Source organism: Bacillus sp. DB-2 (assembly GCF_003315125.1).
Taxonomy (GTDB): domain Bacteria; phylum Bacillota; class Bacilli; order Bacillales; family Bacillaceae_G; genus Bacillus_A; species Bacillus_A mycoides.
Map to the genome: position 1 here is coordinate 1 of NZ_QNRN01000020.1, position 57,240 is coordinate 57,240.

At 36.7% G+C, this 57,240-nt stretch carries 67 protein-coding genes and 1 pseudogene (1 of these 68 only partly in view); 26 read left to right on the plus strand and 42 right to left on the minus strand.

The features are described 5' to 3' along the window. Positions 1-570 precede the first annotated feature (570 nt). Positions 571-1,038 carry a hypothetical protein gene (locus tag DET63_RS26680; protein ID WP_113938356.1) on the minus strand — a complete coding sequence of 156 codons (468 nt, stop codon included), beginning with the start codon at positions 1,036-1,038 and terminating at the stop codon, positions 571-573. Positions 1,039-1,156: 118 nt separating this feature from the next. Between DET63_RS26680 and DET63_RS26685 the strand changes: the two genes are divergently transcribed. Further along, positions 1,157-1,870 carry a DNA alkylation repair protein gene (locus DET63_RS26685; protein ID WP_113938357.1) on the plus strand — a complete coding sequence of 238 codons (714 nt, stop codon included), beginning with the start codon at positions 1,157-1,159 and terminating at the stop codon, positions 1,868-1,870. Positions 1,871-2,215: 345 nt separating this feature from the next. Continuing rightward, the gene (locus tag DET63_RS26690) at positions 2,216-3,592 is read left to right on the plus strand and encodes a glycine--tRNA ligase (RefSeq protein ID WP_113938358.1); all 1,377 of its coding nucleotides are present in this window, start codon (positions 2,216-2,218) and stop codon (positions 3,590-3,592) included. Positions 3,593-3,630: 38 nt separating this feature from the next. On the opposite strand, the gene DET63_RS26695 is transcribed toward DET63_RS26690, so the two are convergent. Then, a complete protein-coding gene (locus DET63_RS26695; protein WP_113938359.1) occupies positions 3,631-4,014 on the minus strand; it encodes a hotdog fold thioesterase in 384 nt (127 codons plus the stop codon). A gap of 96 nt (positions 4,015-4,110) precedes the next feature. On the opposite strand from DET63_RS26695, the gene DET63_RS26700 reads away from it, so the two are divergent. Both DET63_RS26700 and DET63_RS26705 read left to right on the plus strand, forming a co-directional pair. Further along, positions 4,111-4,854 (plus strand): DUF3298 and DUF4163 domain-containing protein, encoded by a 744-nt coding sequence (locus DET63_RS26700; RefSeq protein WP_002089296.1) that lies wholly within the window; start codon positions 4,111-4,113, stop codon positions 4,852-4,854. 50 nt (positions 4,855-4,904) lie between these two features. Further along, entirely contained in the window at positions 4,905-5,498 is a 594-nt protein-coding gene (locus DET63_RS26705) for a biotin transporter BioY (protein WP_002015867.1), read from the plus strand. A gap of 45 nt (positions 5,499-5,543) precedes the next feature. Here the strand turns inward: DET63_RS26705 and galU are convergent, their stop codons facing one another. Together galU and DET63_RS26715 are read right to left on the minus strand one after the other, a co-directional pair. Continuing rightward, complete coding sequence (gene galU / locus DET63_RS26710; RefSeq protein WP_002015869.1) at positions 5,544-6,431, minus strand: UTP--glucose-1-phosphate uridylyltransferase GalU; 888 nt, start codon at positions 6,429-6,431, stop codon at positions 5,544-5,546. A 152-nt stretch (positions 6,432-6,583) separates the two neighbouring features. Next, entirely contained in the window at positions 6,584-8,308 is a 1,725-nt protein-coding gene (locus DET63_RS26715; protein WP_113938360.1) for a phospho-sugar mutase, read from the minus strand. Between the two features lie 143 nt (positions 8,309-8,451). Here DET63_RS26715 and cdaS point away from each other — a divergent pair, with 143 nt between their 5' ends. Beyond that, positions 8,452-9,057: a sporulation-specific diadenylate cyclase CdaS gene (cdaS, locus tag DET63_RS26720; protein WP_002067925.1), complete on the plus strand. Its 606-nt coding sequence runs from the start codon at positions 8,452-8,454 to the stop codon at positions 9,055-9,057. Positions 9,058-9,246: 189 nt separating this feature from the next. Here the strand turns inward: cdaS and pepA are convergent, their stop codons facing one another. The 5 genes from pepA to DET63_RS26745 all read right to left on the minus strand — a co-directional run bounded on the left by pepA (position 9,247) and on the right by DET63_RS26745 (position 13,869). Continuing rightward, the gene (pepA, locus tag DET63_RS26725) at positions 9,247-10,731 is read right to left on the minus strand and encodes a cytosol aminopeptidase (protein WP_113938361.1); all 1,485 of its coding nucleotides are present in this window, start codon (positions 10,729-10,731) and stop codon (positions 9,247-9,249) included. Between the two features lie 276 nt (positions 10,732-11,007). After that, positions 11,008-11,634 (minus strand): 3D domain-containing protein, encoded by a 627-nt coding sequence (locus tag DET63_RS26730; protein ID WP_002143595.1) that lies wholly within the window; start codon positions 11,632-11,634, stop codon positions 11,008-11,010. Positions 11,635-11,720: 86 nt separating this feature from the next. After that, positions 11,721-12,038, minus strand: coding sequence for a YuiB family protein (locus DET63_RS26735; RefSeq protein WP_002089308.1), 318 nt, complete (start codon positions 12,036-12,038; stop codon positions 11,721-11,723). Continuing rightward, positions 12,035-12,541: an NUDIX hydrolase gene (locus DET63_RS26740; RefSeq protein WP_002015875.1), complete on the minus strand. Its 507-nt coding sequence runs from the start codon at positions 12,539-12,541 to the stop codon at positions 12,035-12,037. Before DET63_RS26740 ends, DET63_RS26735 begins: the two co-directional genes overlap by 4 nt. 119 nt (positions 12,542-12,660) lie before the next feature. Beyond that, the gene (locus DET63_RS26745) at positions 12,661-13,869 is read right to left on the minus strand and encodes an NAD(P)/FAD-dependent oxidoreductase (RefSeq protein ID WP_002067919.1); all 1,209 of its coding nucleotides are present in this window, start codon (positions 13,867-13,869) and stop codon (positions 12,661-12,663) included. A gap of 464 nt (positions 13,870-14,333) precedes the next feature. Here DET63_RS26745 and DET63_RS26750 point away from each other — a divergent pair, with 464 nt between their 5' ends. From DET63_RS26750 to DET63_RS26760, 3 genes are all read left to right on the plus strand, one after another. After that, a complete protein-coding gene (locus DET63_RS26750; RefSeq protein ID WP_061690105.1) occupies positions 14,334-15,323 on the plus strand; it encodes an NAD(P)/FAD-dependent oxidoreductase in 990 nt (329 codons plus the stop codon). Between the two features lie 165 nt (positions 15,324-15,488). Next, a complete protein-coding gene (locus DET63_RS26755) occupies positions 15,489-15,965 on the plus strand; it encodes a GyrI-like domain-containing protein (RefSeq protein WP_113938362.1) in 477 nt (158 codons plus the stop codon). A 175-nt stretch (positions 15,966-16,140) separates the two neighbouring features. Beyond that, entirely contained in the window at positions 16,141-17,388 is a 1,248-nt protein-coding gene (locus DET63_RS26760; protein WP_098168722.1) for an MFS transporter, read from the plus strand. Between the two features lie 17 nt (positions 17,389-17,405). Here DET63_RS26760 and DET63_RS26765 read toward each other — a convergent pair whose 3' ends face one another. Further along, entirely contained in the window at positions 17,406-18,287 is an 882-nt protein-coding gene (locus DET63_RS26765) for a helix-turn-helix domain-containing protein (RefSeq protein ID WP_113938363.1), read from the minus strand. A gap of 80 nt (positions 18,288-18,367) precedes the next feature. On the opposite strand from DET63_RS26765, the gene DET63_RS26770 reads away from it, so the two are divergent. After that, complete coding sequence (locus tag DET63_RS26770) at positions 18,368-18,829, plus strand: 2-thiouracil desulfurase family protein (protein ID WP_002139334.1); 462 nt, start codon at positions 18,368-18,370, stop codon at positions 18,827-18,829. A gap of 30 nt (positions 18,830-18,859) precedes the next feature. Here DET63_RS26770 and DET63_RS26775 read toward each other — a convergent pair whose 3' ends face one another. From DET63_RS26775 to DET63_RS26805, 7 genes are all read right to left on the minus strand, one after another. Beyond that, on the minus strand, positions 18,860-19,213 hold the full coding sequence (locus DET63_RS26775; RefSeq protein WP_113938364.1) for a YxeA family protein: 354 nt from the start codon (positions 19,211-19,213) through the stop codon (positions 18,860-18,862). Positions 19,214-19,383: 170 nt separating this feature from the next. Beyond that, positions 19,384-19,563, minus strand: a complete 180-nt coding sequence (locus DET63_RS30860; protein ID WP_113938365.1) for a hypothetical protein — start codon at positions 19,561-19,563, stop codon at positions 19,384-19,386. A 32-nt stretch (positions 19,564-19,595) separates the two neighbouring features. Then, positions 19,596-19,787, minus strand: coding sequence for a hypothetical protein (locus DET63_RS26785; protein WP_016093487.1), 192 nt, complete (start codon positions 19,785-19,787; stop codon positions 19,596-19,598). A gap of 87 nt (positions 19,788-19,874) precedes the next feature. Next, complete coding sequence (locus DET63_RS26790; RefSeq protein ID WP_113938366.1) at positions 19,875-20,633, minus strand: hypothetical protein; 759 nt, start codon at positions 20,631-20,633, stop codon at positions 19,875-19,877. Between the two features lie 268 nt (positions 20,634-20,901). Next, a complete protein-coding gene (locus DET63_RS26795; protein WP_002034566.1) occupies positions 20,902-21,255 on the minus strand; it encodes a HesB/IscA family protein in 354 nt (117 codons plus the stop codon). A 41-nt stretch (positions 21,256-21,296) separates the two neighbouring features. Next, entirely contained in the window at positions 21,297-22,163 is an 867-nt protein-coding gene (gene dapF, locus DET63_RS26800) for a diaminopimelate epimerase (protein ID WP_002015893.1), read from the minus strand. A 328-nt stretch (positions 22,164-22,491) separates the two neighbouring features. Beyond that, the gene (locus DET63_RS26805) at positions 22,492-22,731 is read right to left on the minus strand and encodes a YuzB family protein (RefSeq protein WP_002015892.1); all 240 of its coding nucleotides are present in this window, start codon (positions 22,729-22,731) and stop codon (positions 22,492-22,494) included. A 428-nt stretch (positions 22,732-23,159) separates the two neighbouring features. Between DET63_RS26805 and DET63_RS26810 the strand changes: the two genes are divergently transcribed. The 3 genes from DET63_RS26810 to DET63_RS26820 all read left to right on the plus strand — a co-directional run bounded on the left by DET63_RS26810 (position 23,160) and on the right by DET63_RS26820 (position 25,931). After that, positions 23,160-24,230, plus strand: coding sequence for an NAD(P)/FAD-dependent oxidoreductase (locus DET63_RS26810; protein ID WP_113938367.1), 1,071 nt, complete (start codon positions 23,160-23,162; stop codon positions 24,228-24,230). Between the two features lie 263 nt (positions 24,231-24,493). Further along, complete coding sequence (locus DET63_RS26815; RefSeq protein WP_002034567.1) at positions 24,494-25,153, plus strand: ABC transporter ATP-binding protein; 660 nt, start codon at positions 24,494-24,496, stop codon at positions 25,151-25,153. Further along, entirely contained in the window at positions 25,137-25,931 is a 795-nt protein-coding gene (locus DET63_RS26820; RefSeq protein ID WP_002191065.1) for an ABC transporter permease, read from the plus strand. The genes DET63_RS26815 and DET63_RS26820 overlap by 17 nt, the downstream gene beginning before the upstream one ends. Positions 25,932-25,981: 50 nt before the next feature. Here DET63_RS26820 and phnA read toward each other — a convergent pair whose 3' ends face one another. Together phnA and DET63_RS26830 are read right to left on the minus strand one after the other, a co-directional pair. Then, positions 25,982-26,323, minus strand: coding sequence for an alkylphosphonate utilization operon protein PhnA (gene phnA / locus DET63_RS26825; protein WP_002089332.1), 342 nt, complete (start codon positions 26,321-26,323; stop codon positions 25,982-25,984). 281 nt (positions 26,324-26,604) lie between these two features. Continuing rightward, complete coding sequence (locus DET63_RS26830; RefSeq protein WP_113938399.1) at positions 26,605-27,375, minus strand: DUF2628 domain-containing protein; 771 nt, start codon at positions 27,373-27,375, stop codon at positions 26,605-26,607. 487 nt (positions 27,376-27,862) lie between these two features. Here DET63_RS26830 and DET63_RS26835 point away from each other — a divergent pair. Then, positions 27,863-28,138, plus strand: a pseudogene (locus DET63_RS26835) (DUF4304 domain-containing protein); the annotation flags it as partial. A gap of 2 nt (positions 28,139-28,140) precedes the next feature. Here DET63_RS26835 and DET63_RS26840 read toward each other — a convergent pair. From DET63_RS26840 to DET63_RS26860, 5 genes are all read right to left on the minus strand, one after another. Continuing rightward, positions 28,141-28,944, minus strand: a complete 804-nt coding sequence (locus DET63_RS26840) for a leucine-rich repeat domain-containing protein (protein WP_113938369.1) — start codon at positions 28,942-28,944, stop codon at positions 28,141-28,143. A gap of 11 nt (positions 28,945-28,955) precedes the next feature. Continuing rightward, positions 28,956-29,624, minus strand: a complete 669-nt coding sequence (locus tag DET63_RS26845) for a hypothetical protein (RefSeq protein WP_113938370.1) — start codon at positions 29,622-29,624, stop codon at positions 28,956-28,958. A gap of 113 nt (positions 29,625-29,737) precedes the next feature. Then, positions 29,738-30,415, minus strand: a complete 678-nt coding sequence (locus DET63_RS26850; protein WP_002139312.1) for a CPBP family intramembrane glutamic endopeptidase — start codon at positions 30,413-30,415, stop codon at positions 29,738-29,740. A gap of 96 nt (positions 30,416-30,511) precedes the next feature. After that, entirely contained in the window at positions 30,512-31,306 is a 795-nt protein-coding gene (locus tag DET63_RS26855; RefSeq protein ID WP_113938371.1) for a nucleotidyltransferase domain-containing protein, read from the minus strand. A 52-nt stretch (positions 31,307-31,358) separates the two neighbouring features. Further along, complete coding sequence (locus DET63_RS26860) at positions 31,359-31,667, minus strand: YuzD family protein (protein WP_113938372.1); 309 nt, start codon at positions 31,665-31,667, stop codon at positions 31,359-31,361. A 206-nt stretch (positions 31,668-31,873) separates the two neighbouring features. Here DET63_RS26860 and DET63_RS26865 point away from each other — a divergent pair, with 206 nt between their 5' ends. Together DET63_RS26865 and DET63_RS26870 are read left to right on the plus strand one after the other, a co-directional pair. Further along, positions 31,874-32,110, plus strand: a complete 237-nt coding sequence (locus tag DET63_RS26865) for a NifU family protein (RefSeq protein ID WP_000431159.1) — start codon at positions 31,874-31,876, stop codon at positions 32,108-32,110. Between the two features lie 313 nt (positions 32,111-32,423). Beyond that, a complete protein-coding gene (locus DET63_RS26870) occupies positions 32,424-32,639 on the plus strand; it encodes a hypothetical protein (protein WP_001137788.1) in 216 nt (71 codons plus the stop codon). Positions 32,640-32,698: 59 nt separating this feature from the next. On the opposite strand, the gene yutH is transcribed toward DET63_RS26870, so the two are convergent. After that, positions 32,699-33,700 carry a spore coat putative kinase YutH gene (gene yutH / locus DET63_RS26875; protein WP_113938373.1) on the minus strand — a complete coding sequence of 334 codons (1,002 nt, stop codon included), beginning with the start codon at positions 33,698-33,700 and terminating at the stop codon, positions 32,699-32,701. 120 nt (positions 33,701-33,820) lie between these two features. Between yutH and DET63_RS26880 the strand changes: the two genes are divergently transcribed. Next, a complete protein-coding gene (locus DET63_RS26880; RefSeq protein ID WP_078179370.1) occupies positions 33,821-34,312 on the plus strand; it encodes a phosphatidylglycerophosphatase A family protein in 492 nt (163 codons plus the stop codon). Positions 34,313-34,331: 19 nt separating this feature from the next. Here the strand turns inward: DET63_RS26880 and DET63_RS26885 are convergent, their stop codons facing one another. The 3 genes from DET63_RS26885 to DET63_RS26900 all read right to left on the minus strand — a co-directional run bounded on the left by DET63_RS26885 (position 34,332) and on the right by DET63_RS26900 (position 38,679). Continuing rightward, complete coding sequence (locus DET63_RS26885) at positions 34,332-34,811, minus strand: GNAT family N-acetyltransferase (RefSeq protein ID WP_002139308.1); 480 nt, start codon at positions 34,809-34,811, stop codon at positions 34,332-34,334. Positions 34,812-35,333: 522 nt separating this feature from the next. Then, a complete protein-coding gene (locus tag DET63_RS26895; RefSeq protein ID WP_113938374.1) occupies positions 35,334-37,907 on the minus strand; it encodes an FtsX-like permease family protein in 2,574 nt (857 codons plus the stop codon). Beyond that, positions 37,891-38,679, minus strand: a complete 789-nt coding sequence (locus DET63_RS26900; protein ID WP_002139300.1) for an ABC transporter ATP-binding protein — start codon at positions 38,677-38,679, stop codon at positions 37,891-37,893. Before DET63_RS26900 ends, DET63_RS26895 begins: the two co-directional genes overlap by 17 nt. 284 nt (positions 38,680-38,963) lie before the next feature. Between DET63_RS26900 and DET63_RS26905 the strand changes: the two genes are divergently transcribed. Next, the gene (locus tag DET63_RS26905) at positions 38,964-39,545 is read left to right on the plus strand and encodes an NAD(P)H-dependent oxidoreductase (RefSeq protein WP_061673660.1); all 582 of its coding nucleotides are present in this window, start codon (positions 38,964-38,966) and stop codon (positions 39,543-39,545) included. Between the two features lie 32 nt (positions 39,546-39,577). Here DET63_RS26905 and DET63_RS26910 read toward each other — a convergent pair whose 3' ends face one another. The 4 genes from DET63_RS26910 to DET63_RS26925 form a co-directional block, all read right to left on the minus strand. Then, positions 39,578-40,108, minus strand: a complete 531-nt coding sequence (locus DET63_RS26910; protein WP_002184742.1) for a hypothetical protein — start codon at positions 40,106-40,108, stop codon at positions 39,578-39,580. A 114-nt stretch (positions 40,109-40,222) separates the two neighbouring features. After that, positions 40,223-40,987: a TIGR01457 family HAD-type hydrolase gene (locus DET63_RS26915; protein ID WP_002089349.1), complete on the minus strand. Its 765-nt coding sequence runs from the start codon at positions 40,985-40,987 to the stop codon at positions 40,223-40,225. A 107-nt stretch (positions 40,988-41,094) separates the two neighbouring features. Next, the gene (locus DET63_RS26920; protein ID WP_113938375.1) at positions 41,095-41,727 is read right to left on the minus strand and encodes a helix-turn-helix transcriptional regulator; all 633 of its coding nucleotides are present in this window, start codon (positions 41,725-41,727) and stop codon (positions 41,095-41,097) included. Positions 41,728-41,805: 78 nt separating this feature from the next. Further along, positions 41,806-42,246 (minus strand): DUF86 domain-containing protein, encoded by a 441-nt coding sequence (locus DET63_RS26925; protein WP_113938376.1) that lies wholly within the window; start codon positions 42,244-42,246, stop codon positions 41,806-41,808. A gap of 147 nt (positions 42,247-42,393) precedes the next feature. Between DET63_RS26925 and glpX the strand changes: the two genes are divergently transcribed. From glpX to DET63_RS26945, 4 genes are all read left to right on the plus strand, one after another. Further along, positions 42,394-43,365, plus strand: a complete 972-nt coding sequence (glpX, locus tag DET63_RS26930; RefSeq protein WP_002068074.1) for a class II fructose-bisphosphatase — start codon at positions 42,394-42,396, stop codon at positions 43,363-43,365. Between the two features lie 16 nt (positions 43,366-43,381). Further along, positions 43,382-43,648: a DUF3055 domain-containing protein gene (locus DET63_RS26935; RefSeq protein ID WP_002034592.1), complete on the plus strand. Its 267-nt coding sequence runs from the start codon at positions 43,382-43,384 to the stop codon at positions 43,646-43,648. A 372-nt stretch (positions 43,649-44,020) separates the two neighbouring features. Then, positions 44,021-44,518, plus strand: coding sequence for a hypothetical protein (locus DET63_RS26940; protein ID WP_061690082.1), 498 nt, complete (start codon positions 44,021-44,023; stop codon positions 44,516-44,518). 11 nt (positions 44,519-44,529) lie between these two features. Then, positions 44,530-45,051, plus strand: a complete 522-nt coding sequence (locus tag DET63_RS26945; RefSeq protein WP_113938377.1) for a GNAT family N-acetyltransferase — start codon at positions 44,530-44,532, stop codon at positions 45,049-45,051. Positions 45,052-45,061: 10 nt separating this feature from the next. On the opposite strand, the gene DET63_RS26950 is transcribed toward DET63_RS26945, so the two are convergent. Further along, positions 45,062-45,364 carry a YutD family protein gene (locus DET63_RS26950; protein WP_002015914.1) on the minus strand — a complete coding sequence of 101 codons (303 nt, stop codon included), beginning with the start codon at positions 45,362-45,364 and terminating at the stop codon, positions 45,062-45,064. A 118-nt stretch (positions 45,365-45,482) separates the two neighbouring features. Between DET63_RS26950 and DET63_RS26955 the strand changes: the two genes are divergently transcribed. Beyond that, entirely contained in the window at positions 45,483-46,061 is a 579-nt protein-coding gene (locus tag DET63_RS26955; protein WP_002015915.1) for a YhcN/YlaJ family sporulation lipoprotein, read from the plus strand. A gap of 28 nt (positions 46,062-46,089) precedes the next feature. Here DET63_RS26955 and DET63_RS26960 read toward each other — a convergent pair whose 3' ends face one another. Next, on the minus strand, positions 46,090-46,821 hold the full coding sequence (locus DET63_RS26960) for a MerR family transcriptional regulator (RefSeq protein WP_113938378.1): 732 nt from the start codon (positions 46,819-46,821) through the stop codon (positions 46,090-46,092). Positions 46,822-46,929: 108 nt separating this feature from the next. On the opposite strand from DET63_RS26960, the gene DET63_RS26965 reads away from it, so the two are divergent. After that, complete coding sequence (locus tag DET63_RS26965) at positions 46,930-47,745, plus strand: YhfC family intramembrane metalloprotease (RefSeq protein ID WP_113938379.1); 816 nt, start codon at positions 46,930-46,932, stop codon at positions 47,743-47,745. 23 nt (positions 47,746-47,768) lie between these two features. Here DET63_RS26965 and DET63_RS26970 read toward each other — a convergent pair whose 3' ends face one another. After that, positions 47,769-48,212 carry a hypothetical protein gene (locus DET63_RS26970; RefSeq protein WP_113938380.1) on the minus strand — a complete coding sequence of 148 codons (444 nt, stop codon included), beginning with the start codon at positions 48,210-48,212 and terminating at the stop codon, positions 47,769-47,771. A gap of 133 nt (positions 48,213-48,345) precedes the next feature. On the opposite strand from DET63_RS26970, the gene DET63_RS26975 reads away from it, so the two are divergent. Together DET63_RS26975 and DET63_RS26980 are read left to right on the plus strand one after the other, a co-directional pair. Then, on the plus strand, positions 48,346-48,900 hold the full coding sequence (locus DET63_RS26975) for a histidine phosphatase family protein (protein WP_113938381.1): 555 nt from the start codon (positions 48,346-48,348) through the stop codon (positions 48,898-48,900). Positions 48,901-48,974: 74 nt separating this feature from the next. Further along, positions 48,975-49,454, plus strand: coding sequence for a YbaK/EbsC family protein (locus DET63_RS26980; protein WP_002089362.1), 480 nt, complete (start codon positions 48,975-48,977; stop codon positions 49,452-49,454). A 20-nt stretch (positions 49,455-49,474) separates the two neighbouring features. Here DET63_RS26980 and lipA read toward each other — a convergent pair whose 3' ends face one another. Beyond that, a complete protein-coding gene (gene lipA, locus DET63_RS26985) occupies positions 49,475-50,371 on the minus strand; it encodes a lipoyl synthase (RefSeq protein WP_002015922.1) in 897 nt (298 codons plus the stop codon). A 189-nt stretch (positions 50,372-50,560) separates the two neighbouring features. Here lipA and DET63_RS26990 point away from each other — a divergent pair, with 189 nt between their 5' ends. Then, positions 50,561-51,544, plus strand: coding sequence for a M23 family metallopeptidase (locus tag DET63_RS26990; RefSeq protein ID WP_113938382.1), 984 nt, complete (start codon positions 50,561-50,563; stop codon positions 51,542-51,544). Positions 51,545-51,580: 36 nt separating this feature from the next. Here the strand turns inward: DET63_RS26990 and yunB are convergent, their stop codons facing one another. The 6 genes from yunB to sufS all read right to left on the minus strand — a co-directional run. Continuing rightward, on the minus strand, positions 51,581-52,312 hold the full coding sequence (gene yunB, locus DET63_RS26995; protein ID WP_113938383.1) for a sporulation protein YunB: 732 nt from the start codon (positions 52,310-52,312) through the stop codon (positions 51,581-51,583). A gap of 55 nt (positions 52,313-52,367) precedes the next feature. Then, a complete protein-coding gene (locus tag DET63_RS27000; RefSeq protein WP_002015926.1) occupies positions 52,368-52,670 on the minus strand; it encodes a YunC family protein in 303 nt (100 codons plus the stop codon). A 65-nt stretch (positions 52,671-52,735) separates the two neighbouring features. Further along, positions 52,736-54,151, minus strand: a complete 1,416-nt coding sequence (locus DET63_RS27005) for a bifunctional metallophosphatase/5'-nucleotidase (RefSeq protein WP_309473026.1) — start codon at positions 54,149-54,151, stop codon at positions 52,736-52,738. A gap of 658 nt (positions 54,152-54,809) precedes the next feature. After that, complete coding sequence (gene sufB, locus DET63_RS27010) at positions 54,810-56,207, minus strand: Fe-S cluster assembly protein SufB (protein WP_002015928.1); 1,398 nt, start codon at positions 56,205-56,207, stop codon at positions 54,810-54,812. 48 nt (positions 56,208-56,255) lie between these two features. Next, positions 56,256-56,687 (minus strand): Fe-S cluster assembly sulfur transfer protein SufU, encoded by a 432-nt coding sequence (sufU, locus tag DET63_RS27015; protein WP_002089369.1) that lies wholly within the window; start codon positions 56,685-56,687, stop codon positions 56,256-56,258. Further along, positions 56,677-57,240 carry the 3' end of a cysteine desulfurase SufS gene (gene sufS / locus DET63_RS27020; protein ID WP_002015930.1) on the minus strand. It continues 657 nt past the right edge of the window, so 564 of the gene's 1,221 nt are visible here — the last part of the coding sequence; its start codon lies off the right edge, out of view — the gene reads right to left on this strand; the stop codon is at positions 56,677-56,679. Before sufS ends, sufU begins: the two co-directional genes overlap by 11 nt.

Genomic DNA, 57,240 nt, shown 5'->3' on the forward strand with positions numbered 1-57,240 from the left:
TTTCTTAGTCATGAAAAATCCCCTCCAAGTAATAGTGTAACATCCATGTATGTACATGGTCTTTTTACACTGTCTACCTAAAGGGGATAATATCACAATTGGACTCTTTTAGAGTTTAGAACAGTTCTTTATTTCTTTAAAAATCGAATCAAACTTCTAATGGCAAAAAATAACGCTATAACCAGAACTATAGAACCAACAACCCATATAGGATTAATGACTGTAGGATTAACTTGTCCATAAATCACTTTCATCACTCCTAGTTCATTTAAGGATTAATAGTGAAAGAACCACCACTGTAATAAATTGTACCCCTTGGGTAAGTATTAGAATACGCAACAGCTGCACTATATCTTTCAGATTCATTGAATTTGCATGATTTTACTTTATCACAAGAAAATATTATAAATATATTTTAATATATTTAATTTGGTAAAATGAAGATTAAAATGTTACTTTTTCTTATTTTTTATATTTTTAACAAAAACCCTTTTTTGTTGGCCAACGAAATATCGATTACCCAACAAAGAACCGTTCCAAAACATCTTTGGAACAGCTCCCCGCATATATCTACTCGTTATACCTCACCGGCTCATTCCGAATAATGAACAAATGAATCGGCAAGAAAACCGAAAACGTGATTGTATGAATGATCGTAAATAGTATGGAATTCGTTCCGTATCTATCCAAAATAGCATAGATAAGATAAATAGACAGTACAAGTGATACAGCTGTTGCTAATATATATAGAATTGGTACGAAATTAAAGATGAAGCATCCAACATATATGCCAAATACTTTCCACCCTGCTTCTTCTTTCAAGAAATCTGGTAATTTATCTTTCGCTAAATCACCCCATATCTTACTATTTATAAACGGAATAAAAGCAAGAACACCATCAGTTGCACCATCATTTTTCGCCATCGTATAAAGTGCAACAGCCGTTAACAAATACGAAATAATTGCCCAAATTATTATAACAAGAATAAACGCAAAACTAAGAGCAAAGAAACCTGCTAGTACGCCTTGATCTTCCATCTTATCCTCTCCTCTCTCTTCTCAACATATTTCATTACAGTGCAAGTTATGTTTTAAAATTTAACCAAACTCTTTGTATAATAAGAAGAGAAAGATAATGAGAGAGGAGCACATACCTATGCATCCATTTGTAAAGGCATTACAAGAGCATTTTACAGCTCATCAAAATCCCGAAAAAGCAGAACCGATGGCACGTTATATGAAAAATCACTTCCCGTTTCTCGGTATTCAAACTCCTGAGAGAAGACAGTTATTGAAAGACATCATTCAAATACATACTCTCCCAGATAAAAAGGACTTCCAAATTATCGTGCGTGAACTTTGGGACCTACCAGAACGTGAATTTCAAGCTGCCGCACTCGATATTATGCAAAAATATAAAAAACACATAAATGAAACTCACATCCCATTTTTAGAAGAACTTATTGTCACAAAATCTTGGTGGGATTCTGTTGATAGCATCGTCCCTACATTTTTAGGTGCTATCTTTTTAAAACATCCAGAATTAATTTCCGCATATATTCCAAAGTGGATTGCATCAGAAAACATATGGTTACAACGTGCCGCTATTTTATTCCAGCTAAAATATAAACAAAAAATGGATGAAGAACTCCTTTTCTGGATTATCGGTCAACTACATTCCTCAAAAGAATTTTTCATTCAAAAAGCAATTGGCTGGGTCCTTCGCGAATATGCAAAAACGAAACCAGATGTAGTATGGGAATACGTTCAAAACAACGAACTCGCTCCATTAAGTAAACGCGAAGCAATTAAGCACATTAAGCAAAATTACGGAATAAATAACGAAAAAATAGGCGAGACTCTATCCTAGATGGGCACGTTCCTCTATTGAGATTTAAAAAAGAACGTGTTAAAATATGTTCATTATTATTAATATAAGTAGCGATGACGGACTTATAAGTACTTGCATAAAAAGCGATTCAGGGATAGTGAAAGCCTGAAGCTGCGAGGAAACGGCAGTCTCGAGCAATACGTGATAAAGTGGATGCACATTTTGTGTATCAACTAGGGTGGAACCGCGGGCAAACGCTCGTCCCTAGGCGATTAAGCCTTGGGATGAGCGTTTTTTTATGTTTTTTAAAGCATATATTGCTCGTTTCCAAAGTACCCATCACGTCATCGCAAATACGTTAACTTTCAAAAGGAGGATTTTATTATGTATTCAATGGAACAAGTTGTAAACTTAGCGAAACATCGCGGTTTCGTTTTCCCTGGTTCTGAAATTTACGGTGGTCTTGCAAACACATGGGATTACGGTCCACTTGGAATCGAATTAAAAAATAACGTCAAAAAAGCTTGGTGGAAAAAATTCATTCAAGAATCTCCACACAACGTTGGTTTAGATGCTGCTATTTTAATGAACCCAAAAACTTGGATCGCTTCTGGTCACGTTGGTAACTTTAATGATCCAATGATCGACTGTAAAAAATGTAAAGCTCGTCACCGTGCTGACAAATTAATTGAAGATGCATTAGACGCAAAAGGTATCGAAATGGTCGTTGACGGTCTTACTTTCGACCAAATGGCTGACTTAATGAAAGAACATGAAGTAAAATGCCCAGATTGCGGTAGCCAAGAATTCACGGAAATCCGTCAGTTCAACTTAATGTTCAAAACATTCCAAGGTGTTACAGAGTCTAGCACAAACGAAATCTTCCTTCGTCCTGAAACAGCACAAGGTATTTTCGTAAACTTTAAAAACGTACAACGCTCTATGCGTAAGAAACTTCCATTTGGTATCGGCCAAATCGGTAAAAGTTTCCGTAACGAAATCACACCTGGTAACTTCACATTCCGTACACGTGAATTCGAACAAATGGAACTTGAATTCTTCTGTAAGCCTGGTGAAGATTTAGAGTGGTTCGCATTCTGGCGTGAAACTTGTAAAAACTGGCTACTTTCACTTGGTATGACTGAAGAAAGCATGCGTCTTCGTGACCACGGTGAAGACGAATTATCTCACTATAGTAACGCGACAACTGATATTGAATTCAGATTCCCATTCGGTTGGGGCGAACTATGGGGCGTTGCATCTCGTACAGATTTCGATTTAAAACGTCATATGGAACACTCTAACGAAGACTTTAACTATATCGATCCACAAACGAATGAGCGTTACGTACCTTACTGCATCGAGCCATCTCTAGGTGCAGACCGTGTAACATTAGCATTCTTATGTGATGCATATGAAGAAGAGCAATTAGAAAACGATTCTCGTACAGTTCTTCGTTTCCACCCTGCTTTAGCACCATATAAAGCAGCTATCTTACCATTATCTAAAAAGCTATCTGAAGGTGCTACTGAAGTATTCGCAGAACTAGCTCAAGACTTCATGGTAGACTTTGATGAAACTGGTTCTATCGGTAAACGTTACCGTCGTCAAGACGAAATCGGTACTCCATTCTGTATCACATACGACTTCGACTCTGTTGAAGACAAAGCTGTTACAGTACGTGACCGTGACACAATGGAACAAGTTCGTATGCCAATTAGCGAACTAAAAGGTTTCTTAGAGAAGAAAATCCAGTTCTAATTATAAAAAAGAGGCAGCTCATCAGAGCTGCCTCTTTTCTATTTTTCACGTTTTTCTTTAATTGCTACTGTACATCTTGATATGCATAGTAAATCATCATTTTCATCAATGATGCGAATATCCCAAACCATTGTCGATTGTCCTCTATGTATCGGTGTTCCAATTGCTGTTACAATTCCATCTTTCTTTGAGCGAATATGATTTGCATTAATTTCTAATCCGAAACAAATACATTTTTCTTGATCAATTAAATTGTATGAACCAACACTTGCCACAGTTTCTGCTAATGCAAGGGATGCACCGCCATGTAAAAATCCAAACGGCTGATGCGTGCGTTCATCAACAGGCATTGTAGCAACTACTTTATCCTCTGTCATTTCTAACAACTCAATTCCAAGCGAATCCATTAAAGTTTTTGACATATTGTTTTCAACCTCTCTCCCTTTAGATCAAATGTATAATTTTACCTGTTTAATTTCAAACTACCTATAACACTTATATAAGGAGGTTTCACCTAAATGAAACAGAAATTTTGTATACTATTGCTTATGTTCTCCTTGCTGACTATTGTACCAAATTGTGCAATAGCAGCCAAAGCATCCAACCTGACAATCAATGTTAAGACTGTAACGCAAAAAGGTAAGAAACCTTATATAGAATATCAAATTAATAGGCCTTCCTTTCACAACTTTTCTGATTCGAAATTTCAAAATAAGCTGAATTCCTATTACAAAAACTCTACTACTAAATTTAAAAGTAAATTAGAAAAAGAAGCGAAGAAATATTATGAAGAAACAGAAGGATCTAGCACACCTTTTCATCCATACGTTGCAAATGTTGACTATAAAGTAGCTTTAAACAAACCACCTTTCCTAAGTCTATATGTGAATTACTATCAATATACAGGCGGAGCGCACGGACTGTATACGTGGAAGGCAAATACATTTGATTTAAACGAAAAAAAATTATTACACTTAGACGATTTATTTCAACAAGAGGATAAATATAAAGAAATAATTCGCACAGAGATTGTAAGACAAATTAAACAAAATGAAAGCATTTATTTTCCTGATGCAGTCGAAAAAGTAACGAGCACTAAAAAGTTTCACTACTTTTTAGAACCGGATAATCTTGTGATTTATTTCCCTTTATATGAAATTGCTCCTTATTCAAGCGGAATTCCGCAGTTTCGTATTCCATACACATTGCTTAGAGACTATTTAAAGCCTTCTTATCAAAATATTTTGATTGACAACAAGTAAATATTTTCGCTACGATAATGTTAACCTAATCACAACTGGAGGTTAACATTATGAAGAAGCTTCATGTTTTAGATTTAGCATTAGCTGCCATGTTCGTCGCTCTTATGGCTATTGGTGCAAATATTGTATCGTGGGCACCATTCTTACAAATAGCGGGCATTCCATTATCTATGCAACCATTTTTCGCAATTTTAGCAGGTCTTCTTCTTGGGAGTAGACTTGGGGCATTATCAATGACTGTTTACATGCTTGTTGGAGTAGCAGGTGCGCCAATCTTCGCTAACTTCAAAGCTGGATTTGGAGCACTTTTAGATCCTACTGGTGGTTTTATTATCGCATTTATTATCGTTGCTTACGTATCAGGAAAACTAGTAGAACAAAAAGAACGACCAACATTCAGCACCTTTGCAATTTCTTCTTTCGTCGGAATCATTTTAACGTATATTATCGGTACTACTTATATGTACGGGGCAGTCAATATTTTCATGGGTGGTAATATGAGTTATAAAGCTGCCTGGATGATTATGATGTGGTTCGCAGTAAAGGATATTGCGTTTACAATTATCGGCGCTATTATCGCACCTCGCATATACTATGCTGTACGTCGTTCCGCTTATCAGCATTCTCATTCGACGATTTCATAATAAACAAGGAGCTGTTCCTATAGGAACAGCTCCTTGTTTATTATATTAAGACTCTTGCTTCATTTGCTCGTCTAAAACTTTCTTCATCATTACTAGCATATCATCACGTAATTCTGGGTGCTGCAATGCCATTTCAATTGTCGTTTGAACGAATCCTAATTTTTCACCAACGTCATAACGCTTTCCTTCAAAATCATATGCAAATACACGTTGAATTTCATTTAAGCTTTGAATAGCATCCGTTAACTGAATTTCGCCACCCGCTCCAACTTGTTGCTGTTCCAAGAACATAAAGATTTCAGGAGTTAAAATGTAACGTCCCATAATCGCTAAGTTTGAAGGCGCAGTACCTTGCGCTGGTTTTTCAACGAATTTACGAACTTGATAACGACGTCCCTCTTGCTCTAACGGATCAATAATTCCGTAGCGATGTGTTTCTGCTTCAGGAACAGTTTGTACACCAATAACAGAAGAAAGTGTTTTGTCATACTCGTCCATTAATTGACGTAAACATGGTTTTTCAGCTTGAACGATATCATCGCCTAATAATACTGCAAACGGCTCATCACCAATGAATTTACGTGCGCACCAAACAGCATGTCCTAATCCTTTTGGTTCTTTTTGTCGAATGTAATGGATATCTACCATTTTAGAAGAAGCTTGTACTTTTTCAAGTAACTCATACTTTTTCTTCTCTAATAAGTTTTGCTCTAATTCAAATGCGTTATCAAAATGATCTTCGATAGAGCGCTTTCCTTTACCAGTAACGATAATAATATCTTCGATGCCTGATTTTACTGCTTCTTCTACGATGTATTGAATTGTTGGTTTATCTACAATTGGAAGCATTTCTTTTGGCATTGCTTTCGTTGCTGGTAAAAAGCGTGTTCCTAATCCCGCTGCCGGGATAATTGCTTTTCTCACTTTTTTCATGACAAATACCCTCGCTTTTCATTCTAATTCTCTTAGTAAAGTGCAAATTTATAACACTCGCTCGTAATAATCCTCTACATCAAACAAAACTACAAGAAAAGAGGAGGCCGTTCTCCGTTCTCCTCTTTTCCTATCAGTAGCATTCTATTCTATTATAAACGATTCATAATATCTTCTTTAATAGTAAGTAACTTTTGTTCACTATTTTGTAAAGAATCATCTTGTACACCAAAGTAGAATTTAATTTTCGGCTCTGTTCCAGATGGACGTAAGCAGAACCAAGAACCATCTTCTAATTGATATTTTAACACATTTGATTTCGGTAAGTGAATCTCTTCCTTATTTCCATCTTGTAACGTTGTAATGATGCTTTCTTTATAATCCTCAACTGCAACGACTGTTAAACCCGCTACTTCTTTCGGAGGATTCTCACGGAATGTTGCCATCATCTTTTGAATCTGTTCGGCACCATCTTTTCCTTTTAACGTTAACGATACAAGGTCCTCACGGAAGAACCCATACTTCTTAAATACTTCTAGCAGACCATCGTATAACGTTTTACCTTGTGATTTGTAGTATGCAGCTACTTCACATGCAAATAGGACGGATTGCACCGCATCTTTATCACGGCAGAATGAACGGATTAAATAACCGTAGCTTTCCTCATAACCGAATTGGAATTCATATTGTCCGCTTTCTTCATACTGTTTAATTTTTTCGCCGATAAATTTAAATCCAGTTAACGTATCAACTGTATCTAAACCGTATGCTTTTGCGATTGTACGGCCAATTTCAGACGTTACGATTGTTTTTAAAACAACACCGTTTTCTGGAAGCGTTCCGTTTTCCTTCTTTTGTGATAATAAGTAATCAAGCATTAACGCACCTGTTTGGTTACCAGTTAATACTTGGAACTCACCATCGTGATTGCGAACTGCTACACCTAGACGGTCTGCATCAGGATCTGTTGCGATTAACACGTCTGCGCCTACTTTTTCACCGTCGCGAATTGCATACTCAAACGCTGCATGCTCTTCTGGGTTTGGTGATTTTACTGTAGAGAAGTTTGGATCTGGTAACTCTTGCTCTTTTACAACTGTTACATCTGTAAATCCAACTTCTTCTAAACCACGGCGTACCGAAATATTTGATGTTCCATGCAATGGTGTAAAGACGATTTTTAAATCTTTTCCTACTTCTTTCACCATCTCTTTATTAATAATGACATTGTTCAATTCTGCTGCATAAGCATCATCTACTTCTTGTCCAATTATATGTAATAAACCGTCAGCTTTTAATTGCTCAACATCAGCAACTTCAACTGTTAATTCATTCTCTACTGCATTTACGTAGCTAATTAACTCATCAGCTTCTTTTGGAGGCAATTGTCCACCATCGTCACCATATACTTTATAACCATTATATTCAGGCGGATTATGGCTTGCCGTAAGAACGATTCCACTTGCTGTATGTAAATGACGAACTGCGAAAGAAAGCACTGGTGTTGGACGTAAGCTTTCAAATACATATGTTGTAATACCGTGTGCACCAAGAGTAGCAGCTACTTCCATTGCGAATTCAGGTGATTTATGACGAGAATCATACGCGACAACAACACCGCGTTTTTTCGCTTCTTCACCTAAGTTTTCAATAAACATAGCCAATCCTTTTGTTGCTTTACGAACTGTATATACATTTAAACGGTTCGTACCAGCACCAAGTTCACCACGCATACCACCTGTGCCGAACTCTAGATTTTTATAAAAGCTATCCTCGATTTTCTTCTCATCTTGCTTCATGTTTTCTAGCTGTTCTTTTAATTCTGCGTCTAATTCTGCATATGAAAGCCAGCGACTAAATTCTTGTTTCCAATTCATACTTCCATCTCCTCTCGCCTGTCGTACCTTCATTATATGAAAAAAACAACCTGAATCTCAATATTTTTTAAAATCTAGCAGGATTTTACTATAAATATTTGTATACACTATGGTTAAATACTCCACCAAAGGGAATGAGGATTATGCAAGAATGGGGCTTGTCAGAAGAGCTCAAAATAAAAACAAAGCAGATGATTGAAATTGCTGAAAAAGAATTATCAAACATGAAGCATGCAATCGATAAAGAAGATGAATGTATTTTATGTAAAATGGAAGATATTCATCATATGTTAACAAATGTACAGACGTTAGCAGCTACATATTATATTCAAGCATATTTATCACCTTATACGGAAAGCTCACATTTCATCACTACAGCTGTCCAACATTTAAGCGCTCGAAAACACGGTGCTCTTATTATTGTGGAACGAAGTGACGCTCTTGATTCTTTCATTCAAACTGGAACGACATTAAACGCACACTTAACCGCGCCACTACTTGAATCGATTTTTTATCCAGGGAACCCTCTTCATGACGGAGCCGTTCTCATTAAAAATAATCATATTGTCTCAGCAGCTAATATTCTCCCATTAACAAAAAGCATGGAAATCAATCCTGAGCTAGGAACACGTCATAGGGCTGCAATTGGCTTATCCGAGAAAATTGATGCACTTATATTAGTTGTCTCTGAGGAAACAGGGCGTACTTCATTCGCTTTAGGCGGGACGTTATATACGATTTCTTTATAGGACGAATCTTTCACTATGTAGCACTTTTTGAAACGGTAAAATAGTAAATGAAATTATATGAACCGTAACTCCAAATATATCGACGTTTCGACAAGGAGTATCGACTTACCGACAAAAACTTACAATAGTCATACCATATCAATAAGAAAAGGCTATCCCAAAAATTTGAGACAGCCTTTTCTTCAAAAATTATTCTTCTCCGAAACGCTCAACAAGTGTTGCAAGTGTACGCACCATTGCACCTGTTGCTCCAGATGGTCCTAAATCATGTGCTCCTGATGTTTCAGATGTTCCAGCGATGTCCAAGTGTACCCATGGTGTTTCTTCTGCAAATTCACCAATGAATGTCCCAGCCATAACCGCATGTCCTTCACGGCCTGGTGAGTTATTTAAATCAGCAAATTTACTGTTTTTGACACGTTCTTTATCACGTTCAAAAATCGGCAATTGCCAAATTGGCTCATCCGTTTCCATAGAAGCCTCTAACACTTGTTCAAACAATTCTTCATTATTTGTCATCGCGCCTGTTGTATGATTTCCAAGTGCAACAATTACACCGCCTGTTAATGTTGCAACATCAACTAAGTAATTTGCGCCAAGTTTCTTCGCATACGTAATACCGTCAGCTAACGCTAGGCGACCTTCTGCATCTGTATTTAATACTTCAATTGTTTTTCCGCTCATAGATGTAATAACATCATCTGGCTTAAATGCTGTACCACTTACAACGTTGTCAGTTGATGGAATAACAGCAATTACATTTTGCTCGGGGCGAAGTTCACCGATGATCTCCATCGCGCCAAGAACAGCTGCAGCGCCGCCCATATCACCTTTCATACCAACCATGCCTTCACGTGGTTTTAAAGAATAACCGCCTGTATCATATGTAATCCCTTTTCCAACAAATCCAATTACATCTTTCCACTCTTCTTTTCCTTTATAAATAAGAGCGATCATTTTTGGCGGTTCAGTAGATCCTTGGTTTACTGCAAGTAATGCACCCATACCAAGCTCTTCCATCTCTTCTTTCTCAAGAACCTTATAATCCATATCGTATTTTTCTGCTAATTCAACTGCATACTCAGCAAGCTTTGTCGCTGTTAATACGTTTGGCGGCATATTTACAAGTGTACGAGCTGAATTTGTTGCACGTCCATGTACGTAGCCAACTGTTAATGCAGCTTCAATTTCTTGTGCATCTTCCGCTGTAATAGCCGTGAACTTCTCTAGTTCCACACGATCCTTTTTATCTGATTTATACGTTTGTAACTCATATGTACCAAGACCTTGTACTTCTGCTGCAATATGAGCTACATCAATCGCATCTAATTTCTCTGTTACGAAAGAATCAAGCAAGATTGCTGCATCTTGTACTTTTGCTGCTTGTAACGCTTTAAACGCCTTACCAAGAGCAGCACGTAACGTTTCCGTTGTATATGACTCTTTCTTACCTAAACCAACAAAATAATAACGTTTAACATTTGTTTTTCCTAAGCTGTGTACTTTTGAAATGGCTTTCTTCTTAGTTGAAAGTTCTTTTTCTTCTAATAAAACTTGTAATTGTCCTTCAAACGCTTTATCCAGTTCTTGTACAAAGCTACTCGTTTTATCTTCTTCAAATAAGGCAACAATTACCACTTCATGACTTACTAATTCTTTTTGTACTCGAAACATGTTCAGACCCCCTAAATTTCTCTACGTCCATTATAACTTTATTTTCGATAAAATGCGACAATTCTAAATTCTGTTATTTCATATAAAGTGAAACTTTAATCAGCCCGCACCAATCGGGCGTTTATGGGCAGCAGGGCTCCCCCCTAACTTCTTTGCCCCAGCTGAATTTTGAGATGGGAGTTTTACCGGCCGCAAATAGCAGGATAAAGATGCTATCTCCAATATCTTCTATGGTGAAATAAGACAAGAAAAAAGTCTAGCGTTATTGCCACTAGACTATCTTTGTTTTAAATATTGTCCACGAAACACTTGCATCGTTTCGTCTTGATTTAACATCGTTAACTCTTCTTCCGAGAACTTGCCATTTCCTATTTTCACTATATACACATTTACTTTTTTCTTACCCCATTGGCTATAAACATCTTTCACCGTATCATAATATAAATCGAGACGATTTCCTTTTATAGCACCGCCCTTATCAGCTACAACACCATATCCGTAACCTGGCACGAATAGAATTGTCCCAAGCGGGAATACGCGTAAATCGGCAGCGATTGTGGAATATAAATCCCTTTTTGCTTTAACACCTGAATATGTAATGCCATACTCTGGATGCCCCGGCCTCTTTCCAGTTGACTCTATACCTGATGTATAACCAGTTGCAGTCATTTCTATAACACGATATTTAGACCAGTCATTTGCCTGTTCTAAAGCATTTATCACTTCTTTACTCGGAGCAACTTTTTTCTCAATTTCTGCTGCATGTACTTCTTTTACACTTGTTCCTTCATATGATCTTATAATCTCTAATAAAGAAACTCCTGTGAAAGCCTGCCATGTTACGCATAATGCGAATGCAAGTAAACAAGTCATCATAATGCGAATACAATATCGTTTTAACATTTTTATATTCCACACTCCTTCATCGTTAATCATTCCCTATACGATGAAGGAATATGCAAAAAAATAATCTCCAAATTGATTGGAGATTAAAACATTTGATATCCACTTTTTCGAAGTTTTTTAATTATGATTCCTGCTAAAGCAGCACCTACTAATCCAGTAGATAGAATAAACACATCTGCGTGTCCTAAATGCGATACACTTGTCCCAAATGAAGAAAATGTTTCTTTTGGCTTTGAAAAATAGTCCCATACACTCGCTTTATTAATAATAAGCATACAAATAATTGGATATACAATAACCATTACCCACGTAGCTCGCAAAATCATGTTGAGTAAAAATCCAATTCCAAAAAATAAAATAAAGAACAACATCATTGAAATAAGTAGTACCGGTATACTCACTTCTTCTCCCTCTCCTTCGCATACGCCGTAAACACATGATAAGCCGTATAACCAAATTGCTCTCCTGGATTTAATGTTTTGTCCATTTCAAAATGCGACTCTGCTCTTCCTTCTAATAAATATTTGATGAGTACAGAAGTATTTTGATCATCTGCAATATTTTCCGGATGTAAAAAAGCTACTTCCGACAATTCTTTCTCCTGTACGATAACGTCTTCTCCCTCTGGCTCTAGAAGAAAAATAATCATATTATCACTAATTTCATTATGAATAACACCTGAGCGAATACCAATGATCCCCTTTACATGAGCAACAATGCCTGTCTCTTCCAATATTTCACGTTTCACAGCTTCATCAACAGTCTCGCCTTCATTAACAAAACCAGCAGGTAAAGACCATTGCCCTTTCAATCCACCGTATTTTTTCTTAACGAATAGCCATCTCCCATCTTCTGTAGCTACTAAGCCACTGACAGCTAACCACACTTTCCCTCGCTTCCCCATGATGTAACCTCCTCCATCAAAACGAACAGAATATTCTTTCTTTTTGTTTATTATACTATATTTTCAATACGAAAAAAGCAGAAACAGCTCATAGCCGTTTCTGCTTTTTCTACTATATATTAAAAGAACTTCAATTTACCTTTTTTAAGAACTAATAAAGGTCCGCCTAGTAAGAATAAGTAACGGTTGTCAATTACTTTCTTCATGAATGAAGCTTTCCAACCTGTTAACTTTTTGCCCATAACAACGCCCATTGCATCGTCATGACCTAATGAACATACAGATCCTTTATTATCAAATGCGAACTTTTTCATTTCACCTTTGCCGCGAACTAACACAGTTAAATTGTGTGCAATATTATAACCTTCTTGAATTGCAATCTGTGCTGTTGGTGGGTATGGACGGTTAATTTCTTCGTTGATGATTAACGCTGCATCACCAACCATGAATACATCTTCATGACCTGGAGCGTGCATGTACTCATCCACTTTAATACGTCCGCGCATTGCTTCAAATCCAGACTCTTCCACAATACCATTACCACGAACACCTGCAGCCCAAACTACAGTTTCAGATTTAAGAAGTTCAGCATCATCACCGTTGGCAACGATAATACCTTCTTCAGTTGCTTCCTTAATTGCTGTACCGATGCGGAATTCTACACCTTTTTTCTCGAGTTGTTTTACAGCGTACTCTACTAATGCTGGATCGAAACCAGGAAGTGCTGTTGGAGCAGCTTCTACACAGATGATACGTGCTTTTTCACGTGGAACATCATACTCTTTGCAAAGTTCAGGAATACGGTTTGCAAGCTCACCTACGTACTCGATACCAGTAAATCCAGCGCCACCAACAACGATTGTTACTAACTCATCACGTTTTTCAGTCGCATATTGAGCGAATTTTTCTTCCATATGCTCACGAATTTGACGAGTTGCATTAATGTTAGTGATTGAGAATGCATGCTCTTTTAATCCTTTAATTCCGAACGTTTCTGATTCGAAACCAAGACCGATTACTAAGTAATCATACTCTAATTCACCATCTTTTAAGATAATACGTTTTTCAGCAGCTTTAATCTCTACTACTGTATCTTGTACAAAGTTCACTTTATTTGTATCGATAACGTCTTGAATATCTAGACAGATTTTATCATCTTGTAATGTACCAGCTGCACTCTCATGTAACCAAGTTGCTTGGTAGTGATAGCTGTTGTTGTTTACTAACGTAATTTCAGCTTCACTTACAGATAATGTTTTTTGCAGACGAACAGTCGTAATCATCCCGCCATAACCTGCACCTAAAACTACGATTTTTGGAGTCTTCACTAAATCACAACCCTTTTCTTTATATAATAGTAATAAAAAATAATACCAAGTACTAAAAAATCTATTTGTCAAGAATGTGGAATTTATCACATTCTATATCATAACAAAACGCAGTCAAAAAATCGTACGAAATTTGTCATAGAAATTTAACATAATACTTCCCTATATTAGTCGGTTTCATTCCATAATTCAAGCACCTAGAGAATTATCAATATTTTAAAATAACATAGCGTTTTCAAGGGTTTTTCAGCCTTTTTTTCATGTATTTTCCTTTCGCTATATTTTATACAATTCTAAAACATCTATGCGAAAACTTACTTATTATTCAGTCGTTTCCAGAAGTATTATTAACTGAAATATGCTATCATTTATTTGAAAGTGTCATCATTTGCAGGATTTTCATGTACATATGAACAATATATGAAATCAATATTAAAATTCCATCATCTATAGGGGGAATGAAAATGACAGAAAATCAAAAAGTTTACGACATAACGATTATTGGTGGTGGCCCAACAGGACTATTCACCGCATTTTATGGCGGAATGAGACAAGCAAGTGTAAAAATTATTGAAAGCTTACCTCAACTTGGAGGGCAATTATCCGCACTATATCCCGAAAAATATATTTATGATGTAGCTGGATTCCCAAAAGTGCGCGCACAAGAGTTAGTTGATAACTTAAAAGAACAAATGAAAAAGTTCGATCCAACCGTTTGCTTAGAAGAAGCTGTTGATACTCTTGAAAAACAAGCTGACGGTATATTTAAGCTTGTTACAAATAAACAAACTCACTACTCTAAATCTGTCATTATTACTGCTGGTAATGGTGCTTTCCAACCACGCCGCTTAGAATTAGAAGGCACAGCAAAATACGAAAAGAAAAACTTACATTATTTCGTTGATGATATGAATAAATTTGCTGGAAAACGCGTCGTTGTATTCGGCGGTGGTGACTCAGCAGTAGATTGGACAATGATGTTAGAACCGATTGCGGACAAAGTTACAATTGCTCATCGCCGCGATAAATTCCGTGCACATGAACATAGCGTAGAAAGCTTAATGAATTCCCGTGCAGAAGTAAGCACACCTTACGTTCCAGTTGAACTTATCGGTGATGATACTATTGAACAAGTTGTTCTTCAGCACGTAAAAACAGAAGAAAAAATTATCATCGATGTTGATGACGTAATCGTAAACTACGGCTTCGTTTCTTCACTTGGTCCAATTAAAAATTGGGGCTTAGATATTCAAAAGAACAGCATCCTCGTGAACTCAAAAATGGAAACAAATATTCCTGGCATTTACGCTGCTGGTGACATTTGTACATATGAAGGAAAAGTAAAACTCATTGCTTGCGGCTTTGGTGAAGCACCGACAGCAGTAAACAATGCAAAAGCTTACTTCGATCCAAACGCAAAACTTCAACCAATGCATAGCTCAAGTATGTTTTAATATAGAAATGAAAAGAGCTCCTTTTACATGAAAGGAGTTCTTTTCATACTCTCTCTTTTCCCTAACTAAAATACATCGCAATTTGATAAAAAACACTATTCCCTTCCAAAATATGTTACAATAAAACAGAACGTACGTTTCATTTAATAAAGGGAGGTTTTATTAATGAAAGAACCTATTATCGTAAAAAAAGAAGCTTTCCAAGCAATCGGTGTTTCTATTACAACTACAAACGAAAAAGAAGCATCAACTGAAGGAAAGATTCCGATGCTTTGGAATCGCTACTTCCAAGAACAAATCATGCATCAAATTCCAAATCAACAAACAAAAGAAACATTCGCTTTCTACTCAAACTACGAATCAGATGAAACTGGTACATATCAATTTACTATTGGCATGCCTGTTTCTTCATTAGAAGACGTTCCTGAAAATATGATAACTTTAACAATACCTACTGCTACGTATGCGGTATTTACAACGAGAAAAGGTCCTGTGTCTGAAGTCGTTTGTGAAGCTTGGGAATATATTTGGCAATGGTCGAAAGAAAACAAGCGTGCTTTTACAACAGACTTTGAGCTTTATGACGAAAATGCAGTAGATCCAAATAACGTACAAGTGGATATTTATATTGCTTTAGCGTGAATGACAAAAAAGAAGATACCCTTTGGTATCTTCTTTTTTGTCGTTAAATAGCCACTGTGCAAATTCATTATTATTGTCTACAATGAGAAAGTGCAGTATAGAAATATTAGAAACTGTATAGAACAATTGTTAATAGGTTTTTCAGTCTAAAATCGGTACATAGAAAGGAAGCACTATGGAGGAACTACAACAAAATAAATCTGCTTTAGAAGGAAGCGGAAAACCGTTATTAAAAAATACGAACTTCCTTTTTCTTTGGGCAGCTACTCTCTTTTCAAGTTTTGCTTTAGCCTTTTTTACTTTTTCACAAACATGGTACATAGCAAAAACATTAAACCTTGAGGCTTCACTCGGTATTGTTTTCGTGGCTCTTAGTGTTCCAAGGCTAATCTTTATGATTATCGGCGGAGCATTAGCTGATAAATTCCCGAAAAAAAATATTATGTTTTACTCTAATATTATTCGCGCTATTCTTGTCGCAACCATTCTCACCTGGTTCATCGTCGGTGATGTAACACTATATACATTTGCTTTGTTCGCTTTGTTCTTCGGGCTTGCTGACGCTTTCTTCTGGTCAGCAGATGGATCTATTCTGCCTGAACTTGTAGAAAAAAGCCGTTTAACACAAGCAAATTCACTTACTCAAATGACAAACCAAGGATCGGTCATCTTGGGCCCTGTACTTGGCGGTATTCTCATTAAATTTACGAACTATGAAACAATCTTTTCAATTACAATCCTGCTACTCATTATCGCTGCAATACTCGTTCAAAAAATACAATTTACAGTACCCGAAAAAAATGAAACAGATAAAGGCATGTTTACTTCTATTAAAGAGGGAATTTTATATGTAAAAGAATCACCATTTCTTTCAACTTTCCTCATATGTAGCGCCTTTTTAAATTTATTTTTAATCGGCCCAATGCAAGTAGGATTTCCGCTCTTCGTCAAAAACGTTCTGCACGGTGATTCACTTCAGTTTAGTTACTTAGAAGCGTCTGTTGGCGGCGGGATGGCGATAGGAGCTGTCATTGTTGGATTAAAAAATATTAATCGTAGACGTGGACTATTTTGCATTATCATGATGCTACTGTCTGGTGTATTCTTCCTAGCCATCAATTTTAGCACCGTACTTTGGCAAGCGTTATTAGCTGGAATGTTTTACGGTATTACAATTGCGATGGCTATCGTTCCACTTATGGCAATGATTCAATCAACAGTAAAAGAAGAGATGATGGGACGCGTTATGAGCTTACTCATGCTTTCATCGATGGGATTCATTCCGCTCTCTTACGCATTTACATCGCTTGCACTTGGGATAGGCATTCCAATTGTAACGGTTATGAAAAGCGGTGCAATCGCTGTTATCGTCTTTGTACTATTTGTAGCAATTCGTGTTCCAGTTGTAAGAAAGTTCGATTAGCTACTTGGAGTCATGTATTATACGCATGACTCTTTTTTAAATGGATCGAATAACGGTATTCCCTTACTTCTTCTTAATGCCGCTCCCCACTCTAATCCAATTTCTAAAAATAAATCTCGCATCGTACTATACAATAATGCTCCAACATCTTTACGAATTTCTCCGTACTTATACGCTCTCACAACACTTTTCACCCGCCAAATTAAATTTCCATACGCTTCTTCATCAGCTAATATCCCCTCTAATAAAGCACCTTGTTCTAGTAATCCGCTCTTTTTATAAGCAAGTTCCACCTTACTCCAAAATATATTAATCTTCTTCGGGTTACTCGTCATCGGCACCAGCGCGTATATAAAAGGCTTCGGTATATCGTGACGACAATACGTTTCATCAAGCTCGTACGTTACTTTTCTTTTCTCTTTTATTTGTGGAATGTTTTTAGAAAGAATTGTTTCCCCCTCATTTTTTTGCTCATTTCCACTACAGCCATCTGCACAATCACCACTTTCACATGCGGACATTTTCATACGGTCATCCATGCGGTCAATTGCAGATTTAAGAAATACATATAAGTTTGCACTATATCCCCCGCGCTTATATCTTTCTTTTGTCGCAACACGCTTTATAATTCCAAGCTCCTCTAGCTTCGCAATCGAGCGACGTACCGTCCGAATACTCTTTCCAATATTCGTCGCAATTGTCTCCATTAACGGACAAGCAACACCAACTGTTTCGTTCTTCTCATTAACCGCATATTTTCCTAAAAAATGAATAACTAAAGAATCAGTCTTATTTAGTTGAAACTGATAACATTTAAAAACTTGTTTTTGATATGCATTAAACTCCTCTTTACTTCGAAATTCACTATATGGTTTCATTAAGTTATATAAGCTTCCCATTTTTATCACCTCATTTATAGGTAAGATTCAGGAAGAGAAATTGGCGTGATATTTAATATTTTTTTACTGGAGATGAAAATATGATTGTAATTAGTGCTTGTTTAGGTGGCATTGCTTGTCGTTATGACGGTAACGATAATCTCGTTTCAAAAATAGAAGAGTTATTACAAAGGGAAGACACCATCCTCGTTTGCCCCGAAGTATTGGGCGGTTTACCGACACCTCGTCCTTCGGCTGAAATTATCGGCGGTAATGGTGATGACGTTTTAGATGGAAAAGCAAAAGTGATGACGAAAGAAGGCCAAGATGTCACGGAGGCTTTCGTGCGTGGTGCTTATAAAGCATTAGAACAAATAAAAGATTTAAACCCAGAATATATAATTTTAAAAGAACGCAGTCCTTCTTGTGGTAGTTCCACTATTTACACAGGGGAATTTAACGGCAATAAGCAAACTGGTTACGGGGTAACAACGGCTTTATTTAAAAGACATGGATTTAAAGTCATTTCAGAAGAAGATTTTGAGAACGAAAAAAGGAATTGACCCTGTTCGTCAATTCCTTTTCCATCTGTCTTATTTCACACCTAATTTTTCTTTCACTTTCGCAGGAAGCTCGTCCTTTTTCACTTCTTCCCAAGCAGTTACACCTTTTTTATCTGAGTGGAATACACGCAAGAAAGCTTCTTTACGAAGATTTTTTTGAGCTGTGAATTCTAATTCTTTCTCTTTACCTTCTTTATCAAAACCAGTTAGTTTATATTGGTAATCTTTATATGGCGCACCATCATTAGATTTACCATTGTACTCTTTTCCATCAACTGTAATTTGAACGTAATACTCATCTTTACCCATACGGTTTAAATCGCAGCCAACTAAAAGGCTTGCAAATACAACTAAAATACTAAAAAGTGCAATATATCTTTTCAATTCCTTCACCTCATATGTTTTTCTTATATTGTTATCTTACAGCCTAAGCTTTAAAGAAGAAATTCAAAAACATGACATAAACATTACACTTTTGTAAGATAGTAAATTAAAACTTTAATCAGTGTTTTTTACCGACACTCATCTAGCCTAGTCATGACAATCTATTAACGCTAATAACGTCTTCCACGCCAATTTTCCCACTTGTCACGAATCTTATCACGTAATTTCCTTATACCGCTTATCACACCTTCTATTACGCACTCTATTATGATATCTATTACAAGGTATCTTACAAATCTAATTATCGGTTTAATCACATATCTTCCTACGAATTCAAAAATATCATCAATCTTGCGTCCCCTCCTCTTCGTACAAACAACTGCTACTTCCCACCTTTTTTGCGTAACCTACGTTCTGTTACAATCGCTGCGCCTACTGCAGTAGCTATCAACAAAAATAGTACGGCGATAGCGTCCACAATGAGGCTATTGAATTTGGACGAAACCCCAACAAATACTAACGCTATCGTTAATACCGCTAGCATAATTATCGTTATCTTATCTTCGTTCATCATTGTCCTCTCCGATTACTCACGGTTCTCTCTCCAAGACTTTATAAAGCCACCGACAACTTTACTGCAATTGTTCCCATAATTAATTTATTATCGTTGTAATCCATCTTCTACTACCTGCGTAACAGTTCCATTCGGTTCGAAGATTACCCGTAATGTTCCTTCGCCGCCATACCCAGTATAGCCGTATACTGAATACGATTTATATTTCTCAATCATACGTGGCTGTCCAATCGTAGCTTTCACCTGATTTGCGGGCATACCTTTTTTGATTTTCAAATAGTGATTATAGTCTACTTCCGCCGAATCGTTATTTACATCTTTATACCACGGTACGCGGTCATTTTTTTCTTCATATTCCTTTACGGGCTCTTCACTGCGTTTCGTAGATACCTTATTCTCTTTATCCGCATCCCTTATAGCAGTACGTTCAATATTCACAACGTAGCCATACGTATTTAATTCAACCATAATTTCATATGTACCATCCGTATCCTTTTCAGTATAAAACACGCGTTTTTCCTTGTTATTATAATGTTTTATGTTCTCACCACCGTAGTCAATCGTATTAAGAATATCCGTATATGTCATGCCTTCCTCAATCTTTTCGGCTTCGTCACGAGAAATATAACGCTTCTGTGATGATGTAGCGTCCTCATATTTAATGCTGTCACCTTTGCTCGTAGTCATATGCGCTTCCTTCTGTTCTTTTAGTACTTCCGCTTCCGATTTCACCTGTTGCTTTGCTCCCGCTTTTGTTAACACGTCAGTATCGTTAGAACAAGCTCCAAATATTGATGCTGTAACCAACGTCATCCCTAATACCAGTACTTTCTTAAATGACTTCATTGTAATTCCTCCGGTAGTTTTTAATTTCTAGTAATCAGCGTATTTTAATTAATATGGAACGAGTCAGTTCTATACAATTCGATATAGCCTGCACCTTCATGCATCCTCTTTAGCCTTCTTCTTGCATATATTCGTTATCTTTGTCATGCTCTTTTTCTTTTTAGCGCAAAAGAAAAGACCTTCCTAACGATTTGGTTTCATCGCTAAGAAGGTCTTTATATGCAACCTACCCATTCAATTTCCACTTAGAATAAAGGGATGAAAAAACTTAGCAATCTTCTGGCTTACCAGCATTCGACGCTGTACGGAAAGATGATCCACATCCACATGATGCGATCGCGTTTGGATTGTCGATTGTGAATCCGCCGCCAAGCATAGATTGCTTATAGTCAACTTTCACTCCCTTTACAATCGGAGCACTTTCTTTATCGATAACAAATTCAACACCGAAAAACTCAAGAACTGTGTCGTCTTCTTTTGGTTCTACTTCAAATCCTAAGCCGTAAGAAAGACCACTACATCCGCCGCCATGTACAGCAAGGCGCACGTACTTCTCTCCATCTTCAGCATCTTTTAACATATCTTTAATTTGAAAAGCTGCTTGTTCTGTTACTTCAATCATGAAATACACCATCCTTTCTGTTCTCATTCTATTATACATCTTTACGCTTCTATCTTGTACTCATACACTCCGCGGCAAATTATTTCCGCAGGTCCTTTCATTAATACATTTCCTTCTTCTGTCCATGCGATCATTAAGTCGCCGCCTGCTAAGTGAACCGTAATTTCTTTACCGTGTTCCATTTTCCCATTTAAAATTGCCGCAACGACAGCTGCGCATGCTCCTGTCCCACAAGCTTGTGTTACACCAGATCCTCGTTCCCAAACGCGGAAATTCATCTCTTCATCATTCAAAATCTCGATGAATTCAACATTCACTCGCTCTGGGAACATTTCATGCGTCTCAAGAACCGGTCCTAACGTTGTAAGAGGCGCTTTTTCTACATCATCAACAAAAATAACCGCATGTGGATTCCCCATTGAAACAGCTGTAAATGCATAACGGTGATTATTGTATAAGAAGTTTTCACGAATAAATGGTGTTTCTCCTTCACCAAGCATCGGTATCTCTTCACGTGTTAAACGAGGTGCCCCCATGTCGATTTTCGCTAATGTAACTTTGTCATCTTCTACCGTTACTTCTGCCGTAACAATGCCCGCTAACGTTTCAATTGTGAAAACTTTACCTTCTACTAGTTTATGCTCATACGCATATTTCGCTACGCAGCGTAAACCATTTCCACAGCTCTTTCCTTCTGAGCCATCGTTATTAAACATGCGCATTTTTACTGGTGCCACGTCAGAAGGACAAATTAAAATCATTCCATCTGCACCAATACCAGTATTAATATTTGAAACCTTTTCCGCTACAATTGCTAAATCTTCTTCTCTAATTTGTTCCTCAAACATATTTACATATATATAACTATTTCCAAGACCATGCATTTTTGTAAAAGAAAATTGGCTCATTTTTATTCACTCCAAAAATAATTTATTATTTCAAGTATAAAATGCATGCTTTTAGAACACAATATGAATGTCCCCCGTTTCTCATATTTGACAGTGTTTTGGCAATAGGCCGTTCTTACACAAATCGTGTAAGAAAAAAGCCCTTCTAAAAGGGCTTTTTTTTTCGAAATAAACACTCCTAATAAAGTGAAACTTTAATCAGTGGGGGGACGGGCAACAGGGCTTCAACCTAACTTCTTTGCTTCAGCTGAATTTTGAGGTGGGAGTCTTACTGCCCGCAAATAGCGGGATAAATGAAAAAAGAAAAACGTTGCCTGTTTGCAACGCTTTAAAACATTGGATTTTCATCCATATAATCATATACATTATTTACAAGTTCTTCTACTGTTGCACCTTGTACAACTTCACCATTTACAAGTGCAAATGGACCTTCAAAACAGATGCCACAATATCCTAAACAACCATATTCCATTACGTCTAAATTAGGATCTTTTTCTAATTTTTCTAAAGCTGCTTGCGAACCGCTTGCAAGGTTACCTACACAAAATTCGATTAATGGTTTAATCAAAACTCTCTCCCCCCTGTATCTCTAAACAAATTACCATTTACTTTATATGGTATGTGCATACCTAATTTGCGAAACGGATAAGTAACCCTCTCTACTTGTTACCATTCCACTTTATTTATAAGAAGAAAACTAAGCTGTTTCTTGTTGTTTTCGTTATATATTCTAAACTATTTAGTTACTTCACTATTTCACTTCATAATAGATGGTCTTCTTTATATAACATACTACTCATAATGAAATAGTAAATAGTAACTAGAAAATGAAAACCACTTACTTTACTTTTCTTCTTATTGTACAACAGAGTATTCATTCATGCATTGTTATTTGTTCACAAATTCGATATAATTTGATTGTGTAAAGTCAAAATATTTTATTAATATAAAATTGTATGATTAGGGGATATTTCAACAGAAAAGGGGTAATCCATCATGAAACACCTCGTACTACTAGGTGGTGGCTACGGTGGAATGAGAATTCTGCAGCGGCTACTTCCAAGCAACCTACTTCCAGATGATGTACAAGTGACATTAATCGACAAAGTACCATATCATTGCTTTAAAACTGAATATTATGCATTAGTTGCGGGTACAATTTCAGAAACGCATATTCGCATACCGTTTCCTGAGCACCCACGTCTCAATATTCAATACGGAACAGTAACAAATATTGACCTCGAAACGAAAGCCGTTCATCTCGATGGCGGTGAAACGATTCAATATGATGATTTAATTATCGGGCTTGGCTGTGAAGATAAATATCATAACGTTCCTGGGGCAAAGGAATATACACATAGCCTACAATCAATTGAACAAACACGTAAGACATATGAACAATTAAATAGCTTAGAACCAAATGCAACAGTAGCTGTCGTTGGGGCTGGTTTAAGCGGCGTTGAAGTGGCAAGTGAACTTCGCGAAAGCCGTTCAGATTTAAAAATCTATTTATTTGATCGAAAAGATAGAATTTTATTCCCATATCCAGAGAAATTAAGTAGATACGTAGAAGAATGGTTTGTAAAACATAAAGTTACCATTATACGAAACTCTAACATTACAAAAGTGGAACCAAACATTGTATACAACCATGATGAACCACTTGAATGTGATGCAATCGTCTGGACAGCTGGTATTCAAGCAAATGAAGTTGTTCGAAACCTTCCAGTAGAACAAGATGGTAGCGGACGGGTTGTTTTAACGAAATATCACAATATTCCAAATAACGAGCACGTTTATGTCGTAGGAGATTGTGCAGCACTTCCACACGCACCATCTGCTCAACTTGCTGAAGGTCAAGGGGAACAAATTGTCCAAATATTATTAAAACGTTGGAATAATGAACCCCTTCCTGATGAACTGCCTGTTATTAAATTAAAAGGTGTTCTCGGTTCTCTCGGCAAAAAACACGGATTTGGTTTACTAGCAAACCAACCATTAATGGGACGTGTACCGAGATTATTAAAATCCGGTCTTCTTTGGATGTACAAATATCATAACGGTTAATACTTTAAAGGCTGCCTACATAGTAGACAGCCTTTTTCTATTCATTTTTTGTAACTACTCAGTCACTCTATGAAAAACCGACAAAAAAGCATTTTTTTAAATGGTCGAGAGGGACTGGCTATGTATAGGATCGGTCAGTGACTTTTCCTGCCACGCGCAAAGTTTTAAAACAAAGAAAAAAGATGTTCCTTCTAAAGAGACTTTATTTTTCTATTTTTCTCTCTTTTTGATACGATATAACTAGAATCAGAAAGGAGCAATTTATGTTTATATTAAAAGACATCACATATAAAGATATTCTACACATTCCTTATTTACAGATTCAAAAAGAAAAAACAACGTGTATTATCGGTGAAAGTGGTAGTGGTAAAAGCACATTACTTCGCATGTTAAACGATTTACAATCACCAACATCTGGCACAATTGAGTATAACGGAAAATCTATTTTAGATTATCCTCCCATTCAATTACGCCGTGAAGTTGTCATGCTCGGACAAACTCCGCCTATTTTTGATGGAACAATTAAAGATAATTTATTAATGGGACTTAGATTTTCTGAAAAGCCATTTCCAAATGACGACGCCCTGCAAGGCGCATTAACGACTGTTAGCCTAGATAAAAAATTAGAAGATAACGCCTCTTCTTTATCAGGCGGCGAAAAACAAAGACTTGCTTTCGCTCGTATTATACTAATGGATCCGCCCGTCTATTTATTAGATGAACCAACTTCGGCACTAGATGGTGACACAGAACGCCGCGTTATGAAACAATTCACTCTACTGGCAAGAGAAAAGAAAAAAACAGTTATCTTCATCACGCACTCGCAACAACTTCCAGAAGAAATCGCAGACGATATTATTGAAATTAGTAAAACAAACGGTGCAACTAGAAAGGAAGTGCTATCAATTGAAGGGCGTTATTGAACTACAAATTTGGCAACTTGCAGCTGCATATATTTTCATCCTTATTTTAATCGGGCTTGTGAAATTAAAAGGAATACCGCGTGAGAAACAAATTACAATTGCTACATTACGCATGACAATTCAGCTCGTACTAGTCGCATATGTTCTTACATACATATTTGAAAATAGTAATCCGTTTTATACAATAGCTCTCATTACTTCTATTACTACATTTGCGATTTTCAACATTTATAAACGAATAAACCTTCCTATGTCAAAAGAATTAAAACGAGTAGCCGCCCTCTCCATGATCGCTGGATCAATTGGCCCTCTTCTACTATTTATCTTTGTCATTATCGGACACGATCCTTGGTATGCTCCGCAGTATATCGTTCCTATTGCCGGCATGCTAATCGGTAACGCTATGACAGGTATTTGCCTCGGGGCAAACACCTTTTTAAACAGTATGAAATCACAAAGAGACCATATTGAAGGTGCACTTATGCTTGGCGCAACTCCAAAACAAGCAGCTGCTCCGCTCATACGGGACGCTTTCGATTCTGCTATTTTACCAACAATTAATTCCATGGTCGGAATGGGAATTATAAGTCTTCCAGGCATGATGACAGGACAAATTTTATCCGGTGTATCACCATTTACAGCTATCCAATATCAAATTGCGATTATACTTGGCATTTCTGGAAGTACAGCTTTCTCTGTTATTATCTTCTTACAGCTTGGGTATAAAACGTTCTTTAATAAGCGGTGCCAGTTGAAAGAAGTTGAAGTACAATCATAAAAAAGACGCTCTGCAAGTTACTTACAGAGCGTCTTTTTTCTTTGCTAATCTTAAGCTTTCTTAACGAACTGTGATTTTAACTTCATAGCTCCGAAACCATCGATTTTACAATCAATATCGTGATCTCCCTCAACTAGACGGATACTCTTTACTTTCGTACCAATCTTTACAACTGAAGAAGTTCCTTTTACTTTTAAATCTTTAATTACAGTAACAGCATCGCCATCTTGAAGAACGTTTCCGTTCGCATCTTTTACAACTTTTGCACCATCATTACTTTCAGCTTCCGCTTCTTGACCCCACTCATGGGCACATTCTGGACATACGAAAAGAGCGCCATCCTCATACGTATATTCTGAATTACATTTTGGACAATTTGGTAAAGTAGCCATAAATTCATTTCCTCCGTTCATTATTTATACGTAAAAATCAAAATTGATGTTTACATCTCGATAAATAAAATTTGTACAGCATTTCTTTATAGTGCCATAGTCTTACGTTATTGACAAGCCTACCTGGAATTCTCATTTTTTATTGTATTTTACAAAATTTCAATTAGTATGGTGTTTGTTTACTAATAGTTTTCTCTTCTTGTTACATATCCTTTCTCATAAATAAAAAGAAGAATCTTCATTAGACTCTTCTTTTTGCGATACATCATTATCTATTTATATTAATACCAGGCATTTTCTTCAATATAAAATTGATACTCTTCTGCTTCTTCATTTAACTTTTTATCGTTTAAATAAATTTCTTTCCATTCAAATCTCTGTTTATCTAAATACACAGCGAACTTAACCTTTACATCCCTTTTTTTCTCATAATCATAACCAGTAAATTCTACTATATCAAAACGTCCTTCTTTTTTTACATACGTCCATTTTGGATCATCAGTAAAAACTTCCAATGTAATCCCTTCATCACTTAAACGAATTACATCTTTTATATTCGGTTCCGTCGGTAAATACGATAACCCGTAACCAGCTGCACCAAATACTACAAATAATAACGCATTTAATCCAAGCATACTCCCAACATGAGTGCCACCCTTTGTTTGGAAGTAATAATTGTGTTGTGCATCAGATAACTCTTTTGCCTTATGTAAAACGCGAACTGTATGCTTGTAATATAAACGATTCCCTTGCCATCCAGTAAATAGCATAGTTCCGAAATAAACAATAAAATCGATCCACATCGGGATATCTATAAAAACAGAGGTAATTAAAGTAGGAACTCCTACTAATGCAATAATAATAAATAATTTATACATTTTGCGATAAGCTAACCAGAATAATGGGAAGAAAAAGGCTATCCAGTTCCAACTATTTCCCTTCTCGGGATCTTTTGCTTTCCCCCACTTAAAGTCGTAATATGCAGTATTATTTCTCACAACTTTATGTAACTCTTTAGGAGCTATCGCTTCCTGTAAAACAGTGTCCTTCACGTACATCATCCTTCTCTTATTTCTATATAACTTTATTGTATATCTATAAAAAGAAGGAATCTAACAAAAAATAGTTATATTTCATAAAAATGAACAAAAATCGAATACATTCCGACAATTATCCATTCTATATTCCATTTTACTATTAAATATATTAGAATACTCATATATAAGACATTTAATACACTATGTTAAACATCTTGTATATTCACAAAAAAGGATGTATCAAAATCATTTTGACACACCCTTCTCCTATTAAACTACTATTGTAATATGACCTAGCCTAAAATCTCGACTTAAGAGACTTCACAAATTAGCTTTCTACTATTTCAAACATATTTCCACTTACACAACTAATGAATAATCTATCATTAACTTCCTCAATTGATACAATAAAATCCACTTCAACTACATTTTTAGGCAGTTTAATTATACCTTTCGTTTCGCCAGATTTTGAAGTGAGAGTCTTACTGCCCGTTAATGCGGGATAAACATCAAAAAGAATAGTCTATTGCATAATGTTTCACATGAAACTATCCATTCCATGACTCCTGTACTAGCTGTCGTTCCAATATTACAAGAAAAAGCATTTTTACTTCTTACCTGTTTCTCTTTCTACAACTTAAAACAGTACGAACAAGCTAATCGCTACTTACAGCAATACTTGCATTGTGCTGTGTATCTTAATAACGAAGAAAGAGAAACAGTATTCTTTCATGAAGTTGATATGTATATGAAAAAACTAGTAGAAAACGCAATATAACTTCACATTGTGCTTTCTACTAGTGCTTTATATTCCTCTTGTAACTTTTTAAATTGTTCTTCATACTTTTGCATCTTCACCGCATCCGTTTTCGAATTAAGGAATGGTCTTCTTTTCCCAATCACCATTATATTTTTCCCTTCTATTGCATCGTTCATATATACGTAAGGTTTAAAAAACTTACATTCCGTATATGGCAATGCTACAGATAATTTTGCATACTCTTCCACTTTAAATTGATTAGATAAACTTAACTCTCGCAAATTTTTTAATTGTATTAAAGGTTCTAACGAATCATCTTTAACCTTTAAGTTCATAAGGGTAAGCTTTTTCAAATGTTGTAATGCAGCGAGTGGTTGTAAAGTTTGTACTTTCATCGTTGTATTTATCCCACCACCCATGTAAAAGGTATTGAGTTGCGGACACTTACTTAAAGCAGTTAAATCTTCTAGCTTAGAAAAATCATTAATTAGTAAGGATTTGAGTTTTTTATTATACGCAATATCCCATAACGTCTTCGCTTTTGTATTCCAGCACATATACAACTGTTGTAAATCAGATAATTTTTGAAGGCTACTTAAATCCTCGACCCTCATTTCGTAAACGTACAATATATTTGGACGAGCGTACGTAAGAATATGCTCAAATTGCTTTTGATTTACTGCGAAAACCCATAACTTCTTAACTTGTAAAGATGCTAATTGTTCTATATTTTTCGTTTTCCCATCAATCGCTAGTTCTTCTAAATTACCAGCTATACTTGCTAAATCTTTCGTAATCTTCGGTTGCTCACCAATTGGAAACATTTTATCCCCTCCTACAACGCCCAAGTAATATTCATTTCTTCAAATGACTCCTTACTTACTTCCAACCCTTCGCCATCATCCGTTCCAATCATCGCTACTTCTTCTTTAGACAACATGATTTTCTCGTTTGGATTTTTGATTTTTTTCTCATACACTAATTGTAAAAGATCGATTTGTTCCTCTGTCAGTTCATACTCTTCTTCCAATCTTTCAATTGCTGATTCCGTATCAAGTAATGGGATTTCTAATAAGAATCCACCGTGTTCTTCCATCTCTTCAAATGAATCAATTGAATATGTACCGCTATCCTCAATCCAAAATGCTGTCGTAATGAAAGGAACTGTTTCGCCTTCTACTTCTTCTAATACGTATTGAAGTGCTTCTTCTTTAGCAATTTCTATCACTTCCGAAGGTGCCTCTTCAAAATAAGTTGCCGCATCAATCCACTCGTCAATTCTCTCACTATTCACATCTTGAAGACATACGATTGTGTACTTCGGATGAAAGGTAATTGTACCTCTTCCGCCTTGACTATCTTGCACACTATAGTTAAAACCATCCCACGAACTTTCATGTGAGAAATCAGGAGCATGTGCTACAAAAATTGCATCTGCAATCGATTTTAAAATACATCCTTTCCATAGTTGTTCTTTGTCTATATGTAATTTATATTTACTCATCATCTTCCCCCATACACATATTTTTTCTATTATCTTTCCTCTACATAATACTTGTAAAGCCTTTTCTACCTACTACAAAATAGGAAAGACGCCCTTTTCAAAAAGGCGTCTTTTTATAGTTGAAAATTCAATAGTAAATAAAATGAATTGTTTAACACATGAATTCCAATTGGAACGAGTAAATTATTTGTTTTCTTATATGTGTAGGCTAAACATACACCTATACCAAAAATATATAACATGCTACCTAAAGTAAGTGGATGACCTAAAGTAAATATAAAAGCACTTATAACAATACTAGTAAGTGTAGAGAAGCGCTGAGATAATTTCGTGAAAAATATCCCCCGAAATAAAAGTTCTTCCCAAATCGGTGCAAAAATGGTGAGTACAACTACGTATAAAATGATTTCACTTATAGTAGGCTCTATTACTATATTTGACTCATCCACACTAAGCCCATGTGGTAAAACTAAATTTAATACCGCAAGATATATAAGCAGTATGATCATCGTCATTACTATCGTTACATAATGTTTAAAATTATTGAACTGTAGTGATTTTACTAACTGTAAACAATAATTTCTTACTGGTGCATACATTACAATAATCGCACAAAACGTGAAGGGTGGAATAAGATGGTCTACATACCATGGATATAATGAGGAGTCATATAAAAAGTTCAAAAAACCCATTCCATGCATTACCCCAAAAGTAATTATTATAATGCTAATTACTTCGAGCATACTCATTTGTATATTCTTTTCTTCATATGTAGCTAATTCTGTGTTCATCCTATCCCCTCCAGTATAATTAAACCTTTTAAACCATTATATACCAATTTTAACACAAAAACAGACGATACAATTTACTGTATCGTCTGTTTTTCCCTACCATTTCTCTCTACATGTTTCAATTAGATGCAGCAAATACCGCTTCGTCATATCAGCCCTCCTCCAAATAGAGAGCTTGCGCTTTCCCTTTGGATTATTTCGCATTCGCTCTACCTCTTTTAATAAAGGCTCCCATTCTTTCGCTGAACGTTCTAATAAGTATTGCAATCCTCTATCTTTTGAAACAATTGTTTTATGATCTAACGTATATAAAATACGTCCCATCGTAACGACAGCTGATTCTACCCATTCTTCTATGAAAAATAAATAGGGACGCTTCGCTTTTTCACTCCAGTAATGTTCTACGTTATATTTCATTGTATTTACTACATCGTCCCATTTTATTTGAAAGGGAAGGTCTTCCGCTTCTTTCCCGATAATTGTAATGCCTTGATTTTTCAATGTCCACCATGTGACCGCATTAATGTCCCAATAACCACTCTCCGCTTTCCCCTCTGCACAATACACGTACTCATTCATTTCATGATTGTATTTCCCTAAATCAGCAAGCGGAATATACATACCATCCATTCTTTTACCTAACGTACTTTTACTAATTTTTTTATGCAGTTCTATAATTTGTTGTTTTTCAGCTCCATTCACGGAATCACTTATTACCGTAACAAAATCAACATCGCTCGTTTCTATATGAAATGCTCCTAACGCGATTGATCCGTAAATATATACCCCGACTATTTTTTCATCCGAAAAAATTCCTTTTAATTCTACTATGTACTGCTCCATTAATTGCTTTACTTCTTCTGGTAAAGCATGTTTTATTCCATTCTCCACATCTATCCCTCCAATAAAAAAAGCCTTCGCAAATTCGCAAAGGCTTCATGCTTTATAAATATTTCTCGATTTCTTCATAAACATCCTTCAAACGTGGATTTCCTTCTCCAACGATTTCACCATTTACAAGAACGACTGGATAAAATAAATCTTCCTCCACTACTCGCTCTGCGAATACTTTTTTATCTTCATCTTCTTGTTCTTCTTGAAAATCAATATACTCAAACTTAAATTTATTTTCTTGTCCTTCATATTTACGACCAATCGCCGCTTGTAACCACTCAAACGTTTCTGTTGAAGATGGCATTCCGACGCAACTCGCACAAATCACTTTCGTCCCATACACTTGCACATTAAGCATTTCTTCTCCCCCACTTCTTGCTCTAACAGTATATTCAGATACCTTAGTACACAAGCACATCATTTTACAAACTTATTCCATACCCCTATACTGAAAAAACACGTTGTACACACGATATAATATTTTGACAATAAAACAAGAAGAGAAAAAATAGATTTTCCCCTCTATCTTGATTATAATAAAACTGATGAAAGGAGTCGATAAAAATGGAAAACCCACATATGCAAGAACAAGTACTAGAGGTATTAGATAAATTACGTCCATTCTTACTTCGCGATGGCGGAGACGTTGAATTAGTAGACATTGAAGAAGGTATCGTAAAATTACGCCTTATGGGTGCATGCGGAAGCTGCCCAAGTTCTACAATCACACTAAAAGCTGGTATCGAACGTGCACTACTTGAAGAAGTACCAGGCGTTATTGAAGTAGAACAAGTATTTTAATTTAAAAGCGGCGGTGGCTCGTTCAGCTCTGACTGGCTAAGATTCTTTCGCATAGAAGGCGCTTTTTGCCTCACAGGAAGGCGCGAAATGGCCCACTGTTCTAGCCGCTGGAGCTAGACATTATCTAAAAGCGGAAGCGGCTCGTTCAGAATCGCTTCCTAGAAAGAGACCCAAATGGGTCTCTTTTTTTATTCAAATAACACTTCCCCTTTAACATCATAAAACAAAATTGGAAATCCTTCTCAAAAAGTGCGATAATTAATACTATAGAATCGTTCACACATATACAGAAAAAAACATAGGGGGACGACACATGCCAAGAATGGGGAACACTTTCTTAACAATTCAAGAACTAGAAAAGAAAAAAGAGTATTTATTAGACCTTTCATCCGTTATACCAACATGGAATGCAAGTTATCAATTTTTATTTAAAGAAATCCAGCAAGAATTATTGAGTAAAGTAAATGAAAAAATCGAAAGACATCAATTCATTTTAAATATATGTGCAGATCAACAGGTAGGGGCATAATGTATTACATACAATTGTGATATATAAAAAAGAGACCTCACCCGGTCTCTTTTTTCATTTTAAGATAGCCAATCTAATTTCCTAATGCCTAACTTATCAACAGGTAAACGAAATGACTCGTAAAAATGATTCATAAATTGCTCAGTGCGCTTCACATCATGTAAAATGATTTCTAAACGGGCTCTATATATGCCTTTTTGTTCTTCGTTTCCTGTTTGATAATATTGTTCAACCGTTTCAAAGTAATGAAGCGGGAACAGAAGCCTTGCGAATAATAAGCGCCAACCAAATGAAGAGAGCGAATAATTACGTTCATAATCTGTAATGAATTGAACTACCGTTTGCTCCCAATCTTTCTTTTTTTCTATCATCATATAGCGAATACATTCTGCTATATCTCTACTTGGGTGATCATATACCCAATCAAAAGGAAGTTTTAAACGCTTCGTTTGCTGCCATAATAAAGGTGTAAATCGTTCTTGGCAAATTGTTGCTGCGTCAGTTATTTGTGGTGTATCGTCCATTTCTGTATCGACAACATATTGAATTGCATTTTCTGCAACTCCTAAGTAATACGGGAAGGATTCAATAAACAATTGATCGAATACGTCTGAAGGATGGTTCATCACTTGCGATTGCCAAAACCTTTCTAATTGGTCGAGCCTTTTTTCCCATAATGCTTTCCATTCACCAATGCGGCTTAATTGCTCAACTTCTTCTGGAAAGAATGCGCCACGTTTATGGAATATAGAAAGCTCACTTCCTAATGATGTAGCATGTCGCTCTAACATACGCATACCTTTTAATAAGCAGTAATTTTTTTCTTCTATCTCACTTACATAGTAGCCGTGTATAGTCGGAACGAAAGTCGAAACAGTTATATCCCCTTGCTGGTTCATATAATCACTGAGCTTTTTCATCTCTACAAGTACTTCTTCCTCCATTTCTCCAATTGGAACAAGTACATAAATTTTGTTGCGAATCCAAAAGCTTTTATAGGGGCCAAGGGGGATTAATTCTTTAATATGCATGTGATAATGCTCATAAATATGCTGAATCATCGCAGTCGCCACCTATGGTTTTTCTTTATATATATGAGCTTGTGCTCGCCTTTCATTCCTATGCACATGATAAAGCAACGAAACGTATACAAATACTAAAAAGAAAAAAAGGTGATAAACATGAAAGACTCAAATCAACTACAAGAAAGAGCATTACAACTATTACAAGAGCGCGGTGTAACAATTGACGATATTGCTGATCTTGTTCATTTTCTTCAAAAGAAATACCATGCAAATTTAGAGATGTCAGAATGTCGCTATAACGTTGAGCGTGTACTATCAAAACGAGAAGTACAAAACGCTCTTATTACAGGCATTGAACTTGATGTCCTCGCTGAAAAAGGACTATTAAGTCAACCGTTACAAGATATCGTAAAACGCGATGAAGGACTATATGGAATCGATGAAGTCATCGCACTTTCAATCGTTAACGTGTACGGCTCTATCGGTTTCACGAACTTTGGATATATCGATAAATTAAAGCCAGGTATTTTAGAATACTTAAATGATAAATCAACTGGAAAAGTTCACACATTCCTTGATGATATTGTTGGCGGAATCGCTGCCGCTGCTTCAAGTCGTTTAGCGCACCGTGCTGAGCATTCGGAATAACGTATCTAGGCCGTCAGTTTCATACTGACGGTCTTTCATATTCCATCAGCATAAACTCTCTTCCACGGCTCAAAAAAAGAGGTCCTACTTGAAATCCAATGTTTTTATACAGCCTAATCGCTCTCTTATTGAATGTCGCTACACTCAGTCGAAACATTTTCGAATTCAATTCCTCAGTAGCAAATGCTATTCCCGCTTGAAAAAATATTTCCCCCATCCCTTTCCCTGTTAACTCCGGCTTCATTCCAAGCCCAATATCTACTACATCTTCTCCCCTATATAAATTAGCATCTCTTCCCCCTGGCACTTGTGCATTTTCTCCAAAACAAAAATAGCCGATGAATTCTCCATTCTCTCCGCAACAACCGTAATATGTTCCATCTAGCAACTCTTCTATTACTTCAGCATCTCCTGAAAAGCTATATAAAGTATACGGTTCATCGTACGTCCACGTACTTATTTCGTTTGCTTCTTCTTCTGTTAACTTATGTATATCCATTCATCTCGCTCCTTATCAAATACTCTACTAATCTATATGTATTTACTCATTCATTTTCCAAACTTGATTCTCCTCTAATCGTAATATGCATAGTTACATACGCACACCCCTTTAAAAAATGCTACAATTTATTCGAATCGCTGTTGCTACACTTCTTGATTAAAGAAAAGACGTTAAAACGGAAATTAGCGTCTTATCAAACTCAAGCAATTGACACATTTTGTCATCATGAAAGACACTCGAAAGAGTGTCTTTTTTTCTATACCTGAGCAGGACCTGCTCATTTACAAAATTAATGCATAAATTAATATAACTCTTAAACGCATTATTCCCTTTCTATACGTTGCAGCGTTCGTTGCGACAGATTCGGATAATAAAAAGCACTCCAGCCAGAGTGCTTTTTACTTTCAAACAAGGAGGTTACATATATGGATAGTACTCTTGTATTTAACTTTGGCATTGGTATTGTTATCATTTTATTCGTCTTTTTTGTACTTTGTATGAGCGGGATATAGTAATCTTTTATGCTGATAACTCCTTTAAAGTATCACTCAATTTAAACTTTCTTAATTGTAATGAAGCAATCATTGCTGCTCCTGCTCCGAGTATAATGCTAGCTAGTGCCAATATTAAAACTTGATTATACGGAATGATAATAACCGTTAACTCTAAGCTTGATAACACAATATAACTAAATACAATTCCACCTAAAACCCCAATACAACCAGCTATCGCTCCAAGTAAAGTGCCCTCTAATAAAACAATCCGTCTCATTTGCTTCGGAATAGCTCCTACCGCACGAATCATACTAATTTCAGCACGTCTTTCATGTAAACTTGAGACAATCGCATTCATTAACCCTATACCAGAAATAATAAAAACAATTACAACTAACAAGCGAATTAACATCATCATTTGCGATAATAACTGCTCTTGTTCTTTCAATAAATCATAACTGTTTATAACTTCTACATTCTCTTTATTATTTGTAATTTCTTTTACTTGCTTCTTAATCGCTTCAAATGATTGATTCGAATTTGTCATAATTTGAATCGCTTCATATCCTTGTACGTGAAACTTATCGCGAGCCCATTGTTCATTTACAAAAACATCTAATCCTCTTAACCTTAATCCTTGCTCAATAATCGAAACGACTTTAATCGTTTGTTTTTCTTTCCCTTTTCCTTGTACTTCAATCGTATCATGCAACTGAAGTCCTAAATTTTTAGCCACTTCCTTCGTAATGACTCCCTCACCATCTTGTAATGGCTTACTTAAAGTTTGCCCTGCAATCACTTTCGCCTTTGTCACTTTCTGATACGCTACAATATCGTTACCGACAACTTCCATTGAATCGTAGTTCAAATTGTTTTTTTTCGCAAATTCATACCATTCTTGATTAGCTTGTTTAAAGTCATAATTTACAAGTTTTGCTGTAAAGTCAGTAGCATTCCCAACACTTGATTCCACACCATCAATTTTTCTAACCTTCTCCATCCAACTAAACGGTAATGTTTCTATTCCTTGCGACTCTACCTGAATTCTTATTACTAAGTCCGCTGGTAAATGTTTTTGTAATCCTTTTTTCATACCTTCATACATAGAATTTACATACATCGTTCCAACAAGCGCTAACATAAAACCAAATGCTAATATAGCAACCGACACAGCTGCCTTATTCCGATAACGAATTACATTCCGGCTACTAATCGTCGTTTCAATTCGTAATATCATTTGAAACGGTTTTGCAATCACTGGTGCTATCATACGAATAAAGAACGGAATTGCAAATAACAAACCAACTGCAAATAACAGCGCTCCTATCGCACTTGGATTAAAACCGATATACTGCTCTAATACGTTACCTGCAAGTCCAATAACAGTACCAATGATTAAGATGCTAAGGCTAAAAGCACTCCATCTCTTTTCTTTTTTCTCATTACTAGGAAGACCTGGGCGAAGTGCTTGAACTGGTGGAATCTTTCTAACCATGAAAGCTGGTATAATGGCCCCTATGATAGACATAACAATCCCTAATAAAAAAGTAATGAGTAAAATCTCACCTGAAATCGAGAATGATGCTTTCCCTGCCCCCTCAATATTCACCCATTTATTAATGAATGATGCGGCGATTGTTTGCGTACCTACCCCAAGAATAACCCCTGCTAGCGATCCGATTGCGCCGATACATAAAGCCTCTAATAAAACGACCAATATAATTTGATTTGGGTTACTACCGAGTGCACGTAATAATGCCCACTGCTTAAATCGACTTCTAACAGATAAGAAGAAACTTCCCATTATTAAAAGAGCTACAACAAATAAAGCAATACCACCTAAACTAAAAATTAACGGCTTCATTACATTTAGTCGTTCAAACGCCTTATCCACATACGTACGTTGATCTACCTTTATATTTTCTATCTTCTTATTTACATCAAGAGCAATTGCTCTTTTCACATTTACATCGGCTGTTTTCACTTGAACGAGATTGAATTGATTTGGTAGATTTAATTCTTTTTGAAGCCAATGGATTGGAAAATAAGCACTATGCCCCATCGCTGCCATTAACGGCGGATTTAAAATGCCGACGACTTTCACATTCTTTTCTCCATGCTGCGGGAATGGCAATTTAATCGTATCTCCTACCCGTATATTTTCACGGTCTGTATACCCTTTTGTCAGTGCTACTTCAGCCCCTTCTTTCGGATATCGACCTTCTAACACTTTATAAGAGTGCATTTCTGGAGAATCTTGCTCAACACCCCAATAGGACGGTTTTCCCGATAATTCTTTATAATGTGGAAAAGGATATGGTATAAGTACTTTTGATATTTTTTCAGCATTTTCTAAGCCATCTATTCCTTTTAGACTTTCATTATTTAAATACACATCATTTTTTATATAACCAAATTGTAAATTATAATCTCCATACCGGCTTACTACTTGTTCCTTCACACTTTTCTCTACTGATTGATTGCCTAGTAATAACATCGTCGCTAACATAACACCTAAAGCTGCACCGAGGGCAATCAACATATTTCGCAACCAATTTTGTTTCATCGATTTTATCGCATACTTAATTACCCATCGCATCACCTTTACCTCCTACTTTAAAGTGACGATTCATAATCTCTTGAATGTGGATAACTTGTTGCGGGATATTTCGAAATTTCCATCCTTTACTTTCAGCATATTCATGAATTACTTCACCATCTAATAAGAAAACAACTTTATCCGCATGGGCCGCTACGAACGGGTCGTGCGTTACAATGACAGCTGTTTGTCCTAACTCATCACACGCATTGCGCAGTGCCGCGATTATATTTTTACTATTTTCTGAATCTAACGCCCCTGTTGGTTCATCAGCTAATATAATAGCCGGCTCATTTGCAAAAGCTCTTGCGATCGCAACCCTTTGCTGTTGCCCGCCTGATAACTGCGCTGGTAAATGTTTTTCTTTTCCCTTTAGCCCGACGAGATCTAATAAACGAGTTGCTGTCACCGTGGCCTTCTTTTGTGAGACATTATCTAACAGTAACGGCAATCCTACATTTTCCTCCGCACTAAACACTGGAATCAAATTAAACTGCTGAAAAATAAAACCGATTTTATGCCTTCTAAATAAAGCGAGCTCTTTTTCTTTTAATGTTGATATCTCTGTACCATCAACTCGAATACTACCTACCGACGGAATATCTAATCCACCTAACAACTGAAGTAAGGTCGTTTTACCCGATCCACTTGCCCCCATAATACAGACGAAATCTCCTTTTTGAATTTGAAGATTAATGCCTTTTAATATTTTTACTTTACTATCCCCAATATCAAACGATTTTTCTAACCCTTCAATTTCAATAATATTCATCCCTATATCCCCTTCTCTCTCTATTTACCAATCTATATATTCTATTCAAAAATGCAAAATCCCTACTATTTTGTATTTTTTTGTCACATACTAACATTTATATTAACCGGCAGTAAGTGCCCGATTAGTGTGAGCAAATAATCAGTGCGGGATGGACACCCCACCTATTAAAATTTCACTTTATTTCTCACGTCAGAAAAGTTGACTCTCGCAACGGAAGTAACCATAATAATTACACGAATATATAAAAACTATTCACATATCCACAAATAGGAGGAAGAACAATGAAACATGTGATCGTTTATGCACACCCGAATACAGAAAGCTTCAACCATGCAATTTTAGAAACTGTAAAAAGTGAATTAGAAGGAAAAGGTCATGAAGTACGCGTTCGTGATTTATACGAATTAAACTTCAATCCAGTATTAGGTGCTTCCGATTTCATCTCATTTTCCCAAGGAAACACACCAGAAGATATTAAAGAAGAACAAAAGCATATCTCTTGGGCTGATAGTATTACATTCATTTACCCAGTTTGGTGGGCAGGTCTTCCTGCTATTTTAAAAGGATACGTTGACCGTGTATTTAGCCACGGCTTCGCTTATGCTTACGGTGAGAATGGTATCGAAAAGTTATTAAGCAGTAAAAAAGGATTGTTATTATCTACGATGGGAAATTCGAAAGAAGTATACACAGCAGGCGGTATGTTTGATGCAATGAAAAAAACAACTGATGCTGGTATTTTTGAATTTACAGGCATTGAAACACTGGAGCATACATTCTATACAAGTGTTCCTTCTGTGGATGACAGTGTGCGTAAACACTATCTTGAAGAAGTAAAAGAAGTTGTGAATCGCGTATTTTAATAAAAAAACTCCGGTTATAACTACCGGAGTTTTTATTTCATCATCAATTTCGGAATATATCTTTGAAGAATGCTTTCTAATTCATTCATATCTTCCTGTCTAATAAGTAAATTCACATTATCATTCATTTTTTCTCGCCCGCGATATAAAAATATATTTTCTTTTGGATTTTCCCATGTTGATGTTTTATAGCCTTTTAATTCTTCGTATGAATAATAGTTCAATCCGTCTATTACACCTTTTTCATATATTTGTACACTTTTAATAAGATTGATCGCTATTAAAATCATAAAACAACTTGCTACAGCATAACTACCTGACTGAATGAGAAACTGTTCAAATGTACCAATATCACCACTTACGTACTGAGCATATATATACATACATTGTCCGATAAAGTACGCTGGTCCAAGTAAGGCAATCCAACGTCGTTTCACCCGAGGATATGCTGCAATAAGCTTTCCCGCGCTTTTTTTCATTTCATTTATTTTATATATCTTCCATAGAACAAAGAATAAAACACATAATGTAAAAATAAACATAATACATGACATCCAGTACACTCTTATTTTCCCCCTTCACATCATTACATATAAATTTTACATTTTAAATCCCTATAGTACATATGCAATTGTGCATAAAAAAACAGGCAACCTCTTCCGGTTACCTGCCTTTCATTACATCTTCTCAATCCACTCCGTCAAGTTGTGCACAACTTGCGTCGGTTGTACTTCATATTCTGTTAACTTGTCCACAGTTGTTACTCCAGTGTGGACAAGAAGGGTATGCATACTAGCATTTATCCCCGCTAAAATATCTGTATCGTAGTTATCCCCAACCATTAAAGCTTCTTCTTTTCCTATGCCAAGCACTTTTAACGCTTGTTCCATAATGATTGATTCTGGTTTACCAATAAAGATTGGGTCCACACCTGTTGATACTGCAACAACTGATGTTAATGAACCGTTACCTGGTAATAATCCGCGCTCAGTTGGAATTGCGATATCCCCATTTGTTGAAATAAACGTTGCACCGTTACGCACAGCAAGACATGCTTTTGCTAATTTTTCATATGTGATATCGCGATCTAAACCAACAATGACGAAATCAGGATTTTCATCCACAAGTTCAAATCCCTTTTCCACAAGAGCAGCGTGTAAGCCCTCTTCACCAATCATATATACAGTCGCATCTTGTTTACGCTCATAAATAAAGTTCGCTGTAGCCATACTCGTTGTGAATACTTGCTCCGCTTTCGCTGGAATATCGAAACGAACAAGCTTTTCTGCAACTTGTTCTGGTTTACGAGTTGAGTTATTTGTAACGAATAAATATGGAATACCGCGTTCTCCTAATGCTTTTACGAAATCGCTTGCTTCTTCAATTTGTTCTTCACCACGATACATTGTACCGTCTAAGTCAATTAAATAACCTTTATACATCTATTTGTCTCTCCTTCTATGCTAACGTTCTCATCTATCATACCACTCTTATATTAACCCCTTTTTCAAAAGAAAAAAACGCTTTACCTTAAAGCGTCCCATAACGTTCATTTTTTCTCTTTTATTTGGTACGAACAATTACAATCGCCCACGCACATGTTTGCTAACGTCTTCACATTTGCATCTGCAAATAACCGCTTATACATCTCTTTTTCATCTTCACACACTTGCGGGAATCTCTCTGCAATTTCCTTTAACGGACAGTTTTGCTTTTCAAATATGAAAGAATGCTCCCCATCTCGCTTTATTTGAACCATATAACCGTTTCTCTCTTGCATAGCAGCTACTTCTTGAACTTTATACGCTAAATTGCTTTGATTACTTATCCTCTTTTGCAACTGTTCTTCCATTCGTTTCGTTCTCGCTTGCAAGACGTGACGCAGCATTTTTTCATCGCCCATTCGAGCCAAATCTTCTAGCATATCAATAGCAAATTGCTTATATTCTTTCGGGAATGTATCTTCTCCCTTTTGACTTAATCCATACAAATATGTTGGTCGTCCGACATGCTGTCTTACCATCTTTGAATAGATTAGCTCATCATTTTCTAGTTTACTTAAATGTCGACGAATCGCCATCTCTGTAATTTCTAAAGCTTCGGCTAATTCTGCTACAGTATGCTCTCCTTTTATCTTCAGTAATTGTACAATCTCTTCTCTCGTAGTACGTGCTTCCCCCATAGCTCACCCTTCTCCCTTTTCTTTCTCCTATACAATATAAGATCCCCAAAGGAATTCCCGGGGATCTTATAAGCACAATTATTCTGGTACAAATGCAGATACAGGTCCTAATTCCTTTTCTAAATAACTGTGAATATTCGCTGGGTATTTCTCTACCACGGCGATATGTTTTTGAATCGTCTTATATAATTCATCATGATTCATTTGAATATAATCTTGCGTAAGCATTTTTCGAAGAAGAATAATTTCTTTAATATGCGCTCCCTCTTCTCCACTTATAACTCTCTCGTCCATTAAAATATCAATAATATCTTCGTAACTTCCTGGATCGCGCATAATAAATCCATCAATCATCGCATTTCCTACATCTAATATACAATCGATAATAAGATGCGCCATGCGCTCTAATGCGTAAAATTCAAACTCGGTTTCATATGCCTTTTTCTCTTGAAATGTATTTGTTGCTTGTTCTAAACATACTAGCATTTGTTCTATTTTTTTTCTGTCTACGAAGTACATGAATGTCACCTACCTGGAAATTAAAGCATTTACATTTTAATTGTAACGCTTTCTTCTGAAAAAATCGACAATTTTTCGAATTCACCTTTTCCTCGTTATTTGTTATAGTTATATTTGTATGATTTTTGAAATTGGAGGAATGCAACCTTGGAACGTGAACTCGCACTAGAAATTGTCCGTGTAACAGAAGCAGCAGCCTTAGCATCCGCACAGTGGATGGGCCGCGGAAAGAAAAATGAAGCAGATGATGCAGCAACTACAGCTATGCGTGATATGTTCGATTCAGTAAACATGGCAGGTACAGTTGTAATCGGTGAAGGAGAACTTGATGAAGCACCGATGTTGTATATTGGTGAAGAACTAGGAACAGGTAACGGTCCAGAAGTAGATATCGCTGTTGACCCATTAGAAGGTACAAACATCGTTGCGAAAGGCCTTGCAAATGCAATGGCAGTTATCGCAATCGCAGATAAAGGAAACCTTCTTCATGCTCCGGATATGTACATGGAAAAAATCGCGGTTGGTCCAAAAGCAGCTGGTAAAATTAGCTTAGATGATCCAATTGAAAAAACAATTGAAATTGTAGCAGAAGCAAACAATAAAAAAATTCGTGACCTAACGGTTATCATCCAAGAACGTGAACGTCATCAAGATATTATTGACCGTGTTCGTGCAAAAGGTGCACGCGTAAAACTATTTGGTGATGGAGATGTTGGTGCATCAATCGCTACAGCTTTACCTGGAACGGGTATCGACTTATTCGTAGGTGTAGGCGGAGCTCCAGAAGGCGTTATTTCTGCAGCAGCATTAAAATGCCTTGAAGGTGAAATGCAAGCTCGCTTAGTTCCAATGAACGAAGAAGAAGAAGCTCGTTGTCGTGAAATGGGATTAGAAGATCCTCGTCAACTTCTTATGTTAGATGACTTAGTAGCTGGTGATGACGCAATCTTCTCAGCAACAGGTGTATCTGCTGGTGAATTATTAGACGGCGTGAAATTCCTTGGCGGAGATTTAGCTGAAACATATTCTATCGTTATGCGTTACAAAACAAGAACAGTACGTTTCATTAAAACGCATCACCATTTAGATCATAAACCACACTTAAACTTAGATATTTAATAAAGGAGCCATGTGTATGGAAGAACGTTTCTTTCTGTACGACGATACAGTCGCTACAAAAACGCGTTTCGTTAGCTTTTTGGGGGAAAATGAGCGTCATGATTTAGCGCTTCTATACTCCGATCGTCATTACGGTAAAACGATAGTCCTTGATATGCAAAGCAACAAATTTGCTATCATCGGTCCTGACGATTTAAATGAACAAGGCTACTTAGAGCATGCATTTTCGATGTCTGAAGAAAATGCAGAAGAATTACGCTCATTTTTATTTGAACTTATATAATTTATCTGGTGCACCAGCTATGTTAGCTGGTGTTTTTTTACAATTTATATTTTGAATTTTCAATCTTACGTGTTATACTTATGAATAAATCTATTTGGATAGAAAGGACGTTATCTGCGTATGCCAACATTTACTTTGTAATGGACCAGCAATTGGATAGCATTACTCTCAAAAAAGCACCGTGCTTTTTCAAGGGAGTAGTCTGCCCATTCCCATTACGAAGGAACGTAACGCATCTGTAGTATGATGTTTACGGAGGTTCCTCTTGGGGGAACCTCTTTTTATTTTTGTCTACTTCTTATGTCTTCATACTACAAGACATCCAAATAGCTGTATTACGTTCCTTTACCAATATATAAGAGGTGAAGGAAAATGCAGAAAGTACAACTTTCTTGGAGTTTATATGAAAACGAACTAGTAACAATCGAAAAGTATTGTAAAAATTGCAGACGCACTACCCTATTTACTGACACGAACATTCGCAGACATAATGCAAACGGAAAGAATATATACCGATTTGCAATTTATAAATGTCCGAAAGATCATACGTGGAATCAAAAACTTCATATTTATAAATCATTTACTGATCACGTCGAAACTGTCGATATGACTCAGCAAGAACAAACTAAAACAAGTACTACCATTTCCATTACACAATACAAAGAAAGTGGTATAGCCGAAATAACAATCGTATTAGACATCGTTTTTGGTTCCCACCGAATTGATAAAGTGTTATCCACATATATTTCAGATTGGAGCCGTACTATCATTGTGGATAAAATTAAAAATGGGCATATCCAATTGAACGGACAACAAATGAAACCAAACAAAACTCTTTCTGAAGGTGATTACATTTCAATTTGTTTGTAAGGAGGACTCTCATGTTAAAGGTGAGAAAAGGTACGATTGATTTATTGAATGACTTAGATGTAATGTATACAGCATGCAAAGAATTACTCTTACAGAACCAAATTTACCAATGGGATGATTCTTATCCGACGCGAGAACACATTTCCTATCATCTAGAACAGGCCGAATTGTATTGTCTATTCCAAGATCAAGTACTTGTCGGTGCCGTCGTCTTAAACGAAGCACCGTCTCCAGAATACAAACTAATTGACTGGTCAGAAATAGACGGACGCTTTCTTATCGTCCACTCTTTTGTCATCCATCCGCTCGCGCAAGGCAAAGGATATAGTAAAGTACTTTTATCCTTTTGGGAAAGCGAAGCAAGACAGATGGGCTACAAAGGAATACGCCTAGATTGCTTTACAGGTAATCCCGTTTCATTAAGCTTATATGAAAAAAATAATTATATTTGTCGAGGTGCTGTTTACTTTGCAAGTAAACAGCCTCCTCATAATTGGTATAATTGCTATGAAAAAATCCTCTTACAATCGTAAGAGGATTTTTTCATTTCTTCACTTTTCGTAATACGAAGTGTGCACAACCGAAGTTACAGTACTCGTATAAATACTCTGATAAAGTACTAATTTTCGTATCATATGTCGAACGTTGATTACTATCATCAAAGAATCCGCGCAATCTAAGTTGCTCATAACCCCAGTCTCCAACGATATAATCATATTTATTTAAAATTTCTGCATAGCGCTCTTTAAGTGCTTCTTCACTAAAACCGTCACGAAAGTTTTTAATCACTTCGTACTGAACATTATTAACGCTCACCGTAGTATGAATCTCTTGCTTTTGCTCCATTATGAACTTCCTCTCTAAGCATTCTTCTTTTTATCGTATCACAAAGCATAACAACCAACAATTTCAAATACAAAAAATTGAAAATTAGTGCATGCTATGGAGAAGGAGGTGCTACATCGTGAAAAAACAAATTATACTCTCTCTTCTCACTCTTTCCTTATTTGCAGGCTGCCAATCAACTAATAAAGCCGAAATGGAGCGTGAAGAAGGAAGTCGTGTTCTTGTTTCCAACAAAAACGACATGTATCATACGGAAAATACAAATACACGGCTCACAAGGGTGGGCTATTCATCTAAACAAAAACATGAAGTATCTAACAAACAAGTAGGCGCCATTAACCGTGAGAAAGTCGCTGAAATGATTACAAGCATGACAGTCAAACTTCCTGACGTCACCAATGCCGCTACACTCGTTACCGACGACGAAGTGTTCGTTGTATACCGTGCGAACACAACGGATCCGAAACTCGTAACAGATCAAGTATATAAAACAGCTTTGTCCATCGTCCCTCGCTATTATAAAGCATATGTATCAACAAACCAAAAGTTGATTTCTCAAATTCAAGGTCTTCAATCTGGTAGCTTAAACGATAAAGAATATGAACAAAGTCTTGATATGTTAAAACGTGAAATGAGCGATAATCCTCATTTGAACAATACGGGAGATCAAACTTTAAATGATATGATAAAAAAATAAAAAGGTGGAGGAAACCTCCACCTTTTTACTATTTCTTACGATCCGCATAAACCTCCATCGCATCACACATAAACTGCGCTAATCCCACGCCAAACTTATCAATATTTTTCGTAAAACGCTCATCAGCAACATACATTTGACCGAGCCCCTTAAAGGCTTCTAATGAATATTCACCGAAGTTTTGCAAGTAATCGTACCATACCCCGATTGCAGATTGCGCCTCTTTAGAATCAGGTGCTCCATTTCGAAGTGTTGCTAGATTTCTGTAAATATTATTAAACTCCTCCTGTTTCTCTTTAGACATCCCCTTCGCTGTTTTATTCGCTTTATCTACAGCCTCATCTCCCCATCGTTCACGTGCTTCTTCTTCGTACGGGTTATGACTAAAATCAAATCCTTCAAATTTCTCTTTATTCGTCATATCAATCTCTCCTTTTGTATGCTGAATTGTTTTATTAATCGTCGCTATCACCTTATCTAACCTGGCACGCTTTTCAAGAAGCATTTTCTTATGAAGCTGTAGCGCTTCTTCATGATCAAATGATGGACTCATGATAATTTCTTTAATCTTCTTCAAAGGGAAGCCTAGTTCTTTAAAAAATAAAATTTGCTGCAACGTTTCTAAATTTTCATTGGAATACAGACGATATCCAGACTCTGTCGTCTCATCTGGGGTTAACAACCCAATTTCATCGTAATGATGCAGTGTGCGCACACTAATTCCAACTAAATTAGCTACTTCTTTTACCTTCATTGTCATGCGTATCTCCCCCTTAATACATACGATAAAGTATGACGCAACGTTAGAGTCAATAAAAATTCCATTTTGTTTTTGAAAGATTCATCTCTCCACATTCTCCTACATTTCATGCATAATATATATGTACATACATTAGAAAGCGGTGAAAGTATGGTTTCAAATACTGTAATTGCCAGCATCATATTTCAACTCGTTGCTTCGATTCTGGTCCCAATTATTGTACTCGTTTATTTCCGTAAGAAATATAATATTAATTTGAAAATAGTTGGCGTTGGTGTCCTTATCTTTATCGGGTTTACCCAAATCCTCGAAACACCATTCCAATTATTCATGCGTGGTAATCCCACAACAGCTGAGTTTTTAAAGAACCCATTTATCTTTTCGATTTTCGGCGGACTAACTGCTGGTATTTTTGAAGAACTAGGTCGTTTCGTTGCTTTTTACTACTTACTGAAAAAATATCGAGATTATAAAGACGGTCTTGCGTACGGAATTGGACACGGCGGTATTGAATCGATTTTAGTCGGCGGATTCGCTGGGCTTCAAACTCTTACCTTTGCAACATCTATTAACAATGGTAGCTTCGCTCAAATGGTTGAACAATACCCACAGTTGAGCCATATCAAGGACTTGTTAATAGAGCAACCTGCCTATTTATACTTACTTGGTAGCCTAGAAAGAATTATGGCATTAGTGCTGCAAATTGCCTTCACAATGCTTGTCGTATACGCGGTAAAACAAAAGAAATACATTTTCCTCGTATACGCTATACTATTCCACGCACTTGTAGACTTTTTCGCAGCACTTTACCAAACAAAAATGATTAACATCTTTGTAGCAGAAGGAATTACTCTTCTCTTCGCGATTGGTGGTTTCATTCTTATTCGTAAAATGAAAGAGAAATTAGTAAGTATGCCAGAGTAAAAAATAACCCACCAGTTGGTGGGTTATTTTTTATATGGATTGTCGTAGTGATGATAACTTTTCCCTCCTCGCAGCTCCCTCTTTGTTTCTGCATCTATAACGATGTACTTATGAAACTCCTCTACTTCATCTTGAGAAAAGGAACCAAAAAAATAAACTTGGCGATCTGGATGAACAAACGAATCCTGAATCACCACTCTACTACGACAGCCGACAGCTGTTTTTTGTCGGAAGGTAAATTCTGCATCTTGTACTTCTTTCCATAAAATTTTCTTTCGAACACTATACGAAGCATTTTTGTATTCCTTATAGACCTTCTTATCTAACTGTTCATAAAATAGATTTTCATTCACAAACGATTTATTTCGATTGCTTGGATAGTCTAATTTTTGATTTGATTGTGCATATGTTGTGGACAATTGCGCGAGAAAACAAATACTGAATACAATGCATATCATTTTTTTCATAATTGCACCTCAAATTTTCATTATCCACATTACTTTTCCACATACTTAGATCACTATTCCGTTTCCAATAAAAAGGAATTATTTCCACATTTGTCGAAGTATATAGCGTCAACTTGAAAGATGGGGATGAATTATGAAGAAAATTATTGTAATACGACATTGTTCCGCAACTGGACAAAAACGTGATGCCGAATTAACGTTTGCCGGAAAAGATCAAGCTAACACCCTTGCTGCATTCCTCTTAGAAAATCAGCTACAAATAGATCATATTATTTCGAGCCCATTTGTCCGAGCTATCGATTCCATTCGGCCCTATGCGCTCAAAGCTAACCTATCTATCGAAGAGGATGAACGATTAGCTGAACGTATATTAAGCAACGTTCCGATGGATGATTGGATGCAAAAACTAGAATCTACTTTTACAAACATAGATATTGTCTTTTCAGGCGGAGAGTCAACAAAACAAGCAACGGACCGTGCTATATCGCTTATCCAAGACGTTTTAAAGTTAAACCATACTACAACACTACTCGTTACACATGGAAACTTACTTACGCTCATTTTAAAGCACTTTGATCGTACGATCGGCTTTAGTGAATGGAGAACTTTAACGAATCCTGATGTTTACGAAATTACAATCGATGAACAAAGTTTCATAAAACGATTATGGGAAGCATCGTCCAAATAGTATCCCTTTCCAAAACACTCAGTTGACGCCACGAGAAGAGACTGTATTAACAATAGAGAGGGGTATCATTCCATATGTACGAAGACGTACTTTCTTTACTACATAAAACAAATGCTTCTTATGAAAAATTTGAACACGAACCAGTACTTGACTATGAAACAGATCGTATCGTTCGTGAAAGACTTGGTTTGCAAGGCACTCCAAGTAAAAGCTTATTTTTAAAATCAAAATCCGGGGAGCATTACGTATTCTTTACGTTAGAAGGCACTCGCCTCAACCGAGGGGAGATGAAGGAAATAACAGGAGAGAACTTATCTCTCTGTTCTCCTAATGAGCTAAGAGAAGAGACTGGTTGCACTCCTGGATGTGTAGCTCCTTTCGGTTATTCACAAGATGTAACGATTATTGTGGACAGTTCAATTTATACTTACGATAAAATTTTAATTACACCTGGTGTACCTGAATTTACAATTGAATTATCCACAGAGGAATTAAAAAAGATTTTATCCACATGTCAAAATAAAGTTTTAGAGTATAAGAAAAAAGAGAGCTAATGATTAGCTCTCTTTTTTCATTATTTCGCTTCTGCTACTTTTTCTTTTGCAGAACGTACTTGCTCGTCCGCATGATAAGAAGAACGTACAAGTGGGCCAGCTTCACAGTGGCTAAATCCTTTGCTAAGTGCAATTTCTTTTAGCTCTGCAAATTCTGCTGGTGGGTAATATTTAATAACTGGTAAATGCTTCTTAGATGGTTGTAGGTATTGTCCAAGAGTTAAAATATCCACATTGTTTGCACGTAAGTCATCCATTGCTTCAATTAAATCTTCTCTCGTTTCACCTAAGCCCAGCATAATGCTCGATTTAGTTGGAATATCAGGCTGCATTTCTTTTGCTCGACGTAAAAACTCTAATGAACGGTCATATTTTGCTCTAGCGCGAACTCGGTTAGATAATCGACGTACTGTTTCAATGTTATGGTTCAAAATATCTGGTTTTGCATCCATTAACATTTTTAAGTTTTCTTCTACCCCACCCATATCAGATGGTAATACTTCGATTGACGTAAATGGATTTTCGCGACGAACAGCGCGTACTGTTTCAGCAAAAACAGCTGCTCCGCCGTCCTTTAAATCATCACGTGCAACCGCTGTTATAACAACGTGCTTTAAGCCCATTTGTACTACAGAATCTGCTACGCGTTCTGGCTCTTGTAAATCAAGCTCAGTTGGCAAGCCTGTTTTAACCGCACAAAAACGACAAGCACGTGTACAAACCGCACCTAAAATCATAAATGTTGCTGTTTTCCTTACAGCCCAGCATTCATGAATATTCGGACATTTCGCCTCTTCACAAACTGTATGAAGATTCTTAGAACGCATCATTTTCTTTAAGCCTGTATAGTTTTCATTCGTGTTTAACTTAATTTTCAACCATTCGGGCTTGCGCTTATACTCTGTTTGTTTTGTCATGGTTATCAACTCCGCACAATATGAAATAGTTTACCGTGTTCGCTTCTTTCAATGTAACATATCTATTCTAACGTATGAAAGCGATTTGCTCAAATGAAGATTCTAAGATTTTTTCCAATCGTTCCCTATAATGAAATACTCCGTATATCCCACACTAAAAAGAGTGATGTTGTGAAAGGAGTCTATTTCATGCTTCGAAAAATTTCTCTTTTGCTTTCGATTTGCTTTCTTCTCCACCAAAACATCGCTTACGGTGAAGATAATCAGCAAAGCATATATGAAAAGCGCATGGCACTATATAAAGAAACTGAGCAATCTTCAGGTATTCCGTGGTATTACTTAGCTGCAATGGATCAATACGAAAGAAACATACGGAGCGTAAGAAAGGATATTCCGAAAAAACCAGATGCCATCATTTCCCTTTATTTCAAACCTGAAATATGGGCTGGACCTGTTAATAGTAATAATACTCTCCCCCATACGATTTCTTTATTTGGCGGAATGGGTTTAGATGGTGACAAAGATGGATTTGCAAATGCAAATAACGACCGTGATCTTCTGCATACCGCAGCAACTATTTTAAAGAAACAAGGAACGTCAGAAGACCGTATTAACATTATGCTTTGGGAATATTATAGACGTGCAAAAACAGTTGAATTAATTACAGAATACGCCCGAATTTATAAACATTATGGACGCATTAATTTAGAAGGAAATGCTTTCCCTCTCCCTATTCGCAGTGACCATAGCTATCGTAGTACTTTTGGTGCTGGTAGAAGTTTTGGCGGCAGGAGAATTCATGAAGGAACCGATATTTTTGCTGGATATGGCGTACCAGTACGATCAACTTGCTATGGCGTTATTGAAACAAAAGGATGGAATCGTCTTGGTGGATGGCGCATTGGTATTCGTGACCTTCATAATAATTACCACTATTACGCTCATTTAGGCGGGTTCTCTAAAGAAATACAGCTCGGACAAATTGTCGAACCAGGAAAAGTAATCGGATTTGTCGGTAGTACTGGTTATGGTCCTCCTGGCACAGCTGGAAAGTTCCCGCCTCACTTACATTTCGGCATGTATAAAGACAATGGCTATAGCGAATGGGCTTTCGATCCATACATGCATTTAAGCCTTTGGGAACGAAAAGAACGAGCAAATACAAAACGATAACCGTAGCGAATTGCTACGGTTATTTTTTTATATTCGCTAACTATCCGTTTTCTTTTTATCTGGTACAACAATTCCGCCACTTCCGTAATAAGTAGGCACTTCACCTTGAACGATGCGCGTCGCAATCGGAATGTTTTGCTTCACTTTAATTTCTTTCGTGCGTAACGGAATCATAACTTGTAACGTCACTTCCACTTCCATAATAATTTTGATCGCTGTATTATTAATTCCTTGCGGCTCAACTAATTGTTTAATATCCGTATTCACATGACCAATTGGCGTAAAATTAATCGGAATATCCGGTCCTATATTACCAAGAAGCGCATTATCAGTTATACGCCCAAAAGGAACTGACATAGATACCCCATTCTCTTCAAAAATACCAAGTGCTTTCGTATCCCCTTTTTCTACTTGTTGTAAATATTTTTCTATGTATGCAGTAGTCGATGTTAATATTTCATTTACTTGTTTTGTATTTAAATCAATTGTAGATACTTTCCCGTTCCTATCCGTTTGCACTTTCATTAATGAATCTACATCAAACCCTTCATTAATTCGGTCTTTTACCGCTTTCGTCATAACTGCTGTTGCCATTTTATGAGTCTCTGTTTCCCCATATTTAATTAACGTTGGCTGAATACTTTTATTTACAATCCATAAACCTTGAACTACCATTACGATAAAAAGAATAAATGAAATAAGCAGTATATACCGAAAGGAAATCGGTCCCCTTCGAAACCGCGAATTTTTCGAACGAAATATGCCCATAAGAAAACCCTCCTTCTTATATTATTTCTATGCAAGAAAGAGGGACGATATATGCTTATCTCATTTTTAATAGTGCATCTTTTCCGATTGTGCCTACCGGAATACCTAAAGCTTCGGCTCCAGTCGTTACTGATTCCAGCGGTGCTTCAAGAAGTTGTTCAATCGTTCTTACACCAACCGCACGGCCAGCAATAATTCCTCGATCACCTAACTTCTCATTTAGAAGACCTACATCTAAAGCACCGCACATAATATATCCTTTATCGCTCATTACAGCTAGCAAATTTGTCTTTGGAAGTTTTACGCTAACAGCAATGAACGTATAGTTATCAATTATAATTGGCTCTACATTAACCATAGTTCACACTCCTCTCTTTCTTATCTTTATGACAAGAGAAAAATGAGTGTTACAAGTTAACTAGCCTATAGTTTGACTGAAGATGTATAAGTTATCAACATGTCTGTTAGTACATCTCTAAGCAATTCCGGCATATAATATTGTTTGTCAGAAAGTGTGGATAGCTCTGGGTATAAGTATCCGAATGTAAACATATCAATCGTTCCTACCGTATATATCCGGTCTAATTCCAGCGATTCGCCGTTAATCAATACATCTTCTAGTAAAATTTTATTCCCTGGAATCGTATCTGGAATCACTTCCAAACCATCGTAAATCATTTTCCCCATTACTTTTCCACGAAATCCGAATCCTTTCACCTCAAGATTCTCCATATTCGGGCGGCGCGCTTTCAAAATAACTTCTCTTAACGTTTTCCCTGGTACTTTTAACATACATGGATTAATGGGATGTGGACAAATCCGATGAATATCTCCGCGCGTCACAACACCTTCATTTAATCCCTCAAGAAGTACACCAGCATTCACCATCCCAACATCCGCATTACACCACTCTTTAAGTGCACTTGCCAACATATGAGAAAACGTCGTCTCCTTAAACCAATCAACCGGCAATGATTCTTTTAAATGAACGACAGGCTCAGCCATTATCTGTTTACTTTCTTCCTTTAGCATTTCAATTGTGGATAACGGCTCGCTATAAGCACCTAACCGTTCTGTCTTAATCGCTCTACCGTCTTTTTTCAACAGTCTCTTCGTCTCTTTATCCACAGTAAGCTGAACGTGACCAACGTAATGTCCCCACTTTTCACAACAGCAAAGCAAAGTATTATCCACAAGAACACCGCGCTCAAATAAATGATGCGTATGTGCCCCTAAAATAACATCTATATCATAATGCTCCGCCATATACTCATCCATACTTTTTCCAAGATGAGAAAGCACAACAGTAATATGAGCTGTATCCTTAACTTCTTCTAAAATAGACTCTAAATGGATGATTGGATCTTCAATATGCCAGTCTAACATATGATAAAACTCTGGATAAGCTACCGTTAATCCAATAAAGGCAATCGTAATCCCATCTGTCGTTGTATGTAATTTATAAGGCTGCGCCCACGCCGGACGTACACCTTCTTTTTCAAACAAATTCGCTACAAGCACCTCAAAACCAGCATCATCATATAGACGATTCAAATGCTCTTTTGCCAATGTAATTCCTTCATTATTTCCGATCGTTACATAATCATATAACGCCTCATTTAATAATTTTGTATTCCCAATTCCATTTGTCGCTTCCGAAATACTATGAAAACGATCCACATGATCGCCAATATCCACAGTTAAAACAGTCTCTCCCGCTTCCTGTCTTCGCTTTTTCTCCCCTCGTACAAACCGAGAAATTTGCGGCCAATTTTCAAAATGACTATGTATATCGTTTGTATGATAAAGGTGGATGATTGTTTCTTTATTTATATTCAGAGAAAAAACCTCCTCTCAGTTCCTTACTGCCATTTACGCTATACGTACGCAATAATCCTGTAAATACTTTTCGTCTTTTCTTGCTATTCTACATTGTACTCGCATTATAAGAAAAAGCCAAAGATTGCCCTTTTATTATGGAAAACTTTATATTACTTTTTCTAGTGTGTTGATTAGTTTGGGGCGGGAATTTTTCGAGAGGTTTAGCGAGCAATGCGGCGGATTTGTCAGTATCTTTGTCTTACCTCTGGTCGTTCTCTTTTCGTATAAAATGTTGCGGGTGGTATGTGTGGGATTTCTTTTGTCTTACTTTGTCGACAAATCGATATTCCTTGTCCAACCGCTGATATATTGAAATAATCGCCGATATATTCCGAGTTGTGGTCGATATATTTCATTAAACACCTACCCGGGTATCTTACAGCCGAACCCGAATATACAACATAAGAAAGCGCCCTGCTATGCAGGGCGCTTTCTTCATACATATATTATCCAGTTCCAGCGGCTAGAATGTTCGGTGGCTTCACTTTTAAATATTGTCCAGCTTCGCCTCCTAGACCCTCATGTCTAAGAACCTTCCGCACCAGAAGATAAAAAGCATCTTCTGTACGAAAGAACCTTAGCCAACGGGTCTGGACAGTCGGCTCCGCATTTCTATTTAACCGATAGAACCTTCCATCTCAAACTTGATTAGACGGTTCATTTCAACTGCGTATTCCATTGGAAGTTCGCGAGTGAATGGCTCGATGAAGCCCATTACGATCATTTCTGTAGCTTCTTGCTCAGAAATACCGCGGCTCATTAGGTAGAATAATTGTTCTTCTGATACTTTAGATACTTTCGCTTCGTGCTCAAGTGAAACGTAATCGTTTTTGATTTCGTTGTAAGGAATTGTATCAGATGTAGATTGGTTATCCATGATTAACGTGTCACACTCGATGTTAGAGCGAGAGTTTTTCGCTTTTGGTCCGAATTGTACGATACCACGGTAAGTTACTTTACCACCATGCTTCGCAATCGATTTAGAAACGATTGTTGAAGACGTGTTTGGTGCTAAGTGAATCATTTTCGCACCAGCATCTTGGTGTTGGCCTTTACCAGCAATCGCGATAGATAATGTTAAACCACGAGCGCCTTCGCCTTTTAAGATAACTGCTGGGTATTTCATCGTTAATTTAGATCCGATGTTACCGTCAATCCATTCCATCGTTGCGTTTTCTTCACAAACCGCACGTTTTGTAACTAGGTTGTATACGTTGTTCGCCCAGTTTTGGATTGTTGTATAACGGCAATATGCATCTTTTTTAATGATGATTTCTACTACCGCACTATGAAGTGAGTTAGTAGTGTAAACAGGTGCTGTACAACCTTCTACGTAGTGTACGTGTGCGCCTTCGTCTACGATGATAAGCGTACGCTCGAATTGTCCCATATTTTCAGAGTTAATACGGAAATACGCTTGAAGTGGTGTATCAACTTTAATACCTTTTGGAACGTAGATGAATGATCCACCAGACCAAACTGCAGAGTTTAATGCAGAGAATTTGTTGTCTGTTGGTGGGATTACTTTTCCGAAATGCTCACGGAAAATATCTTCGTTCTCTTTTAATGCGCTATCTGTATCTTTGAAGACGACTCCTAGATCTTCTAGGTCTTCTTTCATGTTGTGGTATACAACTTCAGATTCGTACTGTGCAGATACACCAGCTAAATATTTTTGCTCAGCTTCAGGAATACCTAATTTATCAAATGTCGCTTTAATTTCCTCAGGTACTTCATCCCAAGACTTCTCAGATTTCTCAGATGGTTTTACGTAGTACGTAATTTCATCGAAATCTAAGTCGTTTAAGTCGCCGCCCCATTGTGGCATTGGCATTTCATAGAACTTATCCAGTGATTTTAAACGGAAGTCTAACATCCACTGTGGTTCTTCTTTCATACGTGAAATCTCTTCAACGATTTCTTTTGTTAAACCGCGTCCAGCACGGAAAATCGAAACGTCTTTATCCTTGAAACCATATTTATAATCGCCGATATCTGGCAGTTGCTTCGCCATGTTGGTGTGTCCCTCCTTATATAACCTCGTTTTTAGGAACCTTTAACATTACTTATCTTCGTTTAAGCCCTTTTCTAACGCTTTCCACGCTAATGTTGCACATTTAATACGTGCCGGGAACTTGCATACGCCTTGTAATGCTTCAATATCTCCTAAATCAATGCTGTCATCATACTCTTTTCCTAGCATCATGTCAGAGAAAATTTTAGAAAGCTTAAGAGCCTCTTCAATTTTCTTTCCTTTTACTGCTTGTGTCATCATTGAAGCTGAAGACATTGAAATTGAACATCCTTCGCCTTCAAACTTCGCTTCTTGCACAATACCCTCTTCTACTTTCATCGTAAGTTGAATACGATCGCCGCAAGTTGGATTGTTCAAGTTAACGGTAACACTATCTTCTAACACGCCATGGTTACGAGGATTTTTATAATGATCCATAATAACTTGACGATATAACGTATCTAAATTATTAAATGACATTTGTGAAATACTCCTTTGTCTTGATTAGCGATTCAACAAATGTATCAATTTCTTCTTTTGTATTATATAAATAGAAGCTCGCACGTGCTGTAGAAGAAGCTTTTAGCCACTTCATAAGCGGTTGTGCACAGTGATGTCCTGCGCGAACCGCAATGCCTTCTACATCTAATACAGTTGCTACATCGTGAGGATGTACGTCTTCAATATTAAATGTAACTAGACCAGCGCGATGCTTTGGACCATAAATTGTAACGCCATCTACTTCTGATAGTCTCTCTAAAGCGTATTGCGCTAATTCATGTTCATGCTTTTCAATATTATGAAGACCGATTTCTTCTAGGAAATCAATTGCCGCACCAAGTCCGATTGCATTACCGATAATCGGTGTACCTGCTTCGAACTTCCACGGAAGCTCTTTCCAAGTAGACTCTTGTAAGTCTACGAAATCAATCATTTCACCACCAAATTCAATTGGTTCCATATTGTTTAGCAATTCTTTCTTACCATATAATACGCCGACACCTGTTGGTCCGCACATCTTATGAGCAGATAA

Bases quoted from the DNA above. Each gene is read 5' to 3' on its own strand.
- DET63_RS26840 (WP_113938369.1), bottom strand. From the start codon at position 28,944: ATGTTTCCAATTGGTGAGCAACCGAAGATTACGAAAGATTTAGCAAGT.
- DET63_RS26965 (WP_113938379.1), top strand. From the start codon at position 46,930: ATGCATAATATATATGTACATACATTAGAAAGCGGTGAAAGTATGGTT.
- DET63_RS26790 (WP_113938366.1), bottom strand. From the start codon at position 20,633: ATGAAGTCATTTAAGAAAGTACTGGTATTAGGGATGACGTTGGTTACA.
- DET63_RS26880 (WP_078179370.1), top strand. From the start codon at position 33,821: ATGAAAGACTCAAATCAACTACAAGAAAGAGCATTACAACTATTACAA.
- DET63_RS26860 (WP_113938372.1), bottom strand. From the start codon at position 31,667: ATGCTTAATGTGCAAGTGTATGGGACGAAAGTGATTTGTGCGAGTTGC.
- pepA (WP_113938361.1), bottom strand. From the start codon at position 10,731: ATGTTTCGAGTACAAAAAGAATTAGTAAGTCATGAAGTGGTAATTGTT.
- DET63_RS26950 (WP_002015914.1), bottom strand. From the start codon at position 45,364: ATGGAGCAAAAGCAAGAGATTCATACTACGGTGAGCGTTAATAATGTT.
- DET63_RS26980 (WP_002089362.1), top strand. From the start codon at position 48,975: ATGTACGAAGACGTACTTTCTTTACTACATAAAACAAATGCTTCTTAT.
- dapF (WP_002015893.1), bottom strand. From the start codon at position 22,163: ATGAGCCAATTTTCTTTTACAAAAATGCATGGTCTTGGAAATAGTTAT.
- DET63_RS26925 (WP_113938376.1), bottom strand. From the start codon at position 42,246: ATGTACTTCGTAGACAGAAAAAAAATAGAACAAATGCTAGTATGTTTA.
- DET63_RS26990 (WP_113938382.1), top strand. From the start codon at position 50,561: ATGCTTCGAAAAATTTCTCTTTTGCTTTCGATTTGCTTTCTTCTCCAC.
- DET63_RS26970 (WP_113938380.1), bottom strand. From the start codon at position 48,212: ATGAAAAAAATGATATGCATTGTATTCAGTATTTGTTTTCTCGCGCAA.
- lipA (WP_002015922.1), bottom strand. From the start codon at position 50,371: ATGACAAAACAAACAGAGTATAAGCGCAAGCCCGAATGGTTGAAAATT.
- yutH (WP_113938373.1), bottom strand. From the start codon at position 33,700: ATGATTCAGCATATTTATGAGCATTATCACATGCATATTAAAGAATTA.
- DET63_RS26705 (WP_002015867.1), top strand. From the start codon at position 4,905: ATGAAGAAGCTTCATGTTTTAGATTTAGCATTAGCTGCCATGTTCGTC.
- DET63_RS26700 (WP_002089296.1), top strand. From the start codon at position 4,111: ATGAAACAGAAATTTTGTATACTATTGCTTATGTTCTCCTTGCTGACT.
- DET63_RS26810 (WP_113938367.1), top strand. From the start codon at position 23,160: ATGAAACACCTCGTACTACTAGGTGGTGGCTACGGTGGAATGAGAATT.
- DET63_RS26730 (WP_002143595.1), bottom strand. From the start codon at position 11,634: ATGTTAAAACGATATTGTATTCGCATTATGATGACTTGTTTACTTGCA.
- DET63_RS26845 (WP_113938370.1), bottom strand. From the start codon at position 29,624: ATGAGTAAATATAAATTACATATAGACAAAGAACAACTATGGAAAGGA.
- DET63_RS26680 (WP_113938356.1), bottom strand. From the start codon at position 1,038: ATGGAAGATCAAGGCGTACTAGCAGGTTTCTTTGCTCTTAGTTTTGCG.
- DET63_RS26850 (WP_002139312.1), bottom strand. From the start codon at position 30,415: ATGAACACAGAATTAGCTACATATGAAGAAAAGAATATACAAATGAGT.
- DET63_RS26945 (WP_113938377.1), top strand. From the start codon at position 44,530: ATGTTAAAGGTGAGAAAAGGTACGATTGATTTATTGAATGACTTAGAT.
- DET63_RS26975 (WP_113938381.1), top strand. From the start codon at position 48,346: ATGAAGAAAATTATTGTAATACGACATTGTTCCGCAACTGGACAAAAA.
- DET63_RS26935 (WP_002034592.1), top strand. From the start codon at position 43,382: ATGGAAGAACGTTTCTTTCTGTACGACGATACAGTCGCTACAAAAACG.
- DET63_RS26870 (WP_001137788.1), top strand. From the start codon at position 32,424: ATGCCAAGAATGGGGAACACTTTCTTAACAATTCAAGAACTAGAAAAG.
- phnA (WP_002089332.1), bottom strand. From the start codon at position 26,323: ATGGCTACTTTACCAAATTGTCCAAAATGTAATTCAGAATATACGTAT.
- DET63_RS26895 (WP_113938374.1), bottom strand. From the start codon at position 37,907: ATGCGATGGGTAATTAAGTATGCGATAAAATCGATGAAACAAAATTGG.
- sufB (WP_002015928.1), bottom strand. From the start codon at position 56,207: ATGGCGAAGCAACTGCCAGATATCGGCGATTATAAATATGGTTTCAAG.
- DET63_RS26915 (WP_002089349.1), bottom strand. From the start codon at position 40,987: ATGTATAAAGGTTATTTAATTGACTTAGACGGTACAATGTATCGTGGT.
- DET63_RS26690 (WP_113938358.1), top strand. From the start codon at position 2,216: ATGTATTCAATGGAACAAGTTGTAAACTTAGCGAAACATCGCGGTTTC.
- galU (WP_002015869.1), bottom strand. From the start codon at position 6,431: ATGAAAAAAGTGAGAAAAGCAATTATCCCGGCAGCGGGATTAGGAACA.
- DET63_RS26685 (WP_113938357.1), top strand. From the start codon at position 1,157: ATGCATCCATTTGTAAAGGCATTACAAGAGCATTTTACAGCTCATCAA.
- DET63_RS26885 (WP_002139308.1), bottom strand. From the start codon at position 34,811: ATGGATATACATAAGTTAACAGAAGAAGAAGCAAACGAAATAAGTACG.
- DET63_RS26765 (WP_113938363.1), bottom strand. From the start codon at position 18,287: ATGGGAAGCTTATATAACTTAATGAAACCATATAGTGAATTTCGAAGT.
- DET63_RS27000 (WP_002015926.1), bottom strand. From the start codon at position 52,670: ATGGTTAATGTAGAGCCAATTATAATTGATAACTATACGTTCATTGCT.
- DET63_RS26750 (WP_061690105.1), top strand. From the start codon at position 14,334: ATGACAGAAAATCAAAAAGTTTACGACATAACGATTATTGGTGGTGGC.
- DET63_RS26785 (WP_016093487.1), bottom strand. From the start codon at position 19,787: ATGATGAACGAAGATAAGATAACGATAATTATGCTAGCGGTATTAACG.
- sufU (WP_002089369.1), bottom strand. From the start codon at position 56,687: ATGTCATTTAATAATTTAGATACGTTATATCGTCAAGTTATTATGGAT.
- DET63_RS26940 (WP_061690082.1), top strand. From the start codon at position 44,021: ATGCAGAAAGTACAACTTTCTTGGAGTTTATATGAAAACGAACTAGTA.
- DET63_RS26900 (WP_002139300.1), bottom strand. From the start codon at position 38,679: ATGAATATTATTGAAATTGAAGGGTTAGAAAAATCGTTTGATATTGGG.
- DET63_RS26905 (WP_061673660.1), top strand. From the start codon at position 38,964: ATGAAACATGTGATCGTTTATGCACACCCGAATACAGAAAGCTTCAAC.
- DET63_RS26715 (WP_113938360.1), bottom strand. From the start codon at position 8,308: ATGAATTGGAAACAAGAATTTAGTCGCTGGCTTTCATATGCAGAATTA.
- DET63_RS26770 (WP_002139334.1), top strand. From the start codon at position 18,368: ATGATTGTAATTAGTGCTTGTTTAGGTGGCATTGCTTGTCGTTATGAC.
- DET63_RS26960 (WP_113938378.1), bottom strand. From the start codon at position 46,821: ATGACAATGAAGGTAAAAGAAGTAGCTAATTTAGTTGGAATTAGTGTG.
- DET63_RS26865 (WP_000431159.1), top strand. From the start codon at position 31,874: ATGGAAAACCCACATATGCAAGAACAAGTACTAGAGGTATTAGATAAA.
- DET63_RS26795 (WP_002034566.1), bottom strand. From the start codon at position 21,255: ATGATTGAAGTAACAGAACAAGCAGCTTTTCAAATTAAAGATATGTTA.
- DET63_RS26815 (WP_002034567.1), top strand. From the start codon at position 24,494: ATGTTTATATTAAAAGACATCACATATAAAGATATTCTACACATTCCT.
- yunB (WP_113938383.1), bottom strand. From the start codon at position 52,312: ATGGGCATATTTCGTTCGAAAAATTCGCGGTTTCGAAGGGGACCGATT.
- cdaS (WP_002067925.1), top strand. From the start codon at position 8,452: ATGCAAGAATGGGGCTTGTCAGAAGAGCTCAAAATAAAAACAAAGCAG.
- DET63_RS26760 (WP_098168722.1), top strand. From the start codon at position 16,141: ATGGAGGAACTACAACAAAATAAATCTGCTTTAGAAGGAAGCGGAAAA.
- DET63_RS26920 (WP_113938375.1), bottom strand. From the start codon at position 41,727: ATGGGGGAAGCACGTACTACGAGAGAAGAGATTGTACAATTACTGAAG.
- DET63_RS26740 (WP_002015875.1), bottom strand. From the start codon at position 12,541: ATGGGGAAGCGAGGGAAAGTGTGGTTAGCTGTCAGTGGCTTAGTAGCT.
- DET63_RS26695 (WP_113938359.1), bottom strand. From the start codon at position 4,014: ATGTCAAAAACTTTAATGGATTCGCTTGGAATTGAGTTGTTAGAAATG.
- DET63_RS26755 (WP_113938362.1), top strand. From the start codon at position 15,489: ATGAAAGAACCTATTATCGTAAAAAAAGAAGCTTTCCAAGCAATCGGT.